Here is a 56,642-nt window from a genome sequence, read left to right as displayed (position 1 = left end):
CACACCGTGACGTTCAACAGCTTATCAAACTGCGAGCCCAGCACGCTTAATGCCATTGCGATACCTGCCGCTTTTGGCGCTAACAGATTGTGGTATGGCGAACGGGTTAGCTGTCGCTTTTCTTCAGTAAAACGTGAACCTTCAACAAAGTTGACGATAGTGGTGGGATGCGCGCGGAATTTCTCGCAGGAGCGGCGAGTAGTTTCAACATCTCTGCCACGGCGCTCGGGATGGCGGAGTAAATAGCCTCGGGAATAACGGCGCATAAAAGGCATATCCAGCGCCCAGCAGGCCAGCCCAATAAACGGAACCCAGGCGAGCTGTTGCTTGAGGAAATATTTATTCATCGGAATATGTTTGCGGAACAGGACGCAAAGTACCACGATATCGGCCCAGCTGTGATGGTTGCTGATAAGCAGATACCAGTTCTTTTTACTCAGACCATCAAGGCCCTGTACATCCCATTTAAGACAGGGATTAAGGCGCAGCAGCCACGCCAGTCCTTCACACCAGCAGTACATCATGAAATTGCAAAAAACGGATATCGAGCGCCAGACCGCAGGAACGGGCACAAGAAGTTTAATCAGCCCGGCGATGATGATTGGCACGGAGCAGATGACGGTGACTATGATAGTCAGGGCGATACTCAGCGGGAGCGTTATCGCGGCGAGTAATCTCGGCATAGTTAAATTATTCAGAAAGTTAGGCTGATAAAGAACGCCTATAAACAGCGCAAGGGGCTGATTTTATCAGAAAATAGAGTAAATAACGGGTCTTACCAGAACAGAAAAATTTCTGGATCTTATATCCACATGGAACATCGAGTCGCCATGATGATAATAAAGCAGGTTGTGAACCTATAATTGCATGATAAATATGGAATATTTTTCCGTTATATTATTTTATTAATCATTGGTCGATCAACGTTATAAAACTATTCACAAAGTTATCCACAGGTTAGGCCGCAACGCGATCCTGGGGATCGCTGAATCTTTTCGACGAAATGTGGGAAAAATTCAGGATTTAATGTCCGTCTGTGGCATCCTTTACCGATAATCTGATAAACAGGCACGGAAAATATGGTTCAGATCCCAGAAAACCCTCTCATCCTCGTTGACGGCTCTTCTTACCTTTATCGGGCATACCACGCGTTCCCCCCGCTGACGAACAGCGCAGGCGAACCGACAGGCGCCATGTATGGCGTGCTGAATATGCTGCGAAGCCTGATCCTGCAGTATCAACCGACCCATGCTGTCGTTGTGTTTGATGCCAAGGGAAAGACTTTCCGGGATGAACTGTTTGAGCACTATAAATCTCATCGTCCACCGATGCCGGACGATCTCCGTGCGCAGATCGAGCCGCTGCATGCCATGGTGAAAGCGATGGGCCTTCCGCTAATGGCCGTTCCTGGCGTGGAAGCAGACGATGTCATCGGTACCCTGGCCCGTGAAGCTGAAAAAGTAGGGCGTCCGGTGCTGATCAGCACCGGTGATAAAGATATGGCTCAGCTGGTTACGCCGGGTATTACGCTCATTAATACCATGACTAACACCATCCTTGGCCCCGACGAAGTCGTGACAAAATACGGCGTTCCACCGGAACTGATCATCGATTTTCTGGCCCTGATGGGTGACTCCTCGGATAACATTCCGGGCGTGCCTGGGGTGGGGGAGAAAACCGCGCAGGCGCTTCTGCAGGGACTGGGTGGTCTTGATACGTTATATGCTGAGCCTGAAAAAATCGCCGGATTGACTTTCCGCGGCGCGAAAACGATGGCGGCAAAGCTGGAACAGAATAAAGAGGTGGCTTACCTCTCTTATCAGCTGGCGACGATCAAAACGGACGTTGAACTGGATTTGGGCTGTGAAGATCTGCTGGTTGAACAACCTGTTGCGGATGAACTGCTGACGCTGTTTAAAAAATATGAATTTAAACGCTGGATCACTGATGTAGAGTCCGGTAAGTGGATGCAGGCAAAAGGCGCTAAGTCTGCGGCCAGGCCGCTGGCAGCGGCTGCCGAAGTGGCCGAGGCAGAAGAAGAAACCGCGACAGTGCTCTCCGCTGAAAACTACGTCACCATTCTGGATGAACAAACATTGCTCACCTGGATTGAAAACCTGAAGAAAGCGCCGCTTTTTGCCTTTGATACCGAAACCGACAGCCTGGATAACGTATCCGCCAATATGGTGGGCCTCTCCTTCGCCATTGAACCTGGCGTGGCGGCCTATGTACCGGTCGCCCATGATTATCTGGACGCGCCGGATCAAATCCCTCGCGACCGCGTCCTGGAATTGCTGAAACCGTTACTGGAAGATGGCAAGGTTCTGAAGGTTGGACAAAACCTCAAATATGACCGCGGGATCCTGGCTAACTACGGCATTGAACTGCGCGGTATTGCCTTCGATACCATGCTGGAGTCCTACATTCTCGACAGCGTGGCGGGCCGTCATGATATGGATAGTCTCTCCGATCGCTGGCTGAAGCACAAAACCATTACCTTCGAAGAAATCGCGGGGAAAGGTAAAAACCAGCTCACATTTAACCAAATTGCGCTGGAAGAAGCAGGCCGCTACGCGGCGGAAGATGCGGATGTCACCCTGCAGCTGCACCTCAAAATGTGGCCTGAACTTCAGCAAAATGAAGGTCCGCTGAACGTCTTTAAAAATATTGAAATGCCGCTGGTGCCGGTGCTATCCCGCGTGGAGCGTAACGGCGTGAAGATTGATCCGGCCGTGCTGCATGCGCATTCTCAGGAGATAGCCAAGCGCCTGATTGAACTGGAGAAGAAGGCGTACGATATTGCGGGTGAAGAGTTTAACCTCTCGTCGCCGAAGCAGCTGCAAACGATCTTGTTTGAAAAACAAGGCATTAAGCCGCTGAAGAAAACCCCTGGCGGTGCGCCTTCTACCTCGGAAGAGGTGCTGGAAGAGCTGGCGCTGGACTATCCGCTGCCGAAAGTTATCCTCGAATATCGTGGACTGGCAAAACTTAAATCCACCTATACCGATAAGCTGCCGCTGATGATCAGCCCGAAAACGGGGCGGGTTCATACTTCCTATCACCAGGCGGTGACCGCTACGGGGCGTTTGTCGTCTACCGACCCGAACCTGCAGAATATTCCGGTACGCAACGAAGAAGGGCGACGTATCCGCCAGGCGTTTATTGCACCGGAAGATTATCTCATTGTCTCGGCCGACTACTCGCAAATTGAACTGCGCATCATGGCGCATCTCTCCCGCGATAAGGGCCTGCTGACCGCATTTGCGGAAGGCAAAGATATCCACCGCGCGACGGCGGCTGAGGTCTTTGGTTTGCCGCTGGAGAGCGTTAGCAGCGAGCAGCGCCGTAGCGCGAAGGCGATCAACTTTGGTCTGATTTACGGCATGAGCGCATTCGGTCTTGCGCGACAGCTCAATATCCCACGCAAAGAAGCGCAAAAGTATATGGATCTCTACTTTGAGCGCTATCCGGGCGTTCTGGAGTATATGGAGCGTACTCGCACCCAGGCCAAAGAGCAGGGGTATGTTGAAACGCTGGACGGTCGTCGTCTCTATCTGCCGGACATTAAATCCAGCAATGGCGCGCGCCGCGCTGGCGCCGAACGTGCGGCGATCAATGCGCCAATGCAGGGTACCGCGGCCGATATCATTAAACGCGCGATGATCGCGGTAGACGGCTGGCTGCTAAGCGAAAAACCCCGCGTGCGGATGATCATGCAGGTGCACGATGAACTGGTCTTTGAAGTGCATAAGGATGATCTTGAGGCGGTCGCGAAAAAGATCCACGAACTGATGGAGAGCAGTACGACGCTGGCGGTTCCGCTGCTGGTGGAAGTCGGTAGTGGAGAAAACTGGGATCAAGCGCACTAAGTATTCGTCGGGTAAGGTCATTTTTTGTAAGTGAGTAACATAACTTATCGTGTTTTGTGATGATCATTTGAATTTGCTATGTAAAGAGTGAAAAAAAACTACAAAAAATGCTTTATCCGTAACCGAAAGAAGAGTAGAGTTAAAGACGTAGGGTACAGAGGTAAGATGTTCTATCTTTCAGACCTTTTACTTCACGTAATCGGATTTGGCTGAATATTTTAGCCGCCCCGGTCATTTATGACCGGGGCGTTTTTTATTGCGCGAAAGAAAATTTTACGCATCGATGCATGCAAAGGCGGGGAGCCCGGATAAGGCTTCACGCGCCGCTATCCGGGTTTTTTGCGAACTTATTCGCCGTCTTCGGGTTCTTCCTGCGGCGGGATATCGTTATACCAGCTATCCAGCTTCTGACGCAGTTTATCCACACCTTGCTTCTTCAGGGAAGAAAACGCTTCTACCTGCACATCTCCGTTAAAGGCGATGACCGCTTCGCGAACCATATTGATCTGCGCTTTCCGCGCACCGCTGGCGAGCTTATCGGCTTTAGTCAGCAGTACCAGCACCGGGATATCGCTTTCGACGGCCCACTGGATCATCTGCTGATCGAGATCTTTAAGCGGATGACGAATATCCATCAGCACCACCAGCCCTTTCAGACAGAGGCGTTTCTCAAGATATTCACCCAGCGCGCGCTGCCACTTGATCTTCATCTCTTCCGGAACCTGGGCGTAACCATAGCCCGGCAGGTCGACAAGGCGTTTGCCCTCAGCGACTTCAAACAGGTTAATCAGCTGCGTACGCCCGGGCGTCTTCGACGTGCGCGCCAGGCTTTTTTGGTTAGTCAGCGTATTCAGAGCGCTGGATTTCCCGGCGTTAGAGCGGCCAGCAAATGCCACTTCAATACCGGTATCGGCAGGAAGATGGCGGATATCTGGCGCGCTAGTGACAAAATGCGTCAGTTGATAATTCCAGTTGGTCAAGACGGTCGTCTCCGTTAAATCAGGCTATGGCGGGGATTATACCTGAACAACAGAAAAAGACTGTTTTTACCGCATCTCATTGATGTAAGTTAAAACCACACTCTTTGTGAGATATTGGCTATTGGTTATATGAGATATGAGTGAGAAAAATCCGAGCATAAATAACACAAAAGCTTATAAATCATGATATTAAGCTGAAAGAAAATTCTGAAATTAGATTTTTTTCTGTACAGTCAGTTGTAGGTTTTCCTCAAACCAGTAAAGTAGTGACCAAGGGCGAGGATGCTAACAGGATGATGACTCAGGATGAGGGGTCAGGAAGCGCCAGGAGGCGAGGACTACGGATTGTCAGGATGACAAACGTCTGGAAGACGTTTTAAAGGGAAATGGAAGTAACAGGGACCGTTGGTAGCTGAAGGAAAGACAGGGTGTGTCGTTAGCTAACAGGGAAAGTAGAAGCCCTTTAAGGGTTGTCAGTACGGAAAAAGGCGACAGAGTAATCTGTCGCCTTTTTTCTTTGCTTGCTTTCTGCTAGATTCCGCCTCAATTCTATACTGAAGAAAATGGCCTGAAGATTACCCAACATGAAAAAACCGACATCCGTACCTCGTGGCAAAAAAAATCGCAAAACGCGTGAAGAATTGAACCAGGAAGCTCGCGAGCGTAAGCATCAGAAGAAGCATCGCGGCCATGCGGCAGGCAGTCGTGCGACCGGTGGCGACACCGCTTCAGCAGCAAAAAAACAAGGTCAGCAGCAAGATCCCCGAATTGGCAGTAAAAAACCCATCCCGCTGGGCGTAACTGAAAGCGCTCCGGCGATTAAGCAGCATAAACCAAAGAGCGAGAAACCTATGCTTTCACCGCAGGCTGAGCTGGATTTGCTGGAGAACGATGAGCGCCTGGATGCGCTGCTGGAACGCCTTGAAGAGGGCGGCACCCTGAATGCTGAAGAGCAAACCTGGGTTGATGCCAAACTGGATCGCATTGATGAGCTGATGCAGCAGCTGGGCCTCTCCTATGATGATGACGAAGATGAAGAAGAGGAAGAGCGCAAAGAAGATATGATGCGCCTGCTGAAGGGTGGAAACTAACGTTTGCATCCCATCGGATTCCCGGTCCTGCTTATAACCCTTCTGGTTATATGTTATCTGCTGTGGTTATTCGTTAAACTACGACGGTTGTCGCGGCGTCAGAAATGGCTGCGCAACCGGCTCATTACCCGAGGTGCGGTTGGGCCGGGGCGGCGTACCCGCCGACGGCACCATCGGAAGGAGTGAGCATGTCTGTGCAGTTAATCGACTGGGATCTGGCCCTGATCCAGAAATATAATTATTCCGGGCCGCGTTATACTTCGTATCCCACCGCGCTGGAGTTTTCTCCAGAATTTGGCGCTGCTGAATTTGATGCGGCGGTTGCCCGCTATCCGCAGCGTCCTCTATCGCTATACGTGCATATCCCGTTTTGCCATAAACTCTGCTATTTCTGCGGCTGCAACAAAATCGTCACCCGCCAGCAGCATAAGGCTGACCAGTATCTGGATGTGCTTGAGCAGGAGATTATTCATCGCGCTCCGCTTTTTGCTGGCCGCAAGGTTAATCAGCTGCACTGGGGCGGCGGTACGCCGACGTATCTGAACAAAGCGCAAATTAGCCGCCTGATGGGGTTGCTGCGTACGCATTTCGATTTTAACGCGGATGCAGAGATTTCCATTGAAGTCGATCCGCGTGAAATTGAGCTTGATGTCCTGGATCATTTACGCGCCGAAGGCTTTAACCGCCTGAGCATGGGCGTGCAGGACTTCAACAAAGAAGTGCAGCGTCTGGTGAACCGCGAGCAGGATGAAGCATTTATCTTCGCGCTCCTTAATCACGCGCGTGATATCGGCTTTACCTCAACCAATATCGACCTGATTTACGGTCTGCCGAAGCAAACGCCGCAGAGCTTCGCTTATACGCTACAGAAAGTGGCGGAGCTTAATCCCGATCGTCTGAGCGTATTTAACTATGCGCATCTGCCAACGCTGTTTGCTGCACAGCGCAAAATCAAAGATGCCGATTTGCCCTCAGCTGAACAAAAGCTGGATATTCTTCAGGAGACGATTGCTTCGTTAACCTCTGCGGGATATCAGTTTATCGGCATGGACCACTTTGCCCGCCCTGATGATGAGCTGGCGATAGCCCAACGGGAAGGTATTCTGCATCGCAACTTCCAGGGATATACCACCCAGGGAGACACCGACCTGCTGGGGATGGGCGTGTCGGCGATCAGTATGATTGGCGATTGCTATGCGCAGAACCAGAAAGAGTTGAAACAGTATTATCAACAGGTCGATGAAACCGGGACGGCGCTGTGGCGCGGTATTGCGTTGACGCGCGATGACTGCATTCGTCGTGATGTCATTAAGGCGCTGATTTGTAACTTCCGTCTCGACTTTGCGGCGGTAGAGAAACAGTGGGCGCTCATCTACGATGACTACTTTGCCGAAGATATGAAATTGTTGGCGCCGCTGGCTAAAGACGGGCTGGTGGATGTGGATGAGAAGGGCATTCAGGTTACGCCGAAAGGCCGGCTGCTGATTCGCAATATCTGTATGTGTTTTGATGCTTACCTGCGGCAGAAAGCGCGGATGCAGCAGTTTTCTCGCGTGATATAAGCTATATCCCCTCTCCTTACCGGAGAGGGGATATTATCAGTTAAACAGCCCAACCATCGCCGCGCACAGGACGGCAGCTACCGCCGTCTGCGGCGTATGACCTGCTGCAACTCCGCTCGATATAATATTAATGAGTGATTCAAGCATGATTACCCCCCGTCTTTCCGGGCAAGATCATACTCAACGCATAGCAACAGTAAAGTACAAAATAGCAGCAGTTTGCGCTGGATGACTATTTTTTACGCGCCGCTGCGCTGCTACTCCATTCCCAACTCTTTTAACTTACGCGTCAGAGTATTACGGCCCCACCCTAGCAGCCGCGCCGCCTCTTGTTTATGCCCCTGAGTATGGCGTAACGCGGTGGTCAGCAGCGTACGCTCCATCTCCGGCTGCGCTTCTGAGAGCAGGTTTTGATGACCGGAGCGCAGCGCGCGATCGGCCCATTGCCCCAGCAGCGTCGCCCAGCTATCCGGCAGCATTTGCGTCGGATTATCCGGTATCGCGGTTTCAAACAGCTCACTGGGGAGATCCTGCGTCAGAACTTCCTGACCCGCGGCCATCACCGTCAGCCAGCGGCAAGTGTTTTCCAGCTGACGAACGTTGCCCGGCCACGCCAGCCGGGTTAACGCCATCTCCGTCTCCGGATGCAGCTGTTTGGCCTCCACGCCCAGTTCACGAGCGGCAATTTGCAGGAAATGCCTCGCCAGGCGAGGAATATCTTCCCGACGCTCGCGCAGCGGCGGCAGATGGACGCGAATCACGTTCAGGCGATGGAACAAATCCTCACGGAATTTCCCCTCCTGGACGCGCAGCTCAAGGTTCTGGTGGGTGGCGGCAATAATACGCACATCCACTTTCACCGGCGCATAGCCGCCCACGCGGTAAAACTGACCATCGGCCAGGACGCGCAGCAGACGGGTCTGGACGTCCAGCGGCATATCGCCAATCTCGTCAAGGAACAGCGTACCGCCGTCTGCCTGCTCAAAACGTCCCTGACGCACGGTATTGGCGCCGGTAAAAGCGCCTTTCTCGTGGCCAAAGAGCTCTGACTCAATCAAGTCTTTAGGGATTGCCGCCATATTCAGCGCAATAAATGGCGCCTTGGCGCGCGGGCTGTGGCGATGCAGAGCATGGGCAACCAACTCTTTGCCGGTACCGGATTCGCCGTTGATCAGCACGCTGATAGAAGAGCGAGACAGGCGGCCGATAATGCGAAAGACGTCCTGCATTGCCGGCGCTTCGCCGATGATATCGGCCGTTGGGCTATTAATCGGCGCATTACGCGGCTGTTGTTGCTCCTGGTAATGGCTAATTGCCCGGTCAACCAGCGCTACCGCTTCATCGATATCAAACGGTTTCGGCAGATAATCAAAGGCGCCTTGCTGATAGGCGCTGACCGCCGCATCAAGATCCGAATGCGCCGTCATTATGATGACCGGTAGCATTGGATGGCGCTGTTTAATTTGCTTTAACAGCGCCAGCCCATCCATTCCCGGCATGCGGATATCAGACAGCAGCACATCCGGGGTTTTGGTCGTGAGGGCATCAAGCACCTCGTTACCGCTCTCAAACGTTGTACAACTCAAGCCTGCCCCGGTGAGCGCGCGTTCAAGCACCCAACGGATGGAGCTATCGTCGTCAACGATCCATGCTATCCCTCGTTGCATAAACACCTCTACTTCCGAATAGGCAGGTACACCGAGAATTCGGTATGCCCTGGCCAACTGGTAAATTCAATTTTCCCGGAGTGCTGATCGATAAGGCTGCGGGCAATAGACAGACCGAGTCCGGTACCGCCTTCGCGCCCGCTCACCATCGGATAAAACAGCGTGTCCTGTAAATGAGACGGTATTCCCGGGCCGTTATCTTCAACGTCAATGCGCGCAGCGAGGCGATAGCGTACGCCGTGTAAGGTTAACTGGAAGGCCGTGCGGGTGCGCAGAGTGATCTCGCCGCCCTCGGGTCCCAGCGCCTGCAGCGCATTACGGACGATATTCAGCAACACCTGTTCGATTTGGTCAGGGTCGTGCGGGAGTTCCGGCAGGCTGGGGTCGTAATCGCGAACCAGTTTGACGTTATCCGGCAGCTCCATCGACACCAGCTTCACTACCCGCTCAGCGACCTTATGGATGCTTTCCGTCACGTGCATCCCGGGATGCTGCGGCCCCAGCAGACGGTCGACCAGATTTCTTAACCGATCGGCCTGTTCAATAATGACTTTGGTATATTCCATTAGCGCAGGATCGGGCAGCGCTTTGCTCAACAGCTGTGCCGCTCCGCGTAAACCGCCCAGCGGGTTTTTAATCTCATGGGCCAGACCACGCACTAAGTCGCGTGCGGCAATCTGCTGTGCGTGCTGCAGCTGCTCCTGGCTCAGACGACGCTGATTATCCATCGGCGCCATTTCCAGCAGAATATAGCCTTCCGGCAGGCGCTGCGCCGTCAGGGAAAGGATATGCGAGCGGCTATCAATGACCAGCGTCACTTCGTTATCGGTAAAACCTTGCCCCGCAGCGAGGCTCTCCTGCATGAGGCCGATATTCAGCGAGAAATAGCTCAACAGTTCCGGCAGCGGCGTGCCGAATAGCTTACGAGAACTTTGCGCCAGCAGCTGCTGCGCTGCCGGGTTCGCGTAATGAACCGCCAGGTCATCATCGACCAGTAAGATACTGTTGATTAAAGAGTTAAGGATCTGCCCAGCATCGGGCAGTGTGCCTGTTGCCATTCGACAGTCTCCAGAAAAAGAGTGCACCATTTTAGTGCAGTATAGCTTTTTATGAATAAAAAGCTCACGAGATCAGCGTGTTGGTGGAGAAAAAAGCCCATCCTGAGATGGGCTGAAAGTTTCCACGGCAACAAAACATCCCTGGTACCTCGCGCCACAACACGAAGCACCATGGATTTACAGCAAAATCAGACGCTGTAGTACAGCTCGAATTCAACCGGGTGCGGAGTCATACGGATGCGGTCGTTTTCTTCCATACGCAGGGCGATGTAAGCATCGATAGCGTCGTTGGTGAATACGCCGCCGGCGGTCAGGAATTCACGGTCTGCGTCCAGCGCGTTCAGTGCTTCTTCCAGAGAGCCTGCAACCTGTGGGATCTCTTTCGCTTCTTCCGGCGGCAGATCGTACAGGTTTTTATCCATGGCTTCGCCCGGATGGATTTTGTTCTTGATACCGTCAAGGCCAGCCATCAGCAGCGCGGCGAAGCACAGGTACGGGTTAGCCGCCGGGTCCGGGAAGCGCACTTCGATACGGCGCGCTTTCGGAGAGGTGACAACCGGAATACGGATAGACGCGGAACGGTTACGGGCAGAGTAAGCCAGCATTACCGGCGCTTCGTAGCCCGGGACCAGACGCTTGTAGGAGTTGGTGGTCGGGTTAGCCAGGGCGTTAATCGCTTTAGCGTGTTTGATAACGCCGCCGATGTAGTACAGCGCTTGTTCAGACAGGCCCGCGTATTTGTCGCCGGAGAACAGGTTTACGCCGTTCTTGGACAGGGACATGTGGCAGTGCATACCGGAACCGTTATCGCCAAACATCGGTTTTGGCATGAAGGTCGCGGTTTTGCCGAAACGGTGTGCGACGTTGTGCACAACGTATTTGTAAATCTGAATTTCATCCGCTTTTTTGGTCATGGTGTTAAAGCGGGTGGCGATTTCGTTCTGACCGGCAGTCGCCACTTCGTGGTGGTGAGCTTCAACAACCAGGCCCATCTCTTCCATGATCATACACATGGTGGAGCGGATATCCTGAGAGGAGTCTACCGGCGGAACCGGGAAGTAACCGCCTTTCACGCCCGGACGGTGGCCTTTGTTGCCGCCTTCGTATTTGGTGGAGGAGTTCCATGCGCCTTCGATATCATCGATAGCGACGTGGGAACCGGAAATGGACGCACCAAAACGGATGTCATCGAACAGGAAGAATTCTGGTTCTGGCCCGAACAGTACGGTGTCAGCCAGGCCGGTAGAGCGCAGATACTCTTCAGCGCGCTTAGCAATGGAACGCGGGTCGCGGTCATAGCCCTGCAGAGTGCCGGGTTCCAGGATGTCGCAGCGGATGATCAGAGTCGGTTCTTCATAGAACGGGTCGATCAGCGCGGTGGTTGCGTCCGGCATCAGAACCATGTCGGATTCGTTAATACCTTTCCAACCGCCAATCGAGGAGCCATCAAACATTTTGCCTTCTTCGAAGAATTCGGCATTTACCTGATGAGAAGGAATAGTTACGTGCTGTTCTTTACCTTTGGTATCGGTGAAGCGCAGATCGACAAACTTCACTTCATGCTCGTTCAGCATCGTCAAAACGTGTTCAGCGGACATACTTAAACTCTCCCGGATTGGTCTGTGTCGTCGTGGAAACGAAAACTTTTTTGCTACTAAAAGTGGCGTTGTTGCCTTAAAAAATACAAAGCGAAATCTGTGCCAACTTTTAAATTGCCCCCAAAAGGCGTTATCATGCACGTCATCGTGCAAAAGGGCTGCACCAAAATGAATACATTGCACCAATATAGTGCATTTGTGTGAACATTGGGCACTTATTTGGTGCAATTGGACTCGAATAACCCTTTTAATGCTCCGTGAAAGCGATCACAAAGAATCTCTGCAATACTTGTTTGCGGAGGATGTTTGTGATCCTGTTTTGTACTGCGATTAATCCGTGTACAATAACGCGCTATTTCTAATGCCTGAGGCAAAGTTGTGATCGAAAATCTGCGTAATATCGCCATCATCGCGCACGTTGACCATGGTAAAACTACCCTGGTTGATAAGCTGCTACAGCAATCTGGTACGTTCGACGCGCGTACTGAAGCACAAGAACGAGTGATGGACTCCAACGATTTGGAGAAAGAGCGTGGGATTACCATCCTCGCTAAAAACACTGCTATCAAATGGAATGATTACCGTATCAACATCGTTGATACCCCTGGGCACGCCGACTTCGGTGGTGAAGTTGAACGTGTCATGTCCATGGTAGATTCTGTGCTGCTGGTGGTTGATGCCTTTGATGGTCCGATGCCGCAGACGCGCTTCGTCACCAAGAAAGCTTTTGCCCACGGTCTGAAGCCGATTGTTGTTATCAACAAAGTTGACCGTCCTGGCGCGCGCCCTGACTGGGTTGTTGATCAGGTATTCGACCTGTTCGTTAACCTTGATGCTACCGACGAACAGCTGGACTTCCCTATCGTTTACGCTTCCGCGCTGAACGGTATCGCGGGTCTGGATCACGAAGATATGGCTGAGGATATGACTCCGCTGTATCAGACTATCGTCGATCGCGTACCGGCACCGAACGTTGACCTTGATGGCCCGCTGCAGATGCAAATCTCCCAGCTGGACTACAACAACTACGTTGGCGTCATCGGCATCGGCCGCATCAAGCGCGGTAAAGTGAAGCCGAACCAGCAGGTCACTATCGTTGATAGCGAAGGCAAAACCCGTAATGGTAAAGTCGGTAAAGTTCTGACCCATCTGGGTCTGGAGCGTATCGAGAGCGACATCGCTGAAGCGGGCGATATCATCGCGATCACCGGTCTGGGCGAGCTGAACATCTCTGACACCATCTGCGATACGCAGAATGTTGAAGCGCTGCCGGCGCTGTCCGTCGATGAGCCGACCGTTTCCATGTTCTTCTGCGTTAACACCTCTCCGTTCTGCGGTAAAGAAGGTAAGTACGTTACCTCTCGTCAGATCCTTGACCGCCTGAACAAAGAGCTGGTGCACAACGTGGCGCTGCGCGTTGAAGAAACTCCGGATGCAGACGCATTCCGCGTTTCTGGCCGTGGTGAACTGCACCTGTCCGTTCTTATCGAAAACATGCGTCGTGAAGGTTTCGAAATGGCGGTTTCCCGTCCGAAAGTTATCTTCCGCGAAATCGACGGCCGTAAGCAAGAGCCGTTCGAGAACGTGACGCTGGACGTCGAAGAGCAGCACCAGGGGTCTGTTATGCAGGCGCTGGGTGAGCGTAAAGGCGACCTGAAAAACATGAATCCAGATGGCAAAGGCCGCGTACGTCTCGACTACGTGATCCCAAGCCGTGGTCTGATCGGCTTCCGTTCAGAATTCATGACCATGACCTCCGGTACCGGTCTGCTGTACTCCACCTTCAGCCACTACGATGACGTTCGTGCGGGTGATGTGGGTCAGCGTCAGAACGGCGTTCTGATCTCCAACGGTCAGGGTAAAGCGGTGGCGTTTGCGCTGTTCAGCCTGCAGGATCGCGGTAAGCTGTTCCTGGGCCACGGCGCAGAAGTTTACGAAGGCCAGATCATCGGTATTCACAGCCGTTCTAACGACCTGACGGTAAACTGCCTGACTGGTAAGAAACTGACCAACATGCGTGCGTCCGGTACTGACGAAGCAACGGTTCTGGTTCCGCCGGTTAAGATGACCCTGGAGCAGGCTCTGGAGTTCATCGATGACGACGAACTGGTTGAAGTTACCCCTACTTCCGTTCGTATCCGTAAACGTCATCTGACCGAGAACGACCGTAAACGCGCAATGCGCGGCGCGAAAGAAGAGTAATTAACGCTTCTTTTCGCTATCTGAACCCTGCCTCAATGGCAGGGTTTCTTTTTTGTACAAAGCCCTGCCACCCATAGTCAAACTCCCCCTTTCCCGCTACAGTTAATTTTCCACGGTGCAAAAGGAGAGGGCCATGCTCTATATCTTTGATTTAGGTAATGTGATTGTCGATATTGACTTCAACCGGGTGCTCGGGACGTGGAGCGATTTAACGCGGATCCCTCTTGCGACGCTGAAGCAGCATTTCACTATGGGTGAAGCGTTCCATCAGCACGAGCGCGGCGAAATTAGCGATGAGGATTTTGCGGCGGCGATGTGCCACGAAATGAACATGCCGCTTAGCTACGAGCAGTTCTCCCACGGCTGGCAGGCGGTTTTCGTCGCCCTGCGACCGGAGGTGACGGCAATTATGCAAAAATTACGCGAGCAGGGGCATCGAGTCGTGGTCCTGTCCAATACTAACCGTTTGCATACCACCTTCTGGCCGGATGAATATCCAGAAATACGCGCCGTGGCTGACCATATCTATCTCTCCCAGGAGATGGGGATGCGTAAACCCGAAGCGCGGATCTACCAGAGCGTGCTCGAATCGGAAGGTTTCTCCGCAGAGGATACGGTTTTCTTCGATGATAACGCCGATAATATTGCCGGCGCTGATCAGTTAGGTATCACGTCAATTCTGGTGACCGGAAAGGAGACGATACCGAACTACTTTGCGAAGCAGCTATGCTAAAAACCGTTCATCAAAAAACAGCGCGCCATCTGCGGCCGCTGGTGGCCTGGCTGAAGCTGCTATGGCGGCGTATTGATGAAGATCATATGACGACCCTGGCGGGAAACCTGGCCTATGTGTCGTTACTCTCCCTGGTGCCGCTTATCGCCGTTATATTTGCGCTGTTTGCGGCCTTTCCGATGTTTTCTGATGTCAGTATCCAGATTCGACACTTTATTTTTGCCAATTTTATTCCGACCACCGGCGATGTGATTCAGGGCTATATCGAGCAGTTTGTCGCCAACTCCAGTCGGATGACCGCCGTGGGCGCTTTCGGCCTGATTGTGACATCGCTGCTGCTGATGTATTCCATTGATAGCGCATTGAATACTATCTGGCGCAGCACCCGAACCCGGCCAAAAACCTACTCCTTTGCCGTCTATTGGATGATCCTCACGCTGGGGCCGCTGCTGGCGGGGGCCAGCCTTGCGATCAGCTCCTATCTCCTGTCGTTACGCTGGGCCAGCGATCTGAATAGTGTGATTGACGATGTGCTGCGTATTTTTCCGCTCATTTTATCGTGGGTGGCATTCTGGCTGCTATACAGCATTGTGCCGACGGCCGAGGTACGTAACCGCGATGCGATAATCGGTTCCCTGGTTGCGGCGCTGCTCTTTGAGGCGGGGAAGAAAGCTTTTGCTTTATATATCACTGCGTTCCCGTCCTATCAGCTGATTTATGGCGTGCTTGCCGTGGTACCCATTTTGTTCGTCTGGGTGTACTGGACGTGGTGTATCGTCTTGCTTGGCGCTGAAATTACTGTCACTCTCGGTGAATACCGCAAACTGAAAAAAGAAGAAACAGAACAATCATGATTGCATTAATTCAACGCGTATCCCGAGCTAGCGTTACCGTGGAGGATGAAGTGACGGGCGAAATCGGTCCCGGGCTTCTGGTGCTGTTAGGCGTCGAGAGAGACGATGATGAGCAAAAGGCGAATCGCCTGTGCGAACGCGTGCTGGGATACCGTATTTTTAGCGATGCTGAAGGCAAAATGAATCTTAATGTGCAGCAGGCTGGCGGCGGCGTGCTGGTGGTTTCACAGTTTACGCTGGCAGCGGATACCGAGCGCGGGATGCGTCCTGGATTTTCTAAAGGCGCGGCACCGGATAAAGCAGAAGCGCTGTACGAGTATTTCGTTGAGCGCTGCCGCCAGCAGAAAATGAATACGCAGACCGGGAGATTTGCTGCCGATATGCAGGTTTCTCTGGTGAATGATGGTCCTGTGACCTTTTGGTTGCAGGTATGAGCCAGCTTCCGGGCAGGCTGCGGGTAACAAAAGAGAGTACAGCTATGTATCACCTTCGCGTACCGCAAACAGAAGAAGAGTTAGAGAGCTACTACCAGTTCCGCTGGGAGATGCTGCGTAAGCCGCTGCATCAGCCGAAAGGGTCCGAGCGCGATGCGTGGGATGCGATGGCGCACCATCAAATGGTGGTCGATGAAGAGGGTAATCTGGTTGCCGTTGGGCGACTGTATGTGAACGCGGAAAACGAAGCCTCGATCCGTTTTATGGCCGTACATCCGTCAGTACAGGATAAGGGGCTGGGAACCCTGATGGCGATGACGCTGGAGTCCGTCGCCCGTCAGGAAGGCGTTAAGCGCGTGACCTGTAGCGCCCGTGAAGACGCGGTAGAATTCTTTGCCAAGCTCGGGTTTGTGAACCAGGGGGAAATCACGACGCCGACCACCACGCCGATTCGTCATTTTTTGATGATTAAGCCAATAGCCTCGCTGGACGATATTTTACATCGCGGCGACTGGTGCGCTCAGCTGCAGCAGGCCTGGTATCAGCACATCCCTCTTAGTGAAAAAATGGGCGTGCGTATTCAGCAGTATACCGGGCAAAAGTTTATCACCACTATGCCGGAAGCCGGTAACCAGAACCCCCACCATACGCTGTTTGCCGGCAGCCTGTTTTCGCAGGCAACGTTAACCGGCTGGGGGCTTATCTGGCTGATGCTGCGCGAGCGGCATCTTGGCGGCACAATTATTCTCGCAGATGCTCATATTCGTTACAGTCAGCCCATTAGCGGACGCCCCAGCGCTGTTGCCGATCTCGGCTCATTAAGCGGCGATCTCGATCGCCTGGCGCGTGGGCGCAAAGCGCGCGTTCAGCTGCAGGTTGAGCTATTCGGTGACGATCGGCTCGGCGCGGTTTTTGAGGGTATCTATATCGTGCTTCCTGCGAAGCCGTTCGGCTCTTATGAAGAGGGTGGCAACGAAGAGGAGTAGCCTCCCTTTACGCTTATCTACTGGCCCGGTGATTTTACCCGCCAGGCGATATCTCTCATCGCGCTGGCTGCCGCTGGGCTGATACCGCCCAGCTGGAAGAAGCCGTGAATCACTCCGAGATAGCGCTGACAGGTGCACTCTACGCCCTGTTCAAGCAGGCGCTGGTAAAGCGCTTCGCCTTCATCACGCAAAGGATCGTATTCTGCCGTCAGAATATGCACCGGCGGTAAGCCGTTAAAGTCTTTACGCCATAGCGGGCTGGCTTCCGGGTGGTGGAGTGTCGTCGACGAAAGGTACATTTCATAGCCGCTGAGCAGAGTGTCTTCGGTGATAATGTAATCTTTACCGTTATCGATATAGCTCTTCATATTGGCGGTGGCATCCAGCATCGGGTAAATCAAAACAAGCTGCGCGGGTTGCCATGCCCGGGTGGTTTTCAGCCGCAGAGCGGTGACCAAGGCCAGATGACCCCCGGCGCTATCGCCCGCAAGCGTAATACGCGAAACGTCGATGCCTAACTGCGGCGCGTGGCGGTGAATAATCAGTGCGCCTTTTTCCGCATCGTCATGGGCGGCGGGAAAAGCGTGCTCCGGCGCCAGCCGGTATTGCACGGCGATAACCCGGCAGCCGCTGTGGTAAGCCAGCTGACGGAGTTGATGTTCATGCGTGGCGAAACCACCGCTGATAAAGCAGCCGCCGTGAAAATAGATGACCGCAGGGAGAGCGCCTGAGGCGTTGAGGGGGGAGACAATGCGAAATGTCATGCCTTCGAGCTCGATATCTTCTACCTGAACGCGCTTTTCTTGCTCCCCAGCCAGTACCGTGCTGGCGATATAGCCGCGTCTCCGGTCATCAATACTCTGATCGCGCGATGAGGGGCGACCCGCCTCGATAAACTCCCGCACCTGTATTGCAATACCCTTTTCAAGCGCCATTTTTATTCCCTTAACCTGTTTGGATATACAGGTTTATAGCCTGATTGTGAGCAAAAGAAAACCGGGGATTTTCGTTGGGAAGTGATTCTGGAAAGCGGCTCGCAAAAGTGAAACCCATTGCTGGACGAAGCAGCAAACGCAGGGAGGAGTATGGGATAAAGTTGCCGGATGCCATCGTACTGGCAACAGCGCAAATAGATCGTTATGAACTGGTCACGCGCAAAGCAAAAGTTTTGCCGGCATACCGGGAGTGATTACGCTTTATCATTTGTAAGTCGGGCAGCAGAAGAGGCTGCCCGACATGCTGCTCGCCGTTACTCCCCCTCTCCCGGGAACAGGAACGGGTTGATGGAGCTGCGGGCAAAGCCCTCTTGTTCCATCCGTGCGTCCAGCACCAGTGAGGCGAGGTCGTCGGCCACGGCTTCTACTTTGGGATCCTTTTCCTGATAAAGAATCTTCAGGTAGGTACCGCAGTCGCCGCAGCTTTCGGCTTTAATGGCCGCCTGCTCGTTATCTAAAGACCAGTAGTGCAGATCGCGCGTCTGTTCGCAGTTGCTGCATTTCACGCGCACCACGTGCCACTCGGTTTCACACAGGTTGCAGTGCAAATAGCGCAGGCCCTGAGTGGTGCCAATTTGCACTATGCTGGAGACCGGCATCGAGCCGCAAACCGGGCAGAATTGACGCTGTTCACCGTATTCGGCGCGAGCTTTACCGGGTATCAGGCTGGCCATCTGCGCCCAATAGAGCGATAGCGCGGCCCAGATAAACGGTGCTTTATCGCTGCTAACGGAGGCAAAATCGGAGACAAATAGCGCGCTTGCCATCAGTTCCAGCTCTTGCTCTGACGCTTTTTCCAGATTCTCGATAACCGCCAGCGCCGGGCCGCTCATCTCTGGCTTCAGTTCGGCAATCAGCGAATGCAGTAGCTTGTGCCAGTGCTTGTCGCGCGGTAAAACGTGAATATCGAGCGGCGGTTTGCCCTGATCGTTCGCTTCTTTAATGCGTGCGGTGAGATCCATCTGCAGGGGATGATCGTACAGCACCACTTCCTGCGCGTGGGCGATAAGCGCAGCAAAGCGCAGATAATCCCCCAGCGGATTATTTTCAGCCAGTTCGCGCAGGCGCTCGGCACGACGGTTATATAAATTTTTGAGTCGAGGAAACAACAACGGTGGAATCATATCCGTCGCGCGTTTCTCGCTCTTTTCCAGCTCATCTTGCGGGATGATACGAATGCTCATTCAGTCACTTCCTGGTTTCAGCAGATTCGGCGATGGTCGCGTCCGCTCTGTGATTTGGCGGGCATCATGCGCCCGCTCTGGTGATGTCATTAATGATAACCGTAATCGGCATACGGGATATACCCATGACATCGCAATGTGTGCGCTACGATACCTGATATCGATACCCCAGACTATGCACCGTTAGGATTAGCCATCCTGCCCCATGAGTTTAGCGAAGCGGAAAGAGTGCCAATCCCGCCTGCGGTGCATGAGGGCTGGAGGCAGCAAAAGCGAACGGTATCCGCAAAAAAATGGCGTCGATATACGACGCCATTTATAAGACCAGCAAAACGCACGCTTACGACTGGCGCTTATCCTGCTTTTCGCGGACTTCACGATACCAGCGTGGATGATGCTTCTTCGCCCAGGTCTTCGTGACCCAGCCTTCCACCATCGCGGTTATCGTGCCCTTCACCCACAGCGCGGCGTAAATATGCACCATGATCACCACAATCAGCGCCACCGCAGAGAAGGAGTGCAGCATCAGCGCGAAGCGGATAACCGGGATGGAGAACGCCGGCGCAAAGTACGGACGCCAGATAATCACCCCGCTGACCAGCAGCAGCACCAGGAAGATAATCGCTGCCCAGAACACGCATTTCTGGCCGAAGTTATAGCGTCCGGTATCGCCCACTTCCTCGTTGACGACAATCTTGCGAATATTCTTCGCCCAGAAAATATCGTCCCGGTTGATCAGGTTGTGGTGCCAGTAGCGGAAGAACATGATGATGAACGAGGCAAACATGATCACGCCCACAAACGGGTGCAGAATGCGCGCCAGCTGCGGTGTGCCCATGATTTGCATCAGCCAGTTGAAGGACGGGAAGAAAAAGCCCAGCCCGCTCACCGCCGCCAGCACGAAGCAGAAGGCGGTGACCCAATGGTTGATTCGCTCCGGCGCGGTGTAGCGCACGATGGTGTCACGTCTTTTCATTTGCGCACCTCGTCTTTCTCTTCATCCAGATTGTCCTCTTCCTCTTCCGCGCGGTTCGGACCGACGCCGACGTAGTGGAAGATGCTGGCGGCGAAGGTGGCCGCAAATCCGACCGCGGCCAGCGGTTTCCAGATCCCTTTCCAGAACTTCACGGTAGCGCTGATTTCCGGATTTTCCGGCAGGCCGTGATAGAGATTCGGCTTGTCGGCGTGGTGCAGCACGTACATCACGTGCGTGCCGCCAACGCCTGCCGGATCGTACAGACCTGCGTTGTCATAACCGCGGGTTTTCAGCTCTGCGACGCGCTCGCCTGCCAGCGTTTTCATATCCTCTTTGGAGCCAAAGTGGATAGCACCGGTCGGGCAGGTTTTCACGCAGGCCGGTTCCTGGCCAACGTTAACGCGGTCCACGCACAGTGTGCATTTATAGACGCGGTTGTCTTCCGGGTTCAGACGCGGCACGTTGAACGGGCAGCCAGCAATGCAGTAGCCGCAGCCGATGCACTGCTCAGACTGGAAGTCGACGATGCCGTTGGCATACTGAATGATTGCCCCTTCCGCCGGGCAGGCCTTCAGGCAGCCCGGATCGGCGCAGTGCATACAGCCATCCTTACGGATGAGCCACTCCAGTTTGTCGTTCTGCTCCACTTCCGAGAAGCGCATCACGGTCCAGGATTTGGCGGTCAGATCGGCGGGGTTATCGTACACCCCGACGTTATGACCCACTTCATCACGAATGTCGTTCCACTCGGAGCAGGCCACCTGACAGGCTTTACAGCCGATACAGGTCGTGACGTCGATAAGCTTCGCCACCTCTTCCTGATGGTCCCGCGCGTGCGGCGCGGGGGTGAAGCCGTTAGTCGCGGAACGACGGATAATGTCTTGCGATTGATAAGCCATAATTCGTCTCCGTTACGCCTTTTCCACGTTCACGAGGAAAGCCTTGAACTCCGGCGTCTGCGTGTTCGCATCCCCGACAAACGGCGTCAGGGTATTGGCGATAAACCCTTTCTTCGCCACGCCTTCGTAGCCCCAGTGAATCGGAATACCGATAGTATCGATATCTTTGCCGTCCGCTTTCAGCGTGCGAATACGCTTGGTCACCACCGCCTTGGCTTTAATATAGCCGCGGTTAGAGGAGACCTTCACGGTATCGCCATGGGCGATGCCGAGCTTGTTCGCCAGCTTCTCGCCGATCTCCACAAACTGCTCCGGCTGCGCGATGGCGTTGAGAAGCGCGTGCTTGGTCCAGTAGTGGAAGTGCTCGGTCAGACGGTAAGTGGTACCGACGTAAGGGAATTTTTCCGCTTTGCCCATCTGCTCAAGGTCGCCTTTAAAGACGCGAGCGGCCGGGTTAGAGACGACATTCGGGTGCAGCGGGTTAGTGCCCAGCGGTGTTTCAAACGGCTCGTAGTGTTCCGGGAACGGCCCCTCCGCCATCTTATCGATAGCGAACAGACGTCCCATCCCTTCCGGCTGCATGATAAACGGCCCGACATCGCTGTCCGGCGCCGCGGCGCTGTAGTCTGGAATATCCACGCCGCCCCACTTCGCGCCGTCCCATTTCAGGAGCTGACGCTTCGGATCCCACGGTTTACCCTGCGGGTCAGCGGAGGCGCGGTTATACAGGATACGGCGATTAAGCGGCCACGCCCATGCCCAGCCGAGGGTATTGCCAAGGCCAGATGGATCGGCGTTATCGCGACGGGCCATCTGGTTGCCGTCAGGCGTCCAGCTGCCGGCGAAGATCCAGCAGCCGCTGGAGGTCGTGCCGTCGTCACGCAGCTGCGCAAACGAACTGAGCTGCTGGCCTTTCTTGACGATCACAGCACCGGTTGCCGGGTCGGTGATGTCAGCCAGCGCCTTGCCGTTGCTCTCCATCGCCACTTCTTCCGATGCCGGTTCATGCGGCGTGGCGTAGTTCCACGTCATGTTCAGCACCGGTTCCGGCGCCGGTCCGCCCTGTTCGGCGTACATCTTGCGCAGGCGTAAGAAGATACCGGCGAGGATTTCACCGTCGGTGGCCGCAATCCCCGGGGCGTCAGCGCCTTTCCAGTGCCACTGCAGCCAGCGGCCGGAGTTAACGATGGAACCGTTCTCTTCGGCGAAGCAGGTGGACGGCAGGCGGAACACTTCGGTCTGGATTTTCGCCGGATCGACGTCGTTCGACTCTCCGTGGTTTTGCCAGAAAGTGGAGGTTTCGGTGTTGAGCGGATCGATGGTCACCAGGAACTTCAGCTTCGACAGCGACGCAACAACCTTGTTTTTGTTCGGGAACGAGGCTACCGGGTTAAAGCCCTGGCAGATATAGCCATTCACTTTACCCTGATTCATCATCTCGAAGTATTGCAGGACGTCGTAGCCCTTGTCCCACTTCGGCAGCCAGTCAAAGCCCCAGCTGTTTTCCGCCGTTGCTTTATCGCCAAAGAAGGCCTTCATCATCGAGACGAAGAATTTCGGGTAGTTACCCCAGTAGTTCACCTGATCCTTCAACAGCGGTTTCGGCGTATTGGCGGCGAGGTAGGTTTGCAGGTCAGTCTGTTTCTCGCTCGGCAGCGTCATATAGCCAGGCAGGCTCTGCGACAGCAATCCTAAGTCGGTGAGACCCTGAATATTGGAGTGGCCGCGCAGGGCGTTTACGCCGCCGCCCGCCATGCCCATATTACCGAGCAGCAGCTGGATCATCGCCATGGTGCGAATGTTCTGCGCGCCGATGGAGTGCTGCGTCCAGCCCAGTGCGTACAGGAAAGACGCGGTTTTATCAGGAGCGCTGGTTTCCGCAATGTACTCGCAGACTTTCAGGAAGTCCGCTTTTGGCGTCCCGCAGATATTTTCGACAACTTCTGGCGTATAGCGGGAAACGTGCTGCTTCAGCAAATTCCAGACGCAGCGCGGATGCTGCAGCGTGGTATCGCGTTTAGCAAAGCCGTTTTCATCCAGCTCATAGTTCCAGGACGTTTTGTCGTACTTGCGGGCTTCGGCGTCATAGCCGCTGAATAAACCGTCTTCAAAGCTGTAATCTTCACGCACGATCAGGCTGGCGTTGGTATAGGCTTCGGTATATTCACGGTTAATCTTTTCATTGTTCAACAGGTACAGGATGACGCCTGACAGGAAGGTAATGTCAGTACCGGAACGAATTGGGGTATAGAAATCAGCCACCGACGCGGTACGCGTAAAGCGCGGATCGATCACAATCAGCTTCGCGCCATTGTGGATCTTGGCTTCCATCGCCCAGCGGAACCCAACCGGGTGAGCTTCAGCGGCGTTGCCGCCCATCACCACGATAAGATTGGCGTTCTTTATGTCGACCCAGTGGTTGGTCATCGCACCGCGACCAAATGTTGGAGCAAGACTTGCTACCGTTGGTCCGTGTCAGACGCGCGCCTGGTTGTCGACCGCGAGCATACCGAGCGCGCGGGTAAATTTCTGGGTTAAATAACCGGTTTCGTTACTGGAGGCGGAGGCGCACAGCATACCGGTGGTCAGCCAGCGGTTGACGGTGGTGCCTTCGCTATTCTGCGCGACAAAATTGGCGTCGCGGTCTTCTTTCATCAGCTTAGCGATACGGTCGAATGCTTCATCCCAGCTGATTTGCTGCCATTTATCAGAGCCTGGCGCGCGATATTCTGGAAATTTCAGGCGACTTTCGGAGTGGATAAAGTCTACCAGACCGGCCCCTTTAGGGCAGAGCGCACCACGGTTGACCGGATGGTCCGGATCACCTTCGATATGGAAGATAGACGCTTTGGCATTTTTTGCGCCGTCGCCGAGGCTGTACATTAACAGCCCACAGCCAACGGAACAGTAAGTGCAGGTGTTACGGGTTTCGCGGGTGCGCAGCAGCTTGTACTGCCGTGTTTCCGCTAGCGCTAAACCGGGCGCAAAGCCCAGCGCCGCTGCCGTGGTTCCTGCCATACCGCCAGCGCAGATCTTAAAGAACTGCCTTCTGCTGACCTGCATGGTTCGCTCCTTGTTTCGACATTGTCACGTATAGTTATTTGCTTTGCGGTAAGGGCCACAAAGGTTCAGAATTGGGGGTAATTTCCCTCGTTCCCGGAGGGATATAAACAGAATACCACATTGTGTGTATGCCTGTTCCAATACGGTTAAGACAAAGTGAACAAGAAGCCTCTTGAACAAATCGAAAATGTGATCGATATCACAGGTTATCGCCAGGTATCGCTCTGGAAGCGCCCAAATTTGCAACATCCCCAGCCAGACGAGTTAGCTGAAGAGGTACCCGTTGCGCTGGTTTATAACGGCATCTCGCACGTGGTGATGATGGCGACGCCGAAAGACCTGGCGCAGTTCGCCGTCGGCTTTTCCTTATCCGAAGGGATTATAGAGAACCGGCGCGAGATTTATGGCATCGACGTCGTTCAGGCCTGTAACGGCCTGGAAGTGCAAATTGAGCTCTCCAGCCGCCGCTTTATGGGATTGAAAGAGCGCCGTCGTGCGCTAGCCGGCCGCACCGGCTGTGGCGTATGCGGCGTGGAACAGCTCAACGATATCGGTAAGCCCGTGCAGCCTCTGCCTTTTACCCAGACGTTCGATCTGGCGAATCTCGATCGCGCGTTGGCGCATCTGCGGGATTTTCAGCCGATAGGCTGCCTTACCGGCTGCACGCATGCGGCGGCTTGGGTAACGCTTTCCGGCGAGCTCGCGGGCGGCCACGAAGACGTTGGCCGCCACGTGGCGCTGGACAAACTCCTCGGACACCGCGCGGAAGATGATGGCGCCTGGCAAAACGGTGCGGCGCTCGTCTCCAGCCGCGCCAGCTATGAAATGGTGCAGAAGGCGGCGATGTGCGGGGTGGAAATTCTTTTTGCGGTCTCTGCCGCGACCACGCTGGCGGTTGAAGTTGCCGAGCGCTGTAACCTGACGCTGGTGGGCTTCTGCAAGCCGGGTAGGGCAACCGTGTACACGCATCCGCAGCGGTTAATTGCAGGTTAAAATTAAGTCAATTTTTTTGAATGATAACAGCAAATCCTTCCGCTTTTTGTTTGACGATGTGAGGGCTACTATTTATCACATCAAGGCACGGCGCCTTATTAAAACAACTAACGTAAAGGGTTTATCTCATGAAAAGCATCAAAACTTTTGTCGCTGTTATCGCACTTTCCGCTTCTTTTGGTTCCTTTGCTGCGGAAACCGTCACCGCTACCGCAGCAACGATGGACGGTGCGGAAGCGAAGATCGCCGCTCAGGCCCAGGCCGCAGGCGCGTCGTCTTACAAAATTACCGAAGCGTTTACCGGTAACCGCGTGCACATGACCGCTGAACTGAATAAATAAGCTTAAAGCTACTGTCGAAAGAGCGCCCAAGGGGCGCTTTTTTTGTCTTTTTGTGGCCTGCGGATGTGCATCAGCTATGGAGATTGTGCTTATCATTGGCCGGGCGGTGCGTCAGGCGCCGCCCGGCAGAAATGCGGGCACAATAGCTGTTGCCCTTGCATCCTTTAATCGAAGTAATAGCGAATGCCGAGGCGGAATCGTACCTGATCGTCGTGATTCTGATCCTGATCGAGCCAGGCCACTTCTGCATAGGGAAGCCAGTGTTTATCGACGCGGTAGCGCGCCACAATGCTTGGCTCCCAGTGGGTTTTCTGCCCGTTAGAGGCATTGAAGTCGTTAGCGTTGACGAAGAACTCAGGGTTGAGCTGGAGCCACAGTTTTTCGGTCGCCTGGTAATTAAGGAACAGGTCGAGCTGATGGCTGTCGTTATAATCCATATAGCCATTATAATCGCGATCTTTATGGGTCATATGGTTATAGCGATAGCGGCTGCTGAAACTCAATGTTTTACTGATTTTATAGTCGAGACTGATATAAGGAGCCAGTTTTGTTCCTTTATTATCAATATCGGTTAATCCGCCAGGCGTCAGCGTCCATTTTTCATTAAGCGGTAGCGGAACCAGCCTTCAAACTCCTGAAATGAGCTTTTCATTTGATTAAAGTCTTGCCCGAGGTCGTACATTGCGGAAGCCAGAACGCCTGCGCCATTATCAAATATATGACCCAGGCCAATTTTATACTGGTTTTTCTCAGAGGCCGTCGTGTGAGCGTAGCGATTATCAACCCAGGTTGCTGCGGCAATTGCATTTAGCGTAAAGCAGGACAGCGGTATGGCGATACAAAGCGTGCGTGATTTTTTCATTTTTATTCCTGTAGGATTTAATAAGTGCCATAATTTCTGGAGAGAAATAAAAGACACTTATTAAATAGCAATTGCTGTGCCAGAATATAAAGTTCTTAAAATAAATGGAGTTGTTTTTATGTGTTGAGCCTTAATTCGACACTGACTGATTTTTTATTTGCGTCGATACTCATCACGAGTAAGAGGACGGCTCCCTTTTATTAAAGGGAGCCAGGGGATGCGTTAAATTATGCCAATACCCGCAGCGGCAAAACCGAAGACAATCAACATAATTAATACTTTATTGGGGCTAACTTTTTTATTCAGAAGCTTCAGGCAGCCCAGAACTAAAAGCAGAGGAATCAATCCGACGCAAATTTTGTCGAGGATCTCTTGCAGTACAAAGGGTTGGCCGGCGATGGTGGTTTTAAAGGTGGTGGTAAACTTCACCATGCTGGCGCTCATCGCTCCCACCATCATCAAACCCATAATTGATGAGGCTTTCGTTATACAGCTCAGTAACCCTGATTGCGTCGCTTCGGCGATATACTTAGAGCCTAAACGGTAGCCCATGACGCCGCCGTAATAGCGCAGCAGATAGCTGGGAATATTGTAAATCAGCAGGAACAGCAGCGGTCCCAGCGGATTCCCTTGCGATGCCAGACCGATGGCAATCCCGGTGGCGATAATACGCAGTACGCCATAAAAGAAGGAATCCCCGACGCCAGCGAAGGGTCCCATCAGCGCCACTTTGATGCCGTTAATACTGGAAGTATCAAAGTTCGGATTGGCTGCGTTCTCTTTCTCCATCGACAGCGTCAGGCCCATAATAAAAGGAGCCAGATGCTGGTTGGTATTAAAAAACTGGCTGTTACGTTTTAACGACTCAATATAGCCGTGTGGATTGCCGGTATAGATTTTTTTCAGCAGCGGCGCAAGGATCCAGCCGTAGCTCAGCCCCTCCATGCGGGTAAAGTTCATGGAGCCCAGCAGCTGGAACTGGCGGAAGAACAGCTGACGGAACATCTTTTTTTCGCCTTTGCTGTCATTTTGTGCGCTGAGCGCACTGTGTTGGATATCAGTCATTGAAAAACCCATCCTTATCATCAACTGACGCTGGGGCAGCGGTTGCCGCCTGTTTATTGGCTTTAAGCTGATTAAATTCGTTAAAGCACAGATAGACCGCTACCGAGGCCGCGATAATGGCAATGCCCATAATCGGTAGCTGCAGATAGGCCGCCATCGCAAAACCGATAAAGAAGAAGGCGGCGATATTCTTGTTCCATAATGCTTTGAGCAAAATTGCGAAGCCCAGCGCCGGGAGAATGCCGCCAACGGCAGTCATTCCACGCATCACCGTATCCGGGATACTTTCGACCAGACTGCGAATGACGTCGGTGCCAAACAGAATGCCGAAGAACGCCAGTACCGCAAACGGCACGCCGTAAAACAGGGTCATGCCGAAAGTGATACCCAGCGCCGCACGGTCGCGGCCTTCTTCCAGTAAGGCGTCATATTTTTCAACCAGTCCGGTATAAACCAGCTTTAGTACCTGATAGACGAAAACCGCCAGCAGGCTGATGGGCAGCGCCAGCGCGACGGCCACCGCTGGTTCCGCGTGAGTAAGAATGGTAAAGGCCGTCGCCAGGACTGAACCCACAGCCAGATCTGCGGGAACGGAGCCGCCGATAGTGATAGTGCCCAGAAAAATGAGTTCCAGCGTGGCGCCGATAATAATGCCCTGTTGAAAATCCCCCAGCACCAGTCCTACCATCGCGCCGCAGATCAGCGGCCTTTCGATGAGCGGTTGTCCCAGGGTGTGATCCGCGAACTTGGCGATATACATCACCAGCGCGACAAGGAGTGCAGACGTTAACATAGCGACCTCGCTTAGCTGGCGGCGTTGCCCAGCATCTCAATCAGGTTTTTTACCGGATGAGAAGGCAGGACCTGATATTCAACGGCAATGCCGCGGTTGGCGATGGCGTGGAAATCCGCCACATCTTCCGGCGTCACGTAGACGGTATCGCTGATGCGCTTTTTCGCCGCCAGATTGTCGGTGATGCGCCCAAAGTTAGCGACATTTAACGTTTTTATTCCCGGAACCTGTTCGACGAGTCGACGGGCGTCGGCGGCGTTGTTGACGATCACCATAATTTTCATTGCGTCCGAACGCGGGTCGTTAAGCACATCCCCTGCATCCTTTACCGCCATGATGGCGCATTTTGCGGTATCAGGAGCCGCCATGCGCAGCGACATTTTTTGCACTTCGTTATTCACGATCTGGTCATTGGCGACCAGAATGCGGTTCACGCCCAGATGCTTGGTCCAGACCACGGCAACCTGTCCGTGGATTAGACGATCGTCAATACGTACTAAAGAAATCATGGTGTAGCTCCAGTTAGCAAAAGTAGGGTGTCCAGACGCGGGAAAGGCGAACCAGGGCTTCGAAATAGAAGTAATCGCCCCAGAGGTTTGGTTCGTTAATGCCCATATTGCGGCCAAAGTTATAAACGCCTTCGCGCAGCAGGCCGTCCTGCGTGTGGGCAAGGTAGCGCTCGTGTAAACTGCGCATCATCAGTTCGATAGCATTGCTGTAGGCCGGGCGCAGCGGGTCGGTGAGCGGTAACAGCTTCAGTAGTTCCGCCAGACCGCAGGCGGCTATCGCCGCTGCGGAAGTGTCCCGATACTGGTTATCCCTGGCGGTGAAAATCAGATCCCAGTAGCAGACAAAATCTTCCGGCAGGCGGTTAAGAAAATAGTGCGCTAGGCGGCGAGAGAGCTCGGGCTGCCAGGCATCGCCGGTGTGGGTGTATCCCAGCGCAAAACCGTAAATTCCCCACGCCTGGCCGCGCGACCAGCAAGAGCTATCGCTGAATCCCTGGTGCGTATCCCCGCGTAGCGGCTTACCGTTATGAATATCCATATAGAACGTATGAAAAGTAGAAGCATCATCACGTACCAGATAGCGTGCGGCCTGTGCCAGATGACGGCAGGCGGCTTCGCGCCATTGTTGATTTCCGGTTTCGTTGGCGGCCCAAAACAGCAGCGGAACATTAAGATTGCAGTCGATGATCATTCGCCCCTGGCGTGCCGGGTCGTTTAAATCTCCCCAGGCCTGAATGACGCCCGCCGTGGCGTTAAAGCGGCGATAGAGCAGCTCGGCCGCGCGCAGGGCGAGTTCGCGAGCGCGCAGGTTGCCGGTGAGCTTCCAGGCGTTAACGCAGGAGAGGAGATAGAGAAAGCCCAGATCGTGGGTATCCACTTTAATCTGCTTATCGAGACGTTCTTCAAAGCTATCGAGCAGACTTTCCGCCACCGCCCGATATTTATCATCGCCGGTGACCTCCCAGGCGAGCCACAGCATGCCGGTCCAGAATCCCTCGGTCCAGTCGACTTTCTCCACGCTTTCATAACGGCCCCGTGTCGCACTGGCGGAGGGAAAGGTCGCCGTAAAGCGCGGCAGTATAGCATCGAGGCGGATCAGAACGTCGCCGATGGCGCCGTCAAGCCAGGCGCGGTCCAGCCCTGGCTGCGGTGAGAAGTAGCGAGTATCAAGCGCTTCGAGTGCGATAGTCATAGCTTTCCCTCCCCGGCAAAAAAATCGTCAATATCATCCTGGGAGTGAGGCTGTTTCGTCTGGCGCGCAGTGATGATTTCCGGCAGCTGGTTCATGTACTGCATTGCTCCGCTGGCGGCGGCAAATGCGTCCTGGAGGCGCTGGGCGGTATCAGTGTGCTCCGACATACAAAACTCCATCAGCATAATCAGGTTAGCGCCGCTGATTACGTGAGCGTGGGGATATTTAACCATCATCTGTACGGCGGTATTGTTGACACTGCCGCCCGGCATATCGGTAAACAGCACCAGCTCATTGCCGCGACCGGCAGCCTGTTGGGCTATAACATCAAAGCGGGCTGCTAACTCTGCGGTTGAGCCAATTTCGCCGCAGTAGGCGCAGACGGGCGTGACGCCATGGTCGTCGCCAATCAGCAGATTTAATGCCGACACTATCCCTTCTGCGTAGCGGCCGTGAGTTGCGATGTACATCTCTCGCATTGCGTATTCCTTAATCTTTACAGGTGTCTGAGAAAGAATTAGCAATCAGCGTGCCATGTTTTTATTGCTATGATTTTAAAGGATAAAAATATTTTTTTGGACGCTCTTTGCAGTGTTGAATAGGCAGCTTATGCAGTGTCGACAGGTTTGCCAGCCGAAGCTGGCGGCGGGGGATTAATGGCCGGGATCAAAGGCAATCCACGGTTCCATAATTTCATAAATCATCAGCACTTCGGTAAGCGGCAGGGTGATATTGTATTTGCGGTTCAGAGCCTGAAAAAAGGTGTCATGGACGGCGACAAACGCCTGCTGTTCCAGCGTTAACTCCGCCTCTTCGCGATGGCGGACCCCATTGTTGACCATGACCCGTTCGATCATCAGCGCGATGTGCATGAACAGGTTGATGCGCAGATAGCTTTCAAAATGGATTTTGTAGAAGGATTCATACTGCTTAATGACCGCTTCGACTTCATCAATAATCACTACCGGATTGAGGAAGTTAAGGCGGCTGGCGACGCCTTCGACGGTAAACAGTTTAACCACTTCATCAATCATGGGCTCCAGACCGCCTTCCATCAACAGCCCGTTGAAGTAGTCGCGTTTTAACACCAGCGTCTTTTCTTTAATCAGCTGTTCCACGCTAAGCAGAGGAATATAGCCTGCTTCCAGATCGGTCGTGGTGATGATTAGCCGCGTACCGTTTAGCGCCGGGTCAGCATGGGCGATTTTCCATTTCAGATCGTCATACTCCATCGTAATAATGTCGATCTCCTCCTGGGCCAGGAAGCGCTGGACAATATCTTTTAGCTTGCGGGAGATCCCTTCGCCGGAGATACAGGAGATAATAATTTTATTGCCCGGTAACACGCCCGCGTAGTAGCGCGTTTCCACCTCGTACGCACCTTTAGCACTTTCAATAATCGCCTCCATCGACAGCTTATCCTGAATTTTACCCGCAATATCCAGCGCCATGGCCGTGCTGACGTTATTGATAACCAGGAGTTCGCCATGCAGATGGAGCTTTATCTCTTCATAGATCTCTTTCAGCGACCCCATGTCCACCAGGATAATCAGCCCGGCTCCTTGCCTGAGGCGCGAAACGTGAGCAATCAGCAGGTCGATGATCTCTCGGGTAGAGGTCGCGTTCGCCATGTCGAAGGCTTTAAAGTAATAGCCGCCGGTCAGCTGGTTGGCGATCCCGGCAATGCTCGACGCGGTGGCGCGGCCGTGGGAAACGATAATGCCCTGAATCGGATCGTCTTCACCGGCGAGGGTGTGAAATGCGCAGCTTAGCAGCGGGAGCAGCAGGGGCAGCGGCTGCCGGGTGACATGTTTGCTAAGTAAAGCCAGGCACTCCTCGGCCAGCAGGCGCGCCTTTCCGGAAACATAATCGGAAATCGTTTGCAGTTCGCCTGGGTCGACCGCCTCTTCCGGAGCATGGAGCGCATAGCTTAGACAGAGCCAGACCGCCTTGCGGATCTCCAGGCTACAGGAGACGCCGGTCAAGTTCTCCAGCTCCTCCAGAGCATGAACGGTGTTCTGCCAGATATAGCCGCTGTACAGCGACTCGGCGGCAACTGCGCCGCCGAACGTCGTCAGCCGCTGTTCCATTTTGCGATTCAGCAACAGCACGTTACCGCTATGGCAAAAGTCGCGAAAAATAACGTCGTCGCGCATTGCTTTTGGCAGTAGATGGCTAATATTCAGCGCATCATCATGTGGGTTAGCGTTAATGCTAATTATCTCACCGCCGGATATGGGGCCGCGTAGCGTGATGGCGTCGGCCTCGCGACTATCGCTCCAGGCGCTGGCGCACATTACTTTGATCTGGTTTTTTAACTCGCCGATATTGCCGCGTACCGGGGAGGTTACCAGCTGATGCATCAGTTGGTTATCGAGATGGATACTGCGCCGCAGGCTGAGCGCTTCCTGATGCAAAAAATGGCTAACCTGAGCGACGCGTTCGGTAAGCGGGCGTGAAATATAGTTGGGTAGCGTGACGCGCACCGGGATACGCCGGCGAAAGGTATTGAGCAGTACGGTGTCGATATTTTCCGTGGTGGCGAAGATGAACCGCAGCGATGCAGGGTGGCGCGTGCGATTATCGCCAAGACGGTAGAAATACCCCTTGTCCATAAACAGAAACAGCTTTTCCTGATTCTCTGCCGAGAGGCGATGCACTTCATCAAGAAACAGAAATCCGCCATCGGCATCATCAAAGGCGCCGCGTTTCTCGCGGTCGGCTCCAGTGAAGGCGCCGCGGGTATAGCCGAAAAGTGTCGCCGAAAGCAGCTCCGGGTTGTTAGCGTAATCCGCGCAGTTAAGCTCGACGAAGGGGTTGTCCGCCGCGATAGCCCCGCGCTCAATAGCATATTGATAGATCAGCGTCGCCAGATGGCTTTTACCGACGCCGCTTTCTCCGGACAAGAGGATAGGTAAGCCGTCCGGATAGTCCACCGCAGAGCGGCACAGCGCGACGGCTTCCGCCAGGCTCCCGTGGGCACCAATCAGCGGCAGAAAGGCGTCATGTTTTTTCGACACTATGCTAGACGCCTGAGTAGTTTCCCCGCCTTTTTGCTGTACATAGAAGCGTACCGGACGGGTGTTTTCTTTGCGCAGATGACCGTCATCGCACAGTCTATTGAGATAATGACTAATGACGCTGCGATTAACCTGCATAAAATCCGCACAGTCCTGAGCCGTGAATCCTGCGGCTTTCTGCGCGTAATGGGTGACTATTTTCTGGAATAATTTTTCTTTTGCCGACAGCGCCATCTCTCAATGCCCCGCGTAGAGTAGAAAATAGCGTCGATTTTATTTAGACACTAGACACTACTGTTTTTATTAGACACTGAGTACTTTCTACGGCATTAGATAAAAATGAAACTGTGTTTTGATTGAAGTGTGATGAAGATCGCCACAGATTTTACAGGGCATAACATCTGGTCTCTCCATCGCGAGCGTGACAGCCTGAACCGCGAGATTAAGCGCTGTGAACCCTCCCGACGCAAAAAAATGCGCTATTTATCACATTTCCGCCTTTTCATTACCGCCGGGTTTATTGGTCGAAACCGTCAAGCTGGCCGCAGAACGGCTCATTCAGGCAACTTAATGATCTTAAAGAAAATAAAAAAATAATTGTTAAGGCGATCGCCTTTTATAAAGGAGAGATTGATCACAAAAAACGTGATGATAAACCCGGTGTCAATATTAGGTGTGTCTAAATTTATCGACATATTGTGATCTCTATTGCAAATAACAGCCTTGAAGTCGGGGAAAAATGTTGGCAGGAAAAACGGCGGGGGCAGACAATGAAAATTGGCATTGTTATTAGCGGTGGCGATGTTTCTGGAATTAATAACTTTATATTTCAGATTGCCAGACTGGCGAGCGCCGATATCACCGTTTTTAACGGGGGCATACCCGGGTTATTGGATAAAAATCATCACGAAGTTGCGTGGCGCGATCTGGTTGATTTCTCCATAACGTCTATTCCGATCATCACATCCGGTCGGACCAGCCGCAAGCTGTTGCGCAGTGAATATGAAACCATAGCTAAAAAAATTAAATCATTGCGTATCGATGTGCTGATTATGGCCGGCGGCGACGGCAGCCTGCAGTTTCTCAATACGCTGAGTGAATTTGATATTAACTGCTTTGGCGTCGGGATGACTATCGATAATGATGTATACGGCAGCGATTATACGATTGGTTTTTCTACTGCCTGCGAGCAGATTATTAAAGAAGTTTCCCGTTTAAGAAATACCGGAAGAGCATTACCGGGTCGGGTATTTATGGTTGAAATATTAGGAGGCTATTGTGGAGAGTTAACGTTGCAATCCGCTATTAAATCTAATGCTGATATTGCCCTGATTCCGGAATCACAGATGCCGTTAGAAGCGCTGGCCGAGCGGGTGAAGCACAAGCTAAAACAGCAAAATAGCGTGGTGATCCTCTGCTCTGAAGGCTACACCAGAGAGTATTCTCCCGGTTTTCAGGGGGCCATTGATACCATGATTAAGCAGCTCGAACCGCAAATTGGCGTACGCATCCGCAAAACCATCGTGGGCTACGGTTTACGCAGCGGCGACCCGACCTGCGAAGAAATCTATCAGGGGACGATTATGGCCTGCGAAGTGGTTCGCTGCATTCAGTCCGGCATGAAAAATAAAGCCATTATAATTAATTCCAGTAACAAACCTATTCCGATTGATTTAGTCAGTATGAAAAAACGTCTGGTCGATACCGAAGGACACCATTATAAACTTGCCAAACAACTCAATATTATTTGAGGAGACCCTACATGCTGAAAATTCTTTGCGTATGTGGCTGCGGCCTCGGTTCTAGCTTTGCCATCGAAATGACGGCGAAGGCGGTTTTAAAGAAACTGGAAATTCCGGCGCAAATTGAACATACCACAATTTCCGAAGCCGGGGCGTTTAAATCAGACATGATTCTGACGCAAAAAACCTTTGCCGATATATTAACCGCAGATGCTAGTGAGGAGGAAATTAAACGTGTGGTGGTACTGCATAAACTGACGGACAAAGATGAGGTTGAAGCCAAAATCGTCGCATTCTTAAAAGAGCGTAACCTGAAGGTGGCAGATTATGAATAGCTTTGTAGAGTTTATCGTCAAAGATTTGCTCGGCCAGGCTTCGATATTAATTGCATTTATTGCGATGCTGGGCCTGATTTTGCAAAAAAAATCAGCGGGCAAAACGGCGGAGGGAACCTTTAAAACGCTGCTCGGTTTCTTAATAATGATGGCCGGAATCAACATTATTGTCGCCACGCTAACGTTCCTTAACGATATCTTCACCCAGGGATTCGGCATGAAAGGCTACATTACTGATGTTGCCGCCATCGCCGGGTTAGCCAATCGTGAATTAGGTTCCGAAGTGGCGCTGACCCTGATGGTCATTTTTGCCGTTAACATTATTATCGCCCGCCTGACGCCGCTCAAATATATCTTCCTGACCGGCCAGGCTCTGCTGTGGATGGCGACCATCGGCGCGGTAATAGGCTATAAAGCCGGGCTGACCGGACTGTCGCTGATTTTAACCGGCGGTATTTTCGGCGGCGTAATGGCGGTATTGATGCCCGCTCTTGCGCAGCCGGTGGTCAGACGTATTACCGGTTCCGATGATGTGGCGCTGGGGCACTTCTGCACCATCGGCTATCTGGTGCAGGCGGCGGTGGCTAAAGTGGTCGGGAAAGGTTCCCGCTCAACCGAAGATCTTGAGCTACCTGATAACTTTAAGTTCCTCCAGGATACCTACCTTGCGATGGCGGTGGTAATGGTGCCGATGTACCTCATTCCCGCGCTTGCCGCAGGCCCGGAATATATCGCGCAGTTTTCCGGCGGTATTAACTACCTGATGTACGCCTTTATGCAGTCTATACAGTTTGTGGCGGGGGTATTCGTTCTCTATAGCGGCGTGCGCTTATTGCTTAACGAGCTGGTTCCGGCATTCCGCGGCATCGCCATGCGCATTGTCCCGGATGCAAAACCCGCGCTGGATTGCCCGGTACTGTTCCCCTATGCGCCCAATGCGGTGATTGTCGGCTTCCTGGCAACGACCGTCGGCTCCATTATCGGCATGCTGGTATTCCCGATGTTTGGTCTGGCGATGATCCTGCCCGGCCTGTTAACCAACTTCTTTGCCGGCGGTACGGCAGGCGTGTTTGGCAACGCGCTGGGCGGCCGGCGCGGAGCGATGATTGGCGGCGTCATTCACGGCCTGTTTATTACCTTTCTGCCCGCCATTTTAGTGCCGATGCTGGAAAGCTACGGCTTTACCGGCGTCACTTTCAGCGATTCTGACGTCATTAGTTCCGGTCTGGTATTGGGCCACGCCTTCCAGAATAACTGGCTATTTGTTGCTCTGTTCATTGTTTTTGTTGCCGCACTGGCATGGTTCGTAAACGGTAAATCAGCTAAGCCAAAAGGGGAAAATATTCATGAGTCTGTATAACTTCAACGCGATTCTGAAAATTGCGCAGGAAAGAGATTTTAAAGCCATTGGCTCGTTTAATTTGCACTGTATTGAAATGCTGCCCGCCTTTTTTAAAGCGGCGCAGATAAGCGATAGCCCATTGATGATTCAAATCTCTACCGGGACGGCGGAATATCTCGGCTATCGTTTACTGGTGGATGCCGTGCGCTCGCTCGCGGAAAGTGAAAACGTGCCGACCTGTCTGCATCTGGATCACTGCTCTGATATCAGCGCCATTGAAACGGCAATGGATGCCGGATTTTCATCAGTGATGTATGACGGCTCCCATCTGGGGCTGGAGGAGAATATCGGCAATACGCGTATCGTGGTGGAGATGGCGCGCCCGCGGAATATCACGGTAGAAGGCGAGCTGGGGGCGATAGGCGGCTCGGAAGATGGCAAAGCCGTTGCCGCAGAAGATATTTGTTTCACCACGGTGGAAGACGCCAAACGCTTTGTGAAGGAGACGCAGGTGGATATGCTGGCGGTCTCCGTAGGCACGGTACATGGCCTCTATACCGGCAAAGCGCAGATCCAGCATCAGCGGCTGAAAGAGATTAGCGCCGCCACAGGCGTACCGTTAGTGCTCCACGGCGGTACCGGCGTCAGCGATGATGATATGCGCCTGGCCGTAACGGAAGGCATCAACAAAGTGAACGTCGGTACTGAAATGAACGTTCAGTGGGTCGATCAATGTAAAACCACTTTTGAAAAAGGCAAAGTTAACGACAGCGTGCGCAAATTCTTAATTCCGGCGAATAATGCGGTCACCCAGGTATTAATGGAAAAAATCGCGCTGTTTAAATAATACTTTATTTTTAATCGTATTCCGTTGCCCTGCTGTCCGTCAGGGAGGAGCTCGCTATGTTTGAATCTTTGAAAACGCTGTGGAAAAAAGAGAGTAGCCCGCCGCAGGATTATGACGCACAGTCCCGCCAGCTGGCGGGGGAAATCGCCAGGCTGGAAGGCGAATTACGGGGCGACCCGGGAAATGGCGAAGTACAGAAAGCATTAATGCTGGTTTATAACCGGGCACTGTCGGTATATGCCAAAAGCCATACGCATCGCCAGGAAATAGATGCGCTTTTTGTGCGCATTGATGAGTTACGTAATGTTATTCGCCGTAATATATAGGAAGTGATAATGACGATAAAAGAACTGCTTATTGAGGCCGATGCGATTCAGGTCGGCGTCACGGAGTCCGACTGGCAGAAGGTGATCCAACTGGCGGCCAGCCCGCTGGTGGCAAAGGGATATATCTCGGCAGATTACGGTCAGGCGGTGATCGATAATACCCTGCATCATGGCGCCTATTACGTTTTTGATGAGGGCATCGCCATCCCGCATGCCAGACCGGAGTGCGGCGTAAAGCGCAACTGCTTTAGCCTTGTTGTGCTGGATAAGCCAATTCAGTTTGCTGATAGCGAGAAGGCGGATATCGTCATTATGTTCGGCGCGCAGGACAGCAATGCCCATATAGAAGAGGGGATTCGTGCGATTGTCGCTCTGCTCGATAATAACGAGACCATGGAGAAGCTGCGGGCCGCCAGCAGCAAGGAGGAGGTCGTTGCGTTGCTATGAACAGATATCTCACACCCGGCTGCAAAACGGTAATTTTAATTAACGGCATTCCCGCCTCGGGTAAAAGCACCGTCACCCGGCAGCTATCGGCAGCGTTTAATCTGCCGCAGCTGACCATCGACGGTATTAAAGAGCCGTTTATGGCGTGCTTTACCGGGATCGATCGGTCCTTCAACCGGCAACTGGGCTGCGCCGCGTATGAAGTGATATGGTCGATTGTCGGTCAGTCACCGGCAGGCTGCATCTGGCTCATTGACGCCTGGTTTGGCTTTCAACCGCGCGACACGCTGCAGCAGCTGCTACAACAAGCGGGCGTTGAAAAGGTTCTGGAGGTCTGGAATCACATCCCGCCTGAGCTTGCGGTGGCGCGCTATGCCAGCCGGTTACACGATCGTAAGCCGGGGCATCCGGGCGAAGAGTATCTGCCGGAACTGGCTCGGCTGGCGCAGCAGGCGGAACCAATGCGACTGGGGCCGGTATTGACCGTGGATCAGCAAAAACCGCTGGATATCGAGCGCGTTATTCTTTGGATTGCAGCACAGATTTAGTCAGGCTAAATAACATCATTAGTTTAAAAGCGCCTGCGGGCGCTTTTTTTGTATCGGCATAAAACGATTATGCGATATGATTTATCCTCCTGTCTTTAGATTGGTTTAATTGTTTTTAATAAAGGATAGTTATGAAAAGGAATTTATTGGCGGCAGCAATAAGCTGCGTCTTATTAATGGGGCTTGTTGGATGCGACGATAATAAATTACCCGAAAGCGCTCCTGCTCCTGCAGCAGCTCCGGCTAGTCCATCCGCATCTTCAGGTGCAGATAACAAGGAAGTTAAAAACGCCAGCCCAGACCGCATTATTAGCGAAAAGATGAGCGTATATATTGAGTGCTATAATGATATCGATGAAGATATTTATCGTAGCATTAAATACTATGCTCGCTGGTTAGACGATCTGAAGGTCGGTCCCACCGGAAAAGAAAAGAGTGTTGGTGGTATCACGGATGTTTCCGCAGAGTTTGATAAGTGCCTGGCCAATATGACGCACGTTTCGAGTTTAAAGCCGTCGCTGGATCCTATCGATAATCTCGCTTTACCTTATATTAATTCATCCATTAAGCTGGCAGAAGTCATCAATAAGATGAATAAATATTACGAACAGCAAGATTATAAAGATGATGCTTTCGCTAAAGGCAAAGCGCTGCATACTCAGTTTATTCAGGCATTAGCCGCGTTCAAACCCGCATCAGATGCTTACTCAGAAGCGATTCATGAAATTAATAACCGCCGTCAGGAACAGCAGTTGAAAAAGATTGAGGCCAAAGAAGGCAAGTCTTTTGATTACTATTCGCTATCCATTATGTTGACCAGCAAAAAGGTTAACCAGGCGCTTGAGGCGGATAAATTTGATACCGATGCTGCGATGAAACTCGTCCAGGATCTGGGTGAACAAATTGAGCAATTGAAGTCAAAACAGGGCGAAACCAAAAAAGGTCCCCGGATGCGTGAGATCAGAGCCCCGACGTTTATCGAAGCGGCGGAAAAGTACCTTCTGGATGCCAAAACGCGCGTCCGCCGCGTTCGCGATAACACGCCGCTGACGTCTGGGGAAGCCATGTTGATGGATGGCGCCCCGCAAATGGTGGATGGCTCCTTTGAACATCTCATGGCGAGCTATAACCAGCTCGTAAGATGGTTTAATACATTGAGTGATTAACCTGGCTGAAGAACGATAAAAGCGCCTGTGGGCGCTTTTATCGTAAACCCGCCATCCGCAGCAGCGCCGTCACCACGGCAGCGGCGATAATCACCACGATCAGCGGCATCTTACGCCAGGCAAGAAATACCGCAAAGCCCACGCCCAGTACCCGCGCCATCCCGGCAAAATATTCACCTTCGTAGAAGGTGGTTGCCAGCGCGACGGAAAAGAGCAGCACCGTTGCCGCATCGGAGAGTAGCGCCTGTGAGCGCTCAGAAAAGGCCAGCCGGCTGCCGAGCTTCGCTCCGCCTAAGCGCATCAAGTAAGTGCCCAGCGACAGAATCGCGATACCGGCGATAAACAGCGTCATATTGCCCATTATTTTCTCCTCGTCAGCAGGCCAAACAGCGACAGCAAAACCGGCAGACCAACCGGCGCAAAAGGTACGGCGGCCAGCGACAGAGCTGCTCCGCTGCAGGCGCGGATCAAGGTGGTGCGATTTTTAAATGCCGGAACCACCAGCGCCAGCAGAATGGCCGGAAAGACCGCATCGAGGCCAATGGTTTCCGGAGCCGGGAGCAGTTTGCCGACCCCCGCGCCCAATAGCGCGCCCAATGGCCAGATCAGCGCCACGCCCAGACCGCACAGCCAGTAGGCCGCCCGCCGCTGCTCGGGGGTTTTCTGCGACAGACCAAACACCACGCTTTCATCGTTCATAATATGGCAGCCGAGGAAGCTGGCGGCGCGCTGGCCGACCAGGTCGCGAACCGTCACGCCGAAGGGAATATGACGAGCGTTGACCAGTAAACCGGCCGCCGCCGCCGCCAGGGGATTTCCGCCGCTGGCGACAATGCCGATAAACATAAACTCCGAGGCGCCCGCCAGGACGCTGACCGAAAGCACAAAGGGCACCCAAATCGGGAAACCGTAGGCAATGGCCAGCGAGCCATAGGACATACCAACGATGCCCACTGCAAGGCAGACTAAAACAATTGCTCTGAGGGTGTCGCCTTTAAGACTGGCGAAGTGATGTTTCATACTCTTTAGCCATATCGAACGAATTTCCATTATAATGAACGCAACAGAATCGTATTTCAAGACGAACGAAACGTTCGTTATAAAAAACACGGAGGGCTGGATGACTCAGCCAATTAGCCTGATTGCCAAAAGCCTGGTTCGTGAACGCGCGCGCACCGGTCTTTCCCTTGCTGAAGTTGCGCGACGGGCGGGAATTGCCAAATCAACGTTATCGCAGCTGGAGTCCGGTAACGGTAACCCGAGTCTGGAAACGCTGTGGGCGCTGTGCGTGGCCCTCGATATTCCTTTTGCCCGGCTGCTGGAGCCGCAGGTCAACACCACCCAGGTGATCCGCCGCGGCGAGGGGACGAAAGTGATTGCCGAGCAGGCAAACTATCAGGCAATTTTACTCGCCGCCTGCCCGCCGGGCGCGCGGCGCGATATCTATCTCCTGCTAACCCAGCCGGGGGCTGACCGTATCTCTCACCCTCATCCACCGGGTTCCGTGGAACATATTATTATCACCCAGGGGCGGGCGCGGGTCGGCCTCACGGAGGCGCCGGAAGAGTTGGGAGAGGGGGATTACATCTGCTATCCCGCCGATCGGGAGCACGTTTTCCAGGCGCTGGAACCGGATACCCAGGCGCTATTGGTCGCCGAGCAGAACTAGTCACGGCGGCAGGGTGGACGCCATGCCCGTATTGCGGGACACTAGCCGCATTCTCCCGCGAAGACAGGGAAACTTATGTCGCTGAAAGCCATTGCTAAAGAACTTGGGATCTCGGTTACAACCGTCAGCCGCGCGTTGAACGGCTATGACGACGTGTCGCAGGAGACGCGCGCCCGCGTCGAGGCCGAAGCGCAGCGTCGCGGCTATCGGCCAAACACCTTTGCGCGCCGCCTGAAAATGGGCAAAATCGACGCCGTCGGCCTGGTGTTCCCCGTGCGTCCCGCGCCGTTGAATAACAACGTCTTTCTCGAAATGGTAGGCGAAATCAGCCACGAGCTGGCGCGCTATGAGATCGATTTACTGCTGATAGCCGATGACGAACAGGCCGATAAACACGGTTATATGCGTATGGTGCAGAGTCGTCGTGTTGATGCGCTGATTGTTGCCCATACCCTGGACGATGATCCGCGCCTGATTCAGCTGCTCTCTTCCGGCTTTCCTTTTCTCGCCCTGGGGCGCAGCCGTCTGCCACAGCCCTATGCCTGGTTTGATTTCGATAACCAGGCGGGAACGTACCGCGCAACCCGCCATCTGATTAGCCAGGGGCACCAGCGTATAGCGCTGCTGAGCGAAAATAACAATCAGGCGTTTATTACGCAGCGCCGCAATGGTTACCTGCAAGCCCTGCGCGAAGCGGGGCTGGCGGAAACCTGGCTGCGCAGCGTGTCGCCCACCCGCCGCGGAGGGTTTCAGGCGACGATGGAGCTGCTGCGTCTGCCCGAACCGCCTACGGCGATAGTCACCGATTGCAACACCCACGGCGACGGCGCGGCGATGGCACTTGCCCAGCTCGGGCGTCTTACCGGCTCCGATCGCGTCTCACTGGTGGTTTATGATGGCTTGCCGCAGGACAGCATCATCGAAACTCCGGTGGGCGCGGTGATCCAGTCCACCCGGCAGGGCGTGGGCCGCCAGATAGCCAGCATGGTTCGCCGCTTAATCGCCGGCGACGATCTCGCCTCTCTCCAGGTGCTCTGGCAGCCTGAATTTATCCCCGGCGAAACTGCCTGATTCCCCTCCCGTCAGATTAATTTCCTGAACTCGATCACGGATCCGAAACGTTTTGGTTGGCGTCCGAAACGTTTCGGATCAACAGTAAGCTATTCCTTGTTGTGGAGAAGTCTGATGTCTGATTCGATTTTACGCCTGCAAAGCGCAGCGGCTGATGTGGTGATCAAAACCCGCCCGTTCGCCGAAATTATCTACTGGGGGCCGCATTTAAGCCATTTTTCGCCGCAGGATGCCTTGAGCATTGCCCGCCCGGTGGCCAATGGTCGTCTTGATGTGGATTCACCGGTGACCTTAATGGCTGAGCTGGGTCACGGCCTGTTCGGCGCGCCGGGCATCGAAGGCCACCGTCAGGGGCTGGACGCTTCGCCGATGTTCACCACGACCGAGGTGGCGCAGGATGGGCAGAATTTAACCATCATCAGTGAAGATGCTCAGGCAGGCCTGCGGTTATGCAGTGAAATTCAGCTTGATAACAGCGGCGTGCTGAGCGTTCGCCATGGCTTGACCAACCTGCGTCCGCAGCCGTGGCAGGTAGATCGCCTGGCCGTCACGCTACCGGTCGCCGAGCGCGCCCGCGAAGTCATGGCCTTTCATGGCCGCTGGATCCGCGAATTCCAGCCCCATCGTCTGCTCATTGAACATGACAGCTTCGTGCTGGAAAACCGTCGCGGACGCACTTCCCATGAACATTTTCCGGCGCTGATTACCGGCAGCCAGGCCTTTAGCGAGATGCAGGGGGAAGTATGGGGCGTGCATCTGGGCTGGAGCGGTAACCATCGCCTGCGGGCGGAAGTGAAAACCGATGGCCGTCGCTACCTGCAGGCGGAAGCGCTCTATCTGGCGGGCGAAATGGCGTTGGCGGAGGGGGAAACCCTGTGGACTCCGCACCTCTACGGTAGCTATTCAGCGCAGGGGCTGAACGGCATGAGCCAGCAGTTCCATCGTTATCTGCGCGAACGGATTATTCGCTTTCCGGGCAACAAACCGCGCCCGGTGCATCTCAATACCTGGGAAGGGATCTATTTCGACCACGACCCACAGTACATCATGCGCATGGCGGATGAGGCGGCGGAACTGGGCGTTGAGCGCTTTATCATTGATGACGGCTGGTTTAAAGGGCGCAACGACGACTGGGCGGCGCTCGGCGACTGGTATCTTGATGAGCAAAAATATCCGCACGGTCTGACCCCGGTTATCGACCACGTAAAATCGCTGGGCATGGAGTTCGGCATCTGGGTTGAGCCAGAAATGATTAACCCTGACTCCGATTTATACCGCGCGCATCCTGACTGGGTGCTGGCGCTGCCGGGCTATACGCCGCTTCCCGGGCGCCATCAATTTGTGCTGAATCTGAATATCCCGGAAGCCTTTGATTATCTGCTGGAGCGGATGAGCTGGCTGCTGGGCGAGCACGCGGTGGATTATGTTAAGTGGGATATGAACCGCGAACTGGTACAGCCCGGGCATAACGGTAAAGCTGCCGCCGATGCGCAAACCCGCCAGTTCTATCGCCTGCTCGATACGCTGGTGGCTCGCTTCCCGCATATTGAATTTGAGTCCTGCTCCTCCGGCGGCGGGCGAATCGACTACGAAGTGCTGAAGCGCAGCCATCGCTTCTGGGCTTCAGATAATAACGATGCCCTGGAGCGCAACACTATCCAGCGCGGCATGAGCTACTTCTTCCCGCCGGAAGTCATGGGCGCGCATATCGGCAACCGCCACTGTCACGCCACCTTCCGCCAGCACAGCATTGCGTTTCGCGGTCTGACAGCGCTGTTCGGCCATATGGGGCTTGAGCTGGACCCGGTAAGCGCTGACGAACAAGAGCGTGCCGGCTACCGCAAATACGCGGCGTTGCATAAGCAGTGGCGCGATGTGATTCATCACGGCGTGCAGTGGCGTATTGATATGCCGGACGCCACGACGCTGGCGCACGGCGTGGTAAGCGAAGACCGGAGCCAGGCGATTTTCCTCGTCAGCCAGCTGGCGATGCCGGACTACACCCTGATGGCGCCGCTGCGCGTGCCGGGACTGGAAGCGGGAGCGCGCTACCAGGTCACGCTGCTCGACCATCCGAATATTCAGATTACGGGAGAGGGCGGCCACACCATGCGTAAGCTGCCGGAATGGATGACGACGCCGCAGACCGTAAGCGGCGAGTGGTTGCAACTGGCGGGGCTGGCGCTGCCAATCCTTGACCCGGAAAGCGCCATTTTGATTGGCCTGCAACGCGTGTGATGACGACGGGCCGCGCGGCGGCCCTTTTTGAGGAATACACCATGAACCCGACCGTCTGTACCCATAAAAACAACCCCAATTTCTGGATTTTCGGGCTGTTCTTCTTTCTCTACTTTTTCATTATGGCCACCTGCTTTCCGTTTTTGCCGATCTGGTTATCGGATGTCATCGGCCTGAATAAAACCGAGACCGGGATTGTTTTCTCCAGCCTGTCGCTGTTTGCTATCTGTTTTCAGCCGATACTGGGCGTGATCTCCGATAAGCTGGGGCTGAAAAAGCATCTGATGTGGATTGTCACCGTGCTGCTGGTGCTGATCGCGCCCTTTTTCCTCTACGTTTTTGCGCCGTTGCTGAAAACCAATATCTGGCTCGGCGCGCTGAGCGGTGGAGCCTATATTGGCTTTGTGTTCTCCGCCGGCGCCGGGGCGATGGAGGCCTATATCGAACGCGTGAGCCGCAATAGTGGGTTTGAATACGGCAAGGCGCGGACTTTTGGCTGCCTCGGCTGGGCCCTGTGCGCCACCACGGCGGGGATGCTGTTCAGCGTTAACCCGGAGTGGGTGTTCTGGATGGGCTCCGCCGCCGCGCTGGTACTGGTTGTGCTGGTGGCTATCGCTAAACCGCAGGCCAGTCAGAGCGCACAGGTGATGGATTCTTTAGGGGCCAATCGTCCGGCGGTGGATTTAAAAACTGCCGTGAGCATGTTCCGCCAGCGCAAAATGTGGATGTTTATTCTGTACGTCATCGGCGTCGCCTGCGTTTATGATGTCTTCGATCAGCAGTTTGCCACCTTCTTTAAATCCTTTTTTGCCACCCCTGAATCGGGCACCCGCGCTTTTGGTTTTGCGACCACCGCCGGGGAAATATGCAACGCGATTATTATGTTCAGCTCGCCGTGGATTATTAACCGCATCGGGGCGAAAAATACGTTACTGATTGCCGGAATGGTGATGGCGGCAAGGATGATCGGTTCATCGTTTGCCACGACGGCTGCGGAAGTGGTGGCGCTGAAAATGCTCCACGCGCTGGAAGTGCCGTTCCTGCTGGTAGGGGCCTTTAAATATATCACCGGCGTATTTGACGTCCGCCTGTCGGCGACGATTTATCTGGTTGGCTTCCAGTTTTCCAAACAGGTGGCGGCGATCTTCCTCTCCGCTTTTGCCGGCAACATGTATGACCGCATCGGCTTCCAGGACACCTATATGATCCTCGGCGGAATTGCCCTGGCCGTTACGCTAATATCCGCCTTTACCTTATCGGGTAAGGCAAAGCCGGAAAAGATTAGCGATAGCGCTATGACGGTTTAGCCAACGGCGCAATTATTCACCGTGACAGGAGCGGTTTGTATGATGGATATGAAAGAAAGAATGAACAGCGGCGAGCTCTATATTGATTCAGGATATGGCTTACCGCAGCAGCGGTTGATGGGGAAGGCGCGAGCCTATGAGTACAACCACTCCCATCCGTTTAACCAGGAATTAAGAAACGACATTATTCAGCGGATGTTTGCCCGCGTGGGTAAAGAATGCTGGATAGAACCACCGATTAATTTTGCCTACGGAACTCACATCTCCATTGGCGATAATTTTTACGCTAACTTTAATCTGACGCTAGTTGATGATGCTGAGATCACCATTGGTAATAACGTGATGTTTGCGCCAAATGTGACGATTTCAACCGCCGGCCACCCGATCCATCCGGATCTGCGCCACACCCAGCAGCAGTTCTCTTTGCCGGTGGTTATTGAAGACGGCGTCTGGCTGGGCACCGGGGTGATTATCAATCCTGGCGTCACTATCGGAAAAAACTCGGTCATTGGCGCCGGGAGCGTGGTGAACCGTTCCATACCGGCAAATGTTGTCGCCGCAGGCGTCCCTTGTCGGGTATTAAGAGACATTACCGATGAGGATAAAAATAAATATCAGCTGTTCGCAGGCTGAACTTCAATAATAAAATAGAAAATCTTCCTGATATAAAAAATAAAAATATATACGGGTGAGTTTATGACTCACCTGGCCCTCTTTTACCTCCGGAAAATAAAAATGAATAAAACAGCATTATCGATAGCCATAGGTTTGTCTTTGATAACCGGTTCAGCGGTAGCGAAAAATAATCATCTGACGCTGGAACAAAGGATGGAGCTGCTTGAAGCGCGGCTTGCCGCCGCTGAAAGCCGGGCGGCGGTGGCCGAAGGCCAGGTGCGGGATTTACAGGCGAAGCAGAATTCCGCTATACAGGCGGCGCAAACCAGCGTAGCGGTTAAAAGCATGGCCCCGACCGCTGAGAGTAAAAAAAATATTTCAGTTCCTGAGCTGAAATTATCCGGCTATGGCGATCTGAAAATCTACGGCGATGTCGAATTCAATATGGATGCGGAAAGCAAACATGGCTTGCTGGCCATGACCAATGCCGACGTTGGCAGCGATACAACCTATGATAAGTGGGATTTAAACGGCCGCATTCTGCTCGGTTTTGACGGTATCCGTAAAATGGAAAACGGCTATTTTGCCGGGTTCTCTATCCAGCCGCTAGCGGACATGACCGGTTCGATGAACCTTGATGATGCGGTTTTCTTCTTTGGTCAGGAGAACGACTGGAAGGTGAAAGTGGGGCGTTTTGAGGCGTACGATATGTTCCCGCTAAATCAGGATACCTTCGTTGAGCACTCAGGAAATACCGCTAACGACCTGTACAGTGACGGTCATGGCTATATCTATATGATGAAAGAGGGACGCGGTCGTTCTGACGCAGGCGGTAACTTCTTACTGAGTAAACAGTTAGATAACTGGTATTTTGAGCTTAATACACTGTTGGAAGACGGTACTTCGTTGTATAACGACGGCGGTTATCACGGTCGCGACATGGAGCAGAAAAAGAACGTGGCGTACCTGCGTCCGGTGGTGTCCTGGGCAAAGGATGAATTTTCCGTTGCGGCGGCCGTGGAAGCGAACGTGGTACAGAATGCCTACGGCTATAAAGATACGCAGGGTCACTTCGTCGACCAGTCTGACCGCAACGGCTATGGCCTGACCATGACCTGGAACGGCCTGAAGAGCGACCCGGCGGACGGTGTGGTAGTAAACCTGAATACCGCTTATATGGATGCCAATAACGAGAAGGATTTCACCTCCGGGGTGAACGCGCTATGGCGGCGCTTTGAGCTGGGATATATCTACGCGCATAATAAAATCAGCGATTATGCCGGCGTGATTTGCGAGAACGACTGCTGGATTAAGGACCAGGGCACTTACAATATTCATACTTTGCACGTGTCGTATCAAATTCCGAACGTCATGAACATGCAGAACTTTAATATTTATCTCGGCGCTTATTACTCCTTTCTTGACAGCGACGACAAGCTGAGTCAGGGGGATGATGACGATCGCTACGGCGCGCGGGTGCGCTTTAAGTATTTCTTCTGATAATTATCATTATAGCCACAGTACATTCTATTAAATTGCACATTACTTTAATGAACGGTAGCCGCTATATATAATTAAGCCAGCACTTCTCATGCCTCATCCTGAGTGAAGATGTCATCTGACACTCTGTCGTTTACTCGGCAAAAAGGATGAGGCGCCTTCATGCGTTCAATATCTTTCAGCTAAATCCCACACGACCACCAGCAATATTTTTTTGACATAATATATTATTCTTTTACGCTGAGTTATGCTTTTGTATAGTCCGGTCTTTAAGCTATGTAAGGAATAATAAAATTGCGAAGGCTAAACGTCATTCCATGTAACGCGACAACATGTGAACTGGCTTACATTTTCGATTTAGCTCACAATTTATAGTGAGCTCCAGGAGTCAGAAGGCGTATTCAATTACCATGGCATCGATTAAAGACGTAGCAAAAAGAGCTGGGGTCTCGACGGCAACCGTATCACGAGTCCTGAATAATCATCCCAGCGTGGTCGCGGAAACGCGTAAGGCGGTGCGGGAGGCGATGGATTATCTTTGCTATGTTCCCAGCAAAAGTTCGTTTCAGCTTAGCGGTAAATGTTCCGGACTGATTGGTGTGGTTGTGCCTAATCTGGTCAATCCTCACTTCTGTGAACTGTTGGCGACAGTGGAAGAAGAGGCCCGGTACATCGGTAAATCGGTGATCGTCAAAACGCACCAGAATCAACCGCAACAAGATAAGCATATTATTCATACCCTGGTGGGGATGGGCATTGACAGTTTGCTATGGGTGCCGACAGAAGCAGAAGCCGGTCTTTCAGAATGGTTAACTATTACCCGAATCCCGGTTGTCGTCGTTACGCAGGTGTCCCGGTTCTTTAATTCTGTATCGATTAATCAGGATCGCGGGGCTGAAAGTATTGCGGAGCATTTCATACACACCGGACATGTTGCATTTGGTTTTGTTGCCCAGGAAGGCGTTGATAACCGCAAGGTATCGTCGTACAGCAAAAAAATAGCGAGTCACGGTTTAAAGCTTGCCAAAGATAATTCGTTCTGGATAACAAAAGGTGAGGGTGAGAAGGTCTCAGGTCATATAAGCATTCTTGATGATATTATTGAGAAACTCAGCGAGCCGAAGCGAACCTGTACATGTCTGTTAGTTTATAACGATATTGCGGCAAACTATCTTATCGATGGGCTAGAAGCAAAAGGCATCGCCGTTCCAGAAGATATTGCGATTGCCAGTTTTGATAATACCTTGCTGGCGCAAACAAAAAGAATTACCAGCGTTGCGCAGCCGGTAAGTGAAATCGCTCATCTCGCTTTCCAGATGGTGAAATATCAACAGCAGCCGGACAGTATTGAAATGCACGAAATTGTCTCTCGGTTAATTATTCGTGAGAGCAGCGTAAAAATTAATATTACTACCCTGTAAGAGATTTATGTTTAGTAATGGCGCGACGACTGGCGCCATCGGTCCCTTTTAATAAAAAAATAGGTATATTTATGTCTGCTACCGCAATGGAAAGGCCGAGCGCTTATGAAAAGCTGGGGCTGAGGGAGAAGATCGGCTACGGCATGGGTGACGCCGGATCAGGAATGATATGGAGCGTGCTCGCACTGTATCTGACATGGTTTTATACCGACGTGTATGGCTTAAGTGCCGGAGTTGTGGGGACCTTATTCCTGGTTATCCGTATCTTTGACGCTTTTAGCGATCCGCTGATGGGGGCCATCTGCGACCGCACCGTGACCCGTTGGGGTAAGTTCCGCCCATGGTTATTATGGATGGCGTTTCCGTTTGGGCTGGGTGCGGTGCTGATGTTCACTACGCCAGAGCTAAGCATGAATGGCAAGATTATCTATGCCTGGGTCACCTATTTAATGATGTCGCTGATTTATACCGCGATCAATATTCCCTATTGCTCGGTCGGCGGCGTGATTACTCTCAATCAGAAAGAGCGTATGGGCTGCCTGTCATGGCGTTTTTTCCTTAACGGGCTGGCAACGTTAATTATCTCCTCATCTATTTTGCCGTTAACGGACTGGCTGGGTAATGGCGACCGCGCCTCCGGTTTCCAGCTGACGATGATGATTATGGGCGGTGCGGCAACCCTGATGTTCCTCTTCTGCTTTTCCAGCATAAAAGAGCGCGTGGTGTCGGTTAAGGAAAACGAGTCATTAAAGAAAGACCTGCGGGATATTATCAAGAACGATCAGTGGCTATTGATGATCTCTATAACCTTTCTAAATGTTTTCCCGGCCTTCATCCGCGGCGGCGTCACCATTTATTATGCTACCTATGTGATGAAGGCCTCTGTCGGATTTATCACATTGTTTATGGCGCTGGGCGTGGCCTGTAATATGCTGGGCAGCGTGCTTGCCAAACCGCTGACCGATCGCTTTGATAAACTCGCGCTGTTCCGCATTATTAATATTATTCTCGGTGTTCTGTCATTTGCGCTGTGGTTTATCGATCCGCAATCCCTGACCCCGCTGATGGCGTTATTCATCATTATTAACGTTCTGCATTTAATTCAGTCAGGCCCGATTCTGTGGGCGATGATGTCCGACGTTGATGACTACGGTGACTGGAAGTTCGGCAAGCGCCTGACCGGTATCTCCTTCGCGGGTAACCTTTTTATGCTGAAAATGGGTTTGGCGGTGGCCGGCGCTATCGTTGCGTGGATTCTGGCGTTTACCGGCTATGTCGCTAATGAGCCGCAGCAAAATGCGCAGACCATTCAGGGCATCATCATGATGTTCTCACTACTGCCGATGGTGAGCTATTTCATCAGCGCGTATCTGGTGCGCTACTTCAAGCTGAATAACGCGTTCCTTGAAAAAATCAAAGCCGATCTTGCAAAACGTGAACTGGAAAAAGGACGCGATTAATCGCCAGCGGATCAGGCTATCCGTATTATTTATCATTAAATATCAGTGTTAATCAAAACAGTTTTTTTTAATTGATTTTCTGTTCATAGCAGAGGAGGTTCTTCATGACGCATAATAATTATTATGACGTGACGCAGTGGCATATCGGTAATCCGTATAAGGATATCGGCGAAGTTATCAACAGTATTATTCTCGATATTAAAAATCGGCAAACCGCAACCGACATGAATAATGGTGGAAAACCCGGCGCCGCTATCTATATCCCGCCCGGCGATTATTATCTGACGACTCAGGTTTTGATTGATATCAGTTATTTAAAAATAATGGGCGCCGGACACGGGTTTGTCTCTTCAAGTATTCGCTTTAATACGCCGGCTGACGAGTGGGCGAATTTGCATGATATATGGCCGGGTGGCAGCCGTATCCTGGTCGATCTTTGCCCGCAGCCCGGTGATGAAGAACACGCTGGCGCTGCATTTTACGTGAAACGCAGCGGAGCACCGCGAATAAGTTCAGTGGCGTTTGAAAACTTCTGTATTGATGGCTTGCATTTTATTGATGATGGGCTGGGAAACAACGATCCGGAAAATAGCTATATTAACGGCAAAACCGGGATTTATATCGCCAGCGCTCAGGATGCTTTCCGGATTACCGGCATGGGATTTATCTATCTTGAGCATGGTCTCACGACGTACAATAGTGATGCTATGGCGATCCATAATAACTTTATCGCCGAATGCGGCAACTGCATCGAGCTTCGTGGCGCTGGACAGGCTTCTAAAATAACCGATAACCTGATTGGCGCAGGCTATAAAGGCTATTCGATTTATGCCCAAAACTTTGGTGGGTTATTAATTTCTGGCAATAATATCTTTCCGCGTGGCGCCAGCAGCGTTCATTTATCTGGCGTTGTTCGTTCTACCGTGACCGGTAATCGGTTGCACTCATTTTATCCAGGGATGTTGGTACTGGAGAATAACAGTGCGGAGAATCTCATCGCGGCCAATCATTTTTTCCGCGATCGCGAACCCTGGCCGCCGATGCAGACCTATGACAACGGCCTGGATGATGCCTATGGTCTGCTGCATATCAATGGTAGTCATAATTCGTTGATTGCCAATCATATTTCCGAAACGATTGATATCCAGTATCTCAAGCCGCTGGGAATAAAACCGGTCATCATCCGGCTGGTTTCCGGGAAAGGGAATTATATTGCCAATAACCATATCGTGGCGACCACGGAGACGTCAGCGGCGCAGGCGCAGCCCTCCGAAGAGGATGCCTGCTTTGCGGCGCAGGTCAGCGCTTTGCTGACGACGGCCAGGTTAAAGGAGCTTGATGCGGTTGCCGTGCAGGTAGAAAAAGAATCCGCGCAAAACACGATACTGGATAGCGGAAGCGACGATCGGGTGCTGATGGACAGGGCGGTAAACGCCTTCAGGGCCACGCCCGTTCCCGGAACGATGTAACGCTCTTAGATCTGAAGCGGTGGCCCCGCTAAATGCAGCGGGGCCGTCATGGATTTAATCGAGATAAAACACCTCTTTGAGCTCCGCGCTTACCGGACTGTTGTCCGGATTGGCCGGCATAACATCGCGCATATGCTGCCACCAGCGCTGACACACCTCGGTCCCGGCGACGGCGTTCCAGCGCGCTTCGGATTCAATCTCCACCGTGGCGAACAGCAGATGGCGCTCTTTATCGAGATAAATCGCGTAATGGTGCGCGCCGTGGGCTTTCAGCACCGCTTCCAGCTCCGGCCAGATGGGATTATGGCGGCGCTGATACTCTTCATGCGCGTCCGGGTTTACCTGCATCACGAAAGCTTTGCGGATCATAATGCCTCCAGATACAGGTCGCGGACTTCGTCGCGGCTGGCGGTGCGCGGGTTGCACGGCGCGCACGGGTCGGCCAGCGCTTTGTCCAGCCAGCCTTCGATATCGGCTTTGCTGACGCCAAGCTGGCTGAAGCCTTGCGGAATGCCGACGCGTTTGCTCAGCGCGCGGATGGCGTTGATGGCCTCCATGCTGGCCGCTTCATCGCTCATACCGCGGGTATCGACGCCCATCGCCTGCGCCACGCGCGCGAAGCGGGCAACCGCGTTCGGCCGGTTAAAGTTTTCGATGATCGGCAGCAGGATGGCGTTGCACACGCCGTGCGGCAGGTTGTGGGTGGCGCCCGGCTGATGGGCCAGCGCGTGCACCAGGCCGAGACCGGCGCTGTTAAACGCCATGCCCGCCAGATACTGGCCAAACGCCATCTGCTCGCGGGCTTCAAGGTTATGTCCGTCGTCCACGGCTATCGGCAGCCACAGGTTGATCAGGCGAATCGCCTCCAGGGCGTTGGCATCGGTCAACGGATGCGCGCCAACGGACACGAAGGCTTCAATGGCGTGGGTCAGCGCGTCCATGCCGGTGGCGGCGGTAATGGATGGCGGGATATCCAGCATCACGCTGGCGTCATCGACGGCGATATCGGGAATGATATTGGGGTCGATAATTACCTCTTTTACCTGGCGCTCGGCGTCGATAATAACCGCATTGCTGGTCATCTCCGCCGCGGTGCCGGCGGTCGTGTTGATGGCCACCAGCGGCACGCCGGCGTTTTTCACTTTGCCGACGCCGGAATAGGCGGTCGATGGCCCCGGGTTGGCGGTAAGGATTTTGACCGCTTTGGCGGTATCAATCGGGCTGCCGCCGCCGAAGGCGATAAGGTAATCGCACCCGGCATCGCAATACGCCGCGTAGCCTTTTTGCACCAGCGCCTCGGTGGGGTTAGGGAACACCTCGTCAAACAGATGGTAAGCCATCTGCTGTTCATCCATGGCGGCGAACAGGCTGTCGAGCAGCCCCAGCTTCACCAGCTGGCCGTCGGTGACGATCAGCGCTTTGCCCCAGCGTTTACCCGCCACCAGCTTGACCATATCGCCGATTGCGCCCGCGCCGTGGAGGCTGATTTTGGGCAGTGCCAACATAAAACTCATGATAATTCTCCTTAATATTGATTTTGGGAAATCCGTTTCCCCTCACCCGCCCCGGGTCGCGGCTGGCGCCTTACCCGGGCTACATGTACCGGTCAGATTAGGGTGAAGGGGAAATTAAATTCGTCTTCGCTGCATCATCCGCCGGGTAATAATCGGCAGCGAGATCACCACGATCAGCATCGCGCCGATGATGATCGACATTACGATCCCCGGCACGTTGAGCAGGCTCAGGCCAAACGTCACCAGCCCCATCAGGAAAGCGGCGATAATCACCCCCACCATGCTGCCGGAGCCGCCGAGAATATTGACGCCGCCGAGCACCGCCATCGTGACGACCGCCAGCTCCCAGCCCATCGCCAGCGTCGGGCGGGTGCTGCCGAGCCTCGAGGTCAGCAGGACCGCCGCCAGCCCGGCCATCAGCCCGACCAGCGCGAACAGCGCCAGATTGTGGCGCTTGACGTTGATCCCGGAGAACCAGGCTCCGGTCGGGTTATTGCCGATGGCGTAGGTCCGGCGGCCAAAGTTGGTTTTATGCAGCAGGAAGGTAAAGGCGGCGGCGAGGAGGATAAACAGCGCGAACTCAAAAGAGAGCGCCCCCCACACGTAGCCCTGGCCGAACCAGGCGAAGCTCTCCGGGTAGTGATTGAGCGCCTTGTCGCCGAGCAGAATGTAGGTTATCCCGCGATACAGGCTCATGGTGCCGATGGTGATGACGATCGACGACAGGTTAAAGCGCGTCACCAGGATACCGTTGAACAGGCCGCACAGCAGCCCCACGCCCAGCCCGACGGCCACCAGCAGCGGCGTATCCATACCCGCTGCCGCGCAGAAGCCCATCGCCGTTGAGCTCAGCGCCATCGTCGATGCCACCGAAAGATCGATCTCTCTGGCGATAATCAGCATCGCCATCGGCAACACGATGATCGCTTTTTCGGTGAAGTTAAACGTGGCGTCCGACAGGTTCCAGATATTAAGGAACCAGGGCGACGCCAGGGCGTTAACCACGAATACCGCCAGGGTCACCGCCAGCAGAAAACCCTCCCAGCACAGTAGACGGCGCAGCGGCGACGGCGTGGCCGGGGCGCTTTTCATCTCTTCAGACATCATTATTTTGCTCATGATTTCACCGCCTGTTTCTGCCGCGCCAGCGCCGCGTTGCGCAGGATTAACCGCCCGTGGGTCTTATTGCCGCGCTCGTTAAGCAGCACCGCAATGACGATCACCGCGCCGGAAATGGCCATTTGCCAGAACGGCGAAATACCAATCACCGGCAGCGCGTTATTGATAACGCCGAGGAACAGCGCGCCGCACAGGCAGCCGAACACGCGACCGGTGCCGCCCATGGTGCTGATGCCGCCGATGACGCAGGCGGCGACCACCTGCAGTTCAAAACCGTTGGCGACATCGACATAGGCGACGGCGAAGCGCGAGATCCACAGATAGCCGCAGAACCCGGCCAGCGCGCCGGAGAGGCAGAAGCTGACAAACTGCATTTTCCCGGCGTTAATCCCGGTGTAGTACGCCGCCGTCGCGTTGCCGCCCGCGGTGTACAAAGCCCGGCCGGTGCGGCTGTAGCGCAGGAAATAGCCTACCAGCAGCAGCGCGGCGATGGCGCACCAGCTCAGCAGCGGCATTCCCAGCAGCGAGGCGCGCGGCAGGCCGAGAAAATCGGCGCTCATCTGGTGCGAGTTAACCCAGCTACCCTCGGAAAGCAGAAAGATAATCCCGCGATAAATACTCATGGTGCCCAGCGTGACCACGATGGCCGGAATACCGAGCCGCCAGACCAGCAGGCCGTTAATCATCCCCATCAGCAGACCAAGCAGGGTCGCCAGCGCCAGCAGCGCCGTCACCGGGATACCCGGATAGTGGGCGTTGAGCAGAGCGACGATCATTCCGGTCAGCGCCAGATTGGCGGCCATCGACAGATCGATGCCTTTGGTGAGCAGCACCATCATCTGCCCGAGGGCGAGGATGATCAGAATGGCGGTGTCGTTAAACATCTCCACCAGATTGCCCGGCGAGACGAACGACGGCGCCCGGCTGCCGATAGCGCCGATCATCAAAATGATCACCGCCGCCAGCAGCGCTTCGCGGTGTTTAAGCAGCTGTTTGCCCATTACGCTGCCTCCTGATTCACGCCGCTGGCGGCGCTGACGATGGTTTCCGCCGTCGCTTCACCGGCGCGATACTCGGCCACCATCAGCCCCTCGTGCATCACGATAATCCGGTCGGCCATACCCATCACTTCCGGCAGCTCCGAAGAGACCATAATGACCGCCAACCCCTGGCTGACCAGTTCGGACATAAACTGGTGCACCGCCGCTTTGGAACCGATATCGATGCCTTTGGTCGGTTCGTCGAGGATAATCACCTCGGGATGGGTCGCCAGCCATTTGCCGATCACCACTTTTTGCTGATTGCCGCCGGAAAGGGTTTCCACCGCCTGCCGCCAGCTAAAAGCTTTGACCTGTAAGCGCGAAGCGTACTCATCCGCCAGCCGCCATTCGCGGGCGTCGTTCAGTACGCCGTTGGGGTTGAGTTTGCTGAGCAGCGGCAGGCTGATGTTCTGGGCGATCGGCAGGGCGATAATCGCCCCTTGTTTCTGCCGCTCTTCCGGCACGCAGACGATACCGGCGTTGATGGCGTCGACCGGCTGGCGAAAGCGCATCGCTTTGCCCTTCAGTACGATGTTGCCG

General features: G+C 53.6%; 54 protein-coding genes and 1 pseudogene (2 of these 55 running past the window's edge). 29 read left to right on the top strand and 26 right to left on the bottom strand.

The genetic code is table 11. The features are described 5' to 3' along the window. Positions 1-683, bottom strand: partial view of an acyltransferase gene (locus tag ACSIPU_RS25350; RefSeq protein ID WP_032729179.1) — the 5' portion only. 217 nt of this gene lie to the left of the window's left edge; only the first 683 of its 900 coding nucleotides appear in the window; it begins with the start codon at positions 681-683; its stop codon lies off the left edge, out of view. 396 nt (positions 684-1,079) lie between these two features. Between ACSIPU_RS25350 and polA the strand changes: the two genes are divergently transcribed. Continuing rightward, positions 1,080-3,869 carry a DNA polymerase I gene (gene polA, locus ACSIPU_RS25345; protein WP_004107343.1) on the top strand — a complete coding sequence of 930 codons (2,790 nt, stop codon included), beginning with the start codon at positions 1,080-1,082 and terminating at the stop codon, positions 3,867-3,869. Positions 3,870-4,216: 347 nt separating this feature from the next. Here the strand turns inward: polA and yihA are convergent, their stop codons facing one another. Further along, positions 4,217-4,849, bottom strand: coding sequence for a ribosome biogenesis GTP-binding protein YihA/YsxC (yihA, locus tag ACSIPU_RS25340; RefSeq protein WP_004107344.1), 633 nt, complete (start codon positions 4,847-4,849; stop codon positions 4,217-4,219). Between the two features lie 584 nt (positions 4,850-5,433). Here yihA and yihI point away from each other — a divergent pair. Both yihI and hemN read left to right on the top strand, forming a co-directional pair. After that, positions 5,434-5,940 carry a Der GTPase-activating protein YihI gene (yihI, locus tag ACSIPU_RS25335; RefSeq protein ID WP_004116778.1) on the top strand — a complete coding sequence of 169 codons (507 nt, stop codon included), beginning with the start codon at positions 5,434-5,436 and terminating at the stop codon, positions 5,938-5,940. 188 nt (positions 5,941-6,128) lie between these two features. After that, positions 6,129-7,502, top strand: coding sequence for an oxygen-independent coproporphyrinogen III oxidase (gene hemN / locus ACSIPU_RS25330; RefSeq protein ID WP_004107348.1), 1,374 nt, complete (start codon positions 6,129-6,131; stop codon positions 7,500-7,502). A 36-nt stretch (positions 7,503-7,538) separates the two neighbouring features. On the opposite strand, the gene ACSIPU_RS25325 is transcribed toward hemN, so the two are convergent. The 4 genes from ACSIPU_RS25325 to glnA all read right to left on the bottom strand — a co-directional run bounded on the left by ACSIPU_RS25325 (position 7,539) and on the right by glnA (position 11,825). Continuing rightward, entirely contained in the window at positions 7,539-7,649 is a 111-nt protein-coding gene (locus tag ACSIPU_RS25325; protein ID WP_016809591.1) for a YshB family small membrane protein, read from the bottom strand. 110 nt (positions 7,650-7,759) lie between these two features. Beyond that, complete coding sequence (gene glnG, locus ACSIPU_RS25320) at positions 7,760-9,169, bottom strand: nitrogen regulation protein NR(I) (RefSeq protein WP_004107350.1); 1,410 nt, start codon at positions 9,167-9,169, stop codon at positions 7,760-7,762. 8 nt (positions 9,170-9,177) lie between these two features. Further along, positions 9,178-10,227 (bottom strand): nitrogen regulation protein NR(II), encoded by a 1,050-nt coding sequence (gene glnL, locus ACSIPU_RS25315; RefSeq protein ID WP_004107353.1) that lies wholly within the window; start codon positions 10,225-10,227, stop codon positions 9,178-9,180. Between the two features lie 188 nt (positions 10,228-10,415). Next, a complete protein-coding gene (gene glnA, locus ACSIPU_RS25310) occupies positions 10,416-11,825 on the bottom strand; it encodes a glutamate--ammonia ligase (protein WP_004107355.1) in 1,410 nt (469 codons plus the stop codon). A 378-nt stretch (positions 11,826-12,203) separates the two neighbouring features. On the opposite strand from glnA, the gene typA reads away from it, so the two are divergent. The 5 genes from typA (at position 12,204) to fabY (ending at position 17,034) form a co-directional block, all read left to right on the top strand. Beyond that, positions 12,204-14,027, top strand: a complete 1,824-nt coding sequence (gene typA / locus ACSIPU_RS25305; protein WP_004107356.1) for a ribosome-dependent GTPase TypA — start codon at positions 12,204-12,206, stop codon at positions 14,025-14,027. A 133-nt stretch (positions 14,028-14,160) separates the two neighbouring features. Further along, a complete protein-coding gene (yihX, locus tag ACSIPU_RS25300; RefSeq protein WP_004107358.1) occupies positions 14,161-14,760 on the top strand; it encodes a glucose-1-phosphatase in 600 nt (199 codons plus the stop codon). Beyond that, positions 14,754-15,614, top strand: a complete 861-nt coding sequence (locus ACSIPU_RS25295; RefSeq protein WP_004107366.1) for a virulence factor BrkB family protein — start codon at positions 14,754-14,756, stop codon at positions 15,612-15,614. Before yihX ends, ACSIPU_RS25295 begins: the two co-directional genes overlap by 7 nt. Continuing rightward, positions 15,611-16,048 (top strand): D-aminoacyl-tRNA deacylase, encoded by a 438-nt coding sequence (gene dtd, locus ACSIPU_RS25290; protein ID WP_049094837.1) that lies wholly within the window; start codon positions 15,611-15,613, stop codon positions 16,046-16,048. Before ACSIPU_RS25295 ends, dtd begins: the two co-directional genes overlap by 4 nt. Positions 16,049-16,092: 44 nt before the next feature. After that, positions 16,093-17,034 (top strand): fatty acid biosynthesis protein FabY, encoded by a 942-nt coding sequence (gene fabY / locus ACSIPU_RS25285; RefSeq protein WP_004107372.1) that lies wholly within the window; start codon positions 16,093-16,095, stop codon positions 17,032-17,034. A 17-nt stretch (positions 17,035-17,051) separates the two neighbouring features. On the opposite strand, the gene ACSIPU_RS25280 is transcribed toward fabY, so the two are convergent. Next, positions 17,052-17,969 (bottom strand): alpha/beta hydrolase, encoded by a 918-nt coding sequence (locus ACSIPU_RS25280; protein WP_032729181.1) that lies wholly within the window; start codon positions 17,967-17,969, stop codon positions 17,052-17,054. Between the two features lie 116 nt (positions 17,970-18,085). Between ACSIPU_RS25280 and ACSIPU_RS25275 the strand changes: the two are divergent. Next, positions 18,086-18,243, top strand: a pseudogene (locus ACSIPU_RS25275) (VapC toxin family PIN domain ribonuclease); the annotation flags it as partial. A 40-nt stretch (positions 18,244-18,283) separates the two neighbouring features. Here ACSIPU_RS25275 and fdhE read toward each other — a convergent pair. The 4 genes from fdhE to fdnG all read right to left on the bottom strand — a co-directional run bounded on the left by fdhE (position 18,284) and on the right by fdnG (position 24,151). Further along, positions 18,284-19,213 (bottom strand): formate dehydrogenase accessory protein FdhE, encoded by a 930-nt coding sequence (gene fdhE, locus ACSIPU_RS25270; RefSeq protein WP_004116785.1) that lies wholly within the window; start codon positions 19,211-19,213, stop codon positions 18,284-18,286. 340 nt (positions 19,214-19,553) lie between these two features. Beyond that, the gene (gene fdoI, locus ACSIPU_RS25265) at positions 19,554-20,189 is read right to left on the bottom strand and encodes a formate dehydrogenase cytochrome b556 subunit (protein ID WP_004107380.1); all 636 of its coding nucleotides are present in this window, start codon (positions 20,187-20,189) and stop codon (positions 19,554-19,556) included. Then, positions 20,186-21,088 (bottom strand): formate dehydrogenase subunit beta, encoded by a 903-nt coding sequence (gene fdxH, locus ACSIPU_RS25260; protein ID WP_004107383.1) that lies wholly within the window; start codon positions 21,086-21,088, stop codon positions 20,186-20,188. The genes fdoI and fdxH overlap by 4 nt, the downstream gene beginning before the upstream one ends. Positions 21,089-21,100: 12 nt before the next feature. Continuing rightward, the gene (fdnG, locus tag ACSIPU_RS25255; RefSeq protein ID WP_094298909.1) at positions 21,101-24,151 is read right to left on the bottom strand and encodes a formate dehydrogenase-N subunit alpha; all 3,051 of its coding nucleotides are present in this window, start codon (positions 24,149-24,151) and stop codon (positions 21,101-21,103) included. Between the two features lie 156 nt (positions 24,152-24,307). On the opposite strand from fdnG, the gene fdhD reads away from it, so the two are divergent. Together fdhD and ACSIPU_RS25245 are read left to right on the top strand one after the other, a co-directional pair. Beyond that, the gene (gene fdhD / locus ACSIPU_RS25250; protein WP_016809588.1) at positions 24,308-25,144 is read left to right on the top strand and encodes a formate dehydrogenase accessory sulfurtransferase FdhD; all 837 of its coding nucleotides are present in this window, start codon (positions 24,308-24,310) and stop codon (positions 25,142-25,144) included. 128 nt (positions 25,145-25,272) lie between these two features. Then, on the top strand, positions 25,273-25,485 hold the full coding sequence (locus ACSIPU_RS25245) for a YdgH/BhsA/McbA-like domain containing protein (protein WP_004107394.1): 213 nt from the start codon (positions 25,273-25,275) through the stop codon (positions 25,483-25,485). 164 nt (positions 25,486-25,649) lie between these two features. Here ACSIPU_RS25245 and ACSIPU_RS25240 read toward each other — a convergent pair whose 3' ends face one another. From ACSIPU_RS25240 to ACSIPU_RS25205, 8 genes are all read right to left on the bottom strand, one after another. Beyond that, complete coding sequence (locus tag ACSIPU_RS25240) at positions 25,650-26,030, bottom strand: oligogalacturonate-specific porin KdgM family protein (RefSeq protein WP_265090772.1); 381 nt, start codon at positions 26,028-26,030, stop codon at positions 25,650-25,652. 41 nt (positions 26,031-26,071) lie between these two features. After that, positions 26,072-26,347: a hypothetical protein gene (locus tag ACSIPU_RS25235; RefSeq protein ID WP_227628712.1), complete on the bottom strand. Its 276-nt coding sequence runs from the start codon at positions 26,345-26,347 to the stop codon at positions 26,072-26,074. 222 nt (positions 26,348-26,569) lie between these two features. Beyond that, the gene (locus tag ACSIPU_RS25230) at positions 26,570-27,412 is read right to left on the bottom strand and encodes a PTS system mannose/fructose/sorbose family transporter subunit IID (RefSeq protein ID WP_004107400.1); all 843 of its coding nucleotides are present in this window, start codon (positions 27,410-27,412) and stop codon (positions 26,570-26,572) included. After that, a complete protein-coding gene (locus ACSIPU_RS25225; RefSeq protein ID WP_004116796.1) occupies positions 27,405-28,205 on the bottom strand; it encodes a PTS mannose/fructose/sorbose/N-acetylgalactosamine transporter subunit IIC in 801 nt (266 codons plus the stop codon). Before ACSIPU_RS25225 ends, ACSIPU_RS25230 begins: the two co-directional genes overlap by 8 nt. 11 nt (positions 28,206-28,216) lie before the next feature. Next, positions 28,217-28,714 carry a PTS system mannose/fructose/N-acetylgalactosamine-transporter subunit IIB gene (locus ACSIPU_RS25220; protein ID WP_004116798.1) on the bottom strand — a complete coding sequence of 166 codons (498 nt, stop codon included), beginning with the start codon at positions 28,712-28,714 and terminating at the stop codon, positions 28,217-28,219. A gap of 13 nt (positions 28,715-28,727) precedes the next feature. Next, positions 28,728-29,906, bottom strand: a complete 1,179-nt coding sequence (locus ACSIPU_RS25215) for a glycoside hydrolase family 88 protein (protein WP_032729182.1) — start codon at positions 29,904-29,906, stop codon at positions 28,728-28,730. Continuing rightward, positions 29,903-30,385, bottom strand: a complete 483-nt coding sequence (locus ACSIPU_RS25210) for a PTS sugar transporter subunit IIA (RefSeq protein ID WP_016809585.1) — start codon at positions 30,383-30,385, stop codon at positions 29,903-29,905. Before ACSIPU_RS25210 ends, ACSIPU_RS25215 begins: the two co-directional genes overlap by 4 nt. Positions 30,386-30,559: 174 nt before the next feature. Continuing rightward, the gene (locus ACSIPU_RS25205) at positions 30,560-33,160 is read right to left on the bottom strand and encodes a sigma 54-interacting transcriptional regulator (RefSeq protein WP_032729183.1); all 2,601 of its coding nucleotides are present in this window, start codon (positions 33,158-33,160) and stop codon (positions 30,560-30,562) included. A gap of 132 nt (positions 33,161-33,292) precedes the next feature. Between ACSIPU_RS25205 and ACSIPU_RS25200 the strand changes: the two genes are divergently transcribed. The 9 genes from ACSIPU_RS25200 to ACSIPU_RS25160 all read left to right on the top strand — a co-directional run bounded on the left by ACSIPU_RS25200 (position 33,293) and on the right by ACSIPU_RS25160 (position 39,679). Continuing rightward, complete coding sequence (locus ACSIPU_RS25200; protein ID WP_158414379.1) at positions 33,293-33,523, top strand: hypothetical protein; 231 nt, start codon at positions 33,293-33,295, stop codon at positions 33,521-33,523. Between the two features lie 173 nt (positions 33,524-33,696). After that, positions 33,697-34,677: a 6-phosphofructokinase gene (locus tag ACSIPU_RS25195; RefSeq protein ID WP_004116804.1), complete on the top strand. Its 981-nt coding sequence runs from the start codon at positions 33,697-33,699 to the stop codon at positions 34,675-34,677. 11 nt (positions 34,678-34,688) lie between these two features. Continuing rightward, a complete protein-coding gene (locus ACSIPU_RS25190; RefSeq protein WP_004107427.1) occupies positions 34,689-35,003 on the top strand; it encodes a PTS sugar transporter subunit IIB in 315 nt (104 codons plus the stop codon). Beyond that, entirely contained in the window at positions 34,996-36,363 is a 1,368-nt protein-coding gene (locus tag ACSIPU_RS25185) for a PTS sugar transporter subunit IIC (RefSeq protein ID WP_004107430.1), read from the top strand. The genes ACSIPU_RS25190 and ACSIPU_RS25185 overlap by 8 nt, the downstream gene beginning before the upstream one ends. Beyond that, the gene (locus ACSIPU_RS25180; protein ID WP_004107433.1) at positions 36,350-37,192 is read left to right on the top strand and encodes a class II fructose-bisphosphate aldolase; all 843 of its coding nucleotides are present in this window, start codon (positions 36,350-36,352) and stop codon (positions 37,190-37,192) included. The genes ACSIPU_RS25185 and ACSIPU_RS25180 overlap by 14 nt, the downstream gene beginning before the upstream one ends. Positions 37,193-37,248: 56 nt before the next feature. Beyond that, complete coding sequence (locus tag ACSIPU_RS25175) at positions 37,249-37,518, top strand: hypothetical protein (RefSeq protein WP_024274856.1); 270 nt, start codon at positions 37,249-37,251, stop codon at positions 37,516-37,518. A gap of 9 nt (positions 37,519-37,527) precedes the next feature. Continuing rightward, the gene (locus tag ACSIPU_RS25170) at positions 37,528-37,965 is read left to right on the top strand and encodes a PTS sugar transporter subunit IIA (RefSeq protein ID WP_004107437.1); all 438 of its coding nucleotides are present in this window, start codon (positions 37,528-37,530) and stop codon (positions 37,963-37,965) included. After that, positions 37,962-38,513 carry an AAA family ATPase gene (locus tag ACSIPU_RS25165; RefSeq protein WP_024274857.1) on the top strand — a complete coding sequence of 184 codons (552 nt, stop codon included), beginning with the start codon at positions 37,962-37,964 and terminating at the stop codon, positions 38,511-38,513. The genes ACSIPU_RS25170 and ACSIPU_RS25165 overlap by 4 nt, the downstream gene beginning before the upstream one ends. A gap of 131 nt (positions 38,514-38,644) precedes the next feature. After that, positions 38,645-39,679: a YiiG family protein gene (locus tag ACSIPU_RS25160; protein WP_004116813.1), complete on the top strand. Its 1,035-nt coding sequence runs from the start codon at positions 38,645-38,647 to the stop codon at positions 39,677-39,679. Between the two features lie 37 nt (positions 39,680-39,716). On the opposite strand, the gene ACSIPU_RS25155 is transcribed toward ACSIPU_RS25160, so the two are convergent. Together ACSIPU_RS25155 and ACSIPU_RS25150 are read right to left on the bottom strand one after the other, a co-directional pair. Further along, the gene (locus ACSIPU_RS25155) at positions 39,717-40,040 is read right to left on the bottom strand and encodes an AzlD domain-containing protein (RefSeq protein WP_032729184.1); all 324 of its coding nucleotides are present in this window, start codon (positions 40,038-40,040) and stop codon (positions 39,717-39,719) included. Continuing rightward, a complete protein-coding gene (locus ACSIPU_RS25150; protein WP_016809579.1) occupies positions 40,040-40,699 on the bottom strand; it encodes an AzlC family ABC transporter permease in 660 nt (219 codons plus the stop codon). The genes ACSIPU_RS25155 and ACSIPU_RS25150 overlap by 1 nt, the downstream gene beginning before the upstream one ends. A 100-nt stretch (positions 40,700-40,799) precedes the next feature. Between ACSIPU_RS25150 and ACSIPU_RS25145 the strand changes: the two genes are divergently transcribed. The 9 genes from ACSIPU_RS25145 to ACSIPU_RS25105 all read left to right on the top strand — a co-directional run bounded on the left by ACSIPU_RS25145 (position 40,800) and on the right by ACSIPU_RS25105 (position 52,429). Next, positions 40,800-41,348, top strand: coding sequence for a helix-turn-helix domain-containing protein (locus tag ACSIPU_RS25145; protein ID WP_004107447.1), 549 nt, complete (start codon positions 40,800-40,802; stop codon positions 41,346-41,348). Positions 41,349-41,423: 75 nt separating this feature from the next. After that, positions 41,424-42,419, top strand: a complete 996-nt coding sequence (locus ACSIPU_RS25140) for a substrate-binding domain-containing protein (RefSeq protein ID WP_004107449.1) — start codon at positions 41,424-41,426, stop codon at positions 42,417-42,419. A 114-nt stretch (positions 42,420-42,533) separates the two neighbouring features. Further along, on the top strand, positions 42,534-44,657 hold the full coding sequence (locus ACSIPU_RS25135; RefSeq protein WP_032729185.1) for an alpha-galactosidase: 2,124 nt from the start codon (positions 42,534-42,536) through the stop codon (positions 44,655-44,657). 41 nt (positions 44,658-44,698) lie between these two features. Further along, positions 44,699-45,964, top strand: coding sequence for an MFS transporter (locus ACSIPU_RS25130; RefSeq protein WP_024274858.1), 1,266 nt, complete (start codon positions 44,699-44,701; stop codon positions 45,962-45,964). A gap of 39 nt (positions 45,965-46,003) precedes the next feature. Beyond that, positions 46,004-46,597: a DapH/DapD/GlmU-related protein gene (locus ACSIPU_RS25125; protein WP_004107456.1), complete on the top strand. Its 594-nt coding sequence runs from the start codon at positions 46,004-46,006 to the stop codon at positions 46,595-46,597. 102 nt (positions 46,598-46,699) lie between these two features. Then, entirely contained in the window at positions 46,700-48,079 is a 1,380-nt protein-coding gene (locus ACSIPU_RS25120) for a carbohydrate porin (RefSeq protein ID WP_032729186.1), read from the top strand. 410 nt (positions 48,080-48,489) lie between these two features. Beyond that, the gene (locus ACSIPU_RS25115) at positions 48,490-49,500 is read left to right on the top strand and encodes a LacI family DNA-binding transcriptional regulator (protein WP_004107460.1); all 1,011 of its coding nucleotides are present in this window, start codon (positions 48,490-48,492) and stop codon (positions 49,498-49,500) included. Between the two features lie 71 nt (positions 49,501-49,571). Beyond that, positions 49,572-50,960, top strand: coding sequence for a glycoside-pentoside-hexuronide (GPH):cation symporter (locus ACSIPU_RS25110; RefSeq protein WP_004107462.1), 1,389 nt, complete (start codon positions 49,572-49,574; stop codon positions 50,958-50,960). Between the two features lie 104 nt (positions 50,961-51,064). Beyond that, on the top strand, positions 51,065-52,429 hold the full coding sequence (locus ACSIPU_RS25105; protein WP_004107464.1) for a NosD domain-containing protein: 1,365 nt from the start codon (positions 51,065-51,067) through the stop codon (positions 52,427-52,429). 54 nt (positions 52,430-52,483) lie between these two features. Here the strand turns inward: ACSIPU_RS25105 and rhaM are convergent, their stop codons facing one another. The 5 genes from rhaM to ACSIPU_RS25080 form a co-directional block, all read right to left on the bottom strand. Beyond that, on the bottom strand, positions 52,484-52,798 hold the full coding sequence (gene rhaM / locus ACSIPU_RS25100; RefSeq protein ID WP_004107466.1) for an L-rhamnose mutarotase: 315 nt from the start codon (positions 52,796-52,798) through the stop codon (positions 52,484-52,486). Next, positions 52,795-53,943, bottom strand: coding sequence for a lactaldehyde reductase (gene fucO / locus ACSIPU_RS25095; protein ID WP_032729187.1), 1,149 nt, complete (start codon positions 53,941-53,943; stop codon positions 52,795-52,797). The genes rhaM and fucO overlap by 4 nt, the downstream gene beginning before the upstream one ends. Positions 53,944-54,057: 114 nt before the next feature. Continuing rightward, positions 54,058-55,062, bottom strand: coding sequence for an ABC transporter permease (locus ACSIPU_RS25090; protein ID WP_032729188.1), 1,005 nt, complete (start codon positions 55,060-55,062; stop codon positions 54,058-54,060). Next, positions 55,059-56,063 carry an ABC transporter permease gene (locus ACSIPU_RS25085; RefSeq protein WP_032729189.1) on the bottom strand — a complete coding sequence of 335 codons (1,005 nt, stop codon included), beginning with the start codon at positions 56,061-56,063 and terminating at the stop codon, positions 55,059-55,061. The genes ACSIPU_RS25090 and ACSIPU_RS25085 overlap by 4 nt, the downstream gene beginning before the upstream one ends. Next, a protein-coding gene (locus tag ACSIPU_RS25080) for a sugar ABC transporter ATP-binding protein (RefSeq protein ID WP_032729190.1) crosses the window boundary here: on the bottom strand, positions 56,063-56,642 show its 3' portion. 932 nt of this gene lie beyond the right edge of the window; the window shows 580 of its 1,512 coding nt (coding positions 933-1,512); its start codon lies off the right edge, out of view; its stop codon occupies positions 56,063-56,065. The genes ACSIPU_RS25085 and ACSIPU_RS25080 overlap by 1 nt, the downstream gene beginning before the upstream one ends.

Source organism: Klebsiella sp. HN106, assembly GCF_051209435.1.
GTDB lineage: Bacteria > Pseudomonadota > Gammaproteobacteria > Enterobacterales > Enterobacteriaceae > Klebsiella > Klebsiella oxytoca.
This window is presented reverse-complemented; position numbering and strand designations above follow the sequence as displayed.

Excerpts from the sequence above, each read along its gene's own strand:
- polA (WP_004107343.1), top strand. The coding sequence starts at position 1,080 with ATGGTTCAGATCCCAGAAAACCCTCTCATCCTCGTTGACGGCTCTTCT.
- yihI (WP_004116778.1), top strand. The coding sequence starts at position 5,434 with ATGAAAAAACCGACATCCGTACCTCGTGGCAAAAAAAATCGCAAAACG.
- hemN (WP_004107348.1), top strand. The coding sequence starts at position 6,129 with ATGTCTGTGCAGTTAATCGACTGGGATCTGGCCCTGATCCAGAAATAT.
- ACSIPU_RS25325 (WP_016809591.1), bottom strand. The coding sequence starts at position 7,649 with ATGCTTGAATCACTCATTAATATTATATCGAGCGGAGTTGCAGCAGGT.
- glnG (WP_004107350.1), bottom strand. The coding sequence starts at position 9,169 with ATGCAACGAGGGATAGCATGGATCGTTGACGACGATAGCTCCATCCGT.
- glnL (WP_004107353.1), bottom strand. The coding sequence starts at position 10,227 with ATGGCAACAGGCACACTGCCCGATGCTGGGCAGATCCTTAACTCTTTA.
- glnA (WP_004107355.1), bottom strand. The coding sequence starts at position 11,825 with ATGTCCGCTGAACACGTTTTGACGATGCTGAACGAGCATGAAGTGAAG.
- yihX (WP_004107358.1), top strand. The coding sequence starts at position 14,161 with ATGCTCTATATCTTTGATTTAGGTAATGTGATTGTCGATATTGACTTC.
- ACSIPU_RS25295 (WP_004107366.1), top strand. The coding sequence starts at position 14,754 with ATGCTAAAAACCGTTCATCAAAAAACAGCGCGCCATCTGCGGCCGCTG.
- dtd (WP_049094837.1), top strand. The coding sequence starts at position 15,611 with ATGATTGCATTAATTCAACGCGTATCCCGAGCTAGCGTTACCGTGGAG.
- fabY (WP_004107372.1), top strand. The coding sequence starts at position 16,093 with ATGTATCACCTTCGCGTACCGCAAACAGAAGAAGAGTTAGAGAGCTAC.
- ACSIPU_RS25280 (WP_032729181.1), bottom strand. The coding sequence starts at position 17,969 with ATGGCGCTTGAAAAGGGTATTGCAATACAGGTGCGGGAGTTTATCGAG.
- fdhE (WP_004116785.1), bottom strand. The coding sequence starts at position 19,213 with ATGAGCATTCGTATCATCCCGCAAGATGAGCTGGAAAAGAGCGAGAAA.
- fdoI (WP_004107380.1), bottom strand. The coding sequence starts at position 20,189 with ATGAAAAGACGTGACACCATCGTGCGCTACACCGCGCCGGAGCGAATC.
- fdxH (WP_004107383.1), bottom strand. The coding sequence starts at position 21,088 with ATGGCTTATCAATCGCAAGACATTATCCGTCGTTCCGCGACTAACGGC.
- ACSIPU_RS25245 (WP_004107394.1), top strand. The coding sequence starts at position 25,273 with ATGAAAAGCATCAAAACTTTTGTCGCTGTTATCGCACTTTCCGCTTCT.
- ACSIPU_RS25235 (WP_227628712.1), bottom strand. The coding sequence starts at position 26,347 with ATGAAAAAATCACGCACGCTTTGTATCGCCATACCGCTGTCCTGCTTT.
- ACSIPU_RS25230 (WP_004107400.1), bottom strand. The coding sequence starts at position 27,412 with ATGACTGATATCCAACACAGTGCGCTCAGCGCACAAAATGACAGCAAA.
- ACSIPU_RS25225 (WP_004116796.1), bottom strand. The coding sequence starts at position 28,205 with ATGTTAACGTCTGCACTCCTTGTCGCGCTGGTGATGTATATCGCCAAG.
- ACSIPU_RS25220 (WP_004116798.1), bottom strand. The coding sequence starts at position 28,714 with ATGATTTCTTTAGTACGTATTGACGATCGTCTAATCCACGGACAGGTT.
- ACSIPU_RS25215 (WP_032729182.1), bottom strand. The coding sequence starts at position 29,906 with ATGACTATCGCACTCGAAGCGCTTGATACTCGCTACTTCTCACCGCAG.
- ACSIPU_RS25210 (WP_016809585.1), bottom strand. The coding sequence starts at position 30,385 with ATGCGAGAGATGTACATCGCAACTCACGGCCGCTACGCAGAAGGGATA.
- ACSIPU_RS25205 (WP_032729183.1), bottom strand. The coding sequence starts at position 33,160 with ATGGCGCTGTCGGCAAAAGAAAAATTATTCCAGAAAATAGTCACCCAT.
- ACSIPU_RS25200 (WP_158414379.1), top strand. The coding sequence starts at position 33,293 with ATGAAGATCGCCACAGATTTTACAGGGCATAACATCTGGTCTCTCCAT.
- ACSIPU_RS25195 (WP_004116804.1), top strand. The coding sequence starts at position 33,697 with ATGAAAATTGGCATTGTTATTAGCGGTGGCGATGTTTCTGGAATTAAT.
- ACSIPU_RS25190 (WP_004107427.1), top strand. The coding sequence starts at position 34,689 with ATGCTGAAAATTCTTTGCGTATGTGGCTGCGGCCTCGGTTCTAGCTTT.
- ACSIPU_RS25185 (WP_004107430.1), top strand. The coding sequence starts at position 34,996 with ATGAATAGCTTTGTAGAGTTTATCGTCAAAGATTTGCTCGGCCAGGCT.
- ACSIPU_RS25180 (WP_004107433.1), top strand. The coding sequence starts at position 36,350 with ATGAGTCTGTATAACTTCAACGCGATTCTGAAAATTGCGCAGGAAAGA.
- ACSIPU_RS25175 (WP_024274856.1), top strand. The coding sequence starts at position 37,249 with ATGTTTGAATCTTTGAAAACGCTGTGGAAAAAAGAGAGTAGCCCGCCG.
- ACSIPU_RS25170 (WP_004107437.1), top strand. The coding sequence starts at position 37,528 with ATGACGATAAAAGAACTGCTTATTGAGGCCGATGCGATTCAGGTCGGC.
- ACSIPU_RS25165 (WP_024274857.1), top strand. The coding sequence starts at position 37,962 with ATGAACAGATATCTCACACCCGGCTGCAAAACGGTAATTTTAATTAAC.
- ACSIPU_RS25160 (WP_004116813.1), top strand. The coding sequence starts at position 38,645 with ATGAAAAGGAATTTATTGGCGGCAGCAATAAGCTGCGTCTTATTAATG.
- ACSIPU_RS25155 (WP_032729184.1), bottom strand. The coding sequence starts at position 40,040 with ATGGGCAATATGACGCTGTTTATCGCCGGTATCGCGATTCTGTCGCTG.
- ACSIPU_RS25150 (WP_016809579.1), bottom strand. The coding sequence starts at position 40,699 with ATGAAACATCACTTCGCCAGTCTTAAAGGCGACACCCTCAGAGCAATT.
- ACSIPU_RS25145 (WP_004107447.1), top strand. The coding sequence starts at position 40,800 with ATGACTCAGCCAATTAGCCTGATTGCCAAAAGCCTGGTTCGTGAACGC.
- ACSIPU_RS25140 (WP_004107449.1), top strand. The coding sequence starts at position 41,424 with ATGTCGCTGAAAGCCATTGCTAAAGAACTTGGGATCTCGGTTACAACC.
- ACSIPU_RS25135 (WP_032729185.1), top strand. The coding sequence starts at position 42,534 with ATGTCTGATTCGATTTTACGCCTGCAAAGCGCAGCGGCTGATGTGGTG.
- ACSIPU_RS25130 (WP_024274858.1), top strand. The coding sequence starts at position 44,699 with ATGAACCCGACCGTCTGTACCCATAAAAACAACCCCAATTTCTGGATT.
- ACSIPU_RS25125 (WP_004107456.1), top strand. The coding sequence starts at position 46,004 with ATGATGGATATGAAAGAAAGAATGAACAGCGGCGAGCTCTATATTGAT.
- ACSIPU_RS25120 (WP_032729186.1), top strand. The coding sequence starts at position 46,700 with ATGAATAAAACAGCATTATCGATAGCCATAGGTTTGTCTTTGATAACC.
- ACSIPU_RS25115 (WP_004107460.1), top strand. The coding sequence starts at position 48,490 with ATGGCATCGATTAAAGACGTAGCAAAAAGAGCTGGGGTCTCGACGGCA.
- ACSIPU_RS25110 (WP_004107462.1), top strand. The coding sequence starts at position 49,572 with ATGTCTGCTACCGCAATGGAAAGGCCGAGCGCTTATGAAAAGCTGGGG.
- ACSIPU_RS25105 (WP_004107464.1), top strand. The coding sequence starts at position 51,065 with ATGACGCATAATAATTATTATGACGTGACGCAGTGGCATATCGGTAAT.
- rhaM (WP_004107466.1), bottom strand. The coding sequence starts at position 52,798 with ATGATCCGCAAAGCTTTCGTGATGCAGGTAAACCCGGACGCGCATGAA.
- fucO (WP_032729187.1), bottom strand. The coding sequence starts at position 53,943 with ATGAGTTTTATGTTGGCACTGCCCAAAATCAGCCTCCACGGCGCGGGC.
- ACSIPU_RS25090 (WP_032729188.1), bottom strand. The coding sequence starts at position 55,062 with ATGAGCAAAATAATGATGTCTGAAGAGATGAAAAGCGCCCCGGCCACG.
- ACSIPU_RS25085 (WP_032729189.1), bottom strand. The coding sequence starts at position 56,063 with ATGGGCAAACAGCTGCTTAAACACCGCGAAGCGCTGCTGGCGGCGGTG.